Source organism: Paenibacillus solani, from assembly GCF_001277345.1.
Lineage (GTDB): Bacteria > Bacillota > Bacilli > Paenibacillales > Paenibacillaceae > Paenibacillus_AQ > Paenibacillus_AQ solani.
The window spans coordinates 1-57,671 of sequence record NZ_LIUT01000002.1 but is presented as its reverse complement, the minus strand read 5'-3'; the positions used below and the strand labels follow the sequence as shown (position 1 = coordinate 57,671).

The following is a 57,671-nucleotide window of genomic DNA, read 5'->3' as shown; positions in this document are numbered from 1 at the left end:
GGCCTGACTCCATCCGATGCCGAGCAGCACGATGATGGCTAAGAAGGCAGCCGGAAGCACCCATTTCCAAGAATTCGCGAGTATTCGAACAGCTGGGGACATCAAGGCAAGGATCAGCCCGACGAGTACGACGCTGAACAGATGTATCCCTGGCGGCAGCAAAATAAATAAGATATGGAAGACAGAAGCGAACATGAGCACAGGCACCAGCGCTGTACCCAGCACGACAACCGGATGATTTAAGGATTCCAGCGGATCCCGGGTGAATATCGCCCAAGTTAAAACTATGAAATGAGCCAGTAGCGGAATCGCAAACAGATAGCTTGCGCCCGGCAGGAACCAGGTTGAGCCAATGAGCAATAACAGGAACAAGAAGGCCCCGCTCAGCAGCATCTCTAATTCATTGACTTTCCGAAGAATCCAGCGGATAGACGCTACGTGAACGATAAGTGTGATAAGCATAAAGCTGACACTATACAGGAACGAGTCATAAGTTGCGCCTGCGCCTGAATACTGTGTCATTTTTTCTGCCCATAACTTGTAAATCAGCATCCACAAACCATAGCTCACTGCCGTAGAGAGCACTGCGCTCAGGAGCGGAACCAGTGCACCAATCAGACTTCCTTTAAGAGAAAATCTGGAGATGCGAGTGTACAATACCGCAAACGCCAGCCAGATCACGGCAAACAAGCTAGTAATCGGCAGGGCCCAGTGGGCAGGGTAATGAACCAGCAGGCCAAACACATTGAAGTAAATTCGGTCGCTTGTGGAAGACAAGTCATCCAGGTCGAGATTGCCGAAATGCTTGGCTATGGCGAGCGCATTCTCGCCTTGGTGCTGCATGGTCTCCAAAGAGACATTCTCCACATTGTCCATAGGCGTATGATAGGCTACCCATCCATCCCCATAGGCAAAGTTCAGTCCCGGGAGGCCATGCTCAAGCGCAACCGTTAAGTCAGTCTCATTCGGCAGCTGCTTGTAGAGGTCCACCAGCAGCGAGTTGCTCACCGGGTTAGGCACGGCACGGGCATATTCTTCGATGATTCGATCATTACCCCCACTGGTTTGGAACATGAAGGACGAACCCTTGGATCCCCGGGCTTCAAAGTTCGCAATCATGCCGATGTCTTGGTGCTTGGGGTCACGGAAGAACACTTCAGCCCCCAGCAGTCCTCTTTCCTCCCCGTCAGTGAGCAGAAACCAGATGTCATTCTGCGGCGGCGGACCAGCTTGAATGGCTCTTGCTGTCTCGAGCAGTGAAGCTACACTTACGGAAGCATCGTTTGCTCCAGGGGCCATAGGGACCGTGTCATAGTGGGACATGAGCAGGAGCGGCTTGCCTGGCTTCGTTCCCTTGATGACACCCAAAATATTCGTAAGATGGATATCGGCGTCGATGTAATTGGTTTTCAGTCGGTCATTAAACTCTTGAACATCCGGGTTCAAGCCGAGTTGTTCCATCTGCTCTACCAGGTAAGCCCTGACTTCGGCATTGGCAGGCGTACCCATCGGATGGGGCTCCTGTGCGATCTGTTCGACATGGGCCATCGCACGCTCAGCCGAGAATTCAGTTGCGGGTGCATCGATGCCTCTGGGTTGCGGCGGTTTCTCGAACCACAGCAAGATGGATATAAAGAGGATGACGCTGAGGATGATGGTGAGCGGCAGCCAATAGGGAGGTCTGTGGTCTGGCGGTCTGCTTAGTTGAATTTGCATGGTACATATTCACTTCCTTATATGATCATTCAGGGTCTCTCGTGGTATGATCTTTCATCGTATGTAATAGTTAGCCCCTTACCAGCGTAGTTCCAAAATATGACATGCGTCAATATAAGATTGAGATCGATGGGTATCCGCCCTAACAAAAGAGCCTCCATCAGAATGGAAGCTCTTTTAATTTATATTCAATATTCATTTGTTCATACCATGCGTTTAGTCCGGTCCAGAGCTGTTCGCAAAGCTCATAGACATGATCGGTTTCGAAAAGCTGTCCGCGCATGACCAACTGCGCAAGCTCATCATAACCGGAGGGCCGGGATGGGAGGGACAGGGATTCCTCCAACGTTCGGGCTCTTGTATGGTAGAAGGTTCGGTTGGCAAGTCCAATCAGCTTGGCTGTTTGCCAGGTCAGGTCCTTGGCGCCAAGCGGTAGATAGCTTTGGTTCCCGGACTGGAAGTTGTTTCGGATTTTGCCCATTGTTTCGTAGGGCTCCCAAATCATGAACTCCCGCATCGTTTCTTTAATAGCCTCATCTGAAATCTCGAGGGGCAGCTTCCGAATCTCAGCCAGCAGATTCCCCGGATCGTATATTTCCTGCAGATGTACATAAGCACCGGCTTTAATAGCCCAGGAGTCATCCACAGACGCGGCTGCCTTGAGGATGTCCCGTTTTTGTTTCATGCCGATCTCGATTTTGAAAGGGGGATATATGAATTCATGGCCTGGCAGGGAGACTCCGTCCTGCGTTATAACCCGAAGCTCGATATCCGAGTAAGGGCCATCAATCCCTTGGGCAATCGAACCGTACAGGCCGATGGCAAGAATGTCATCACCGTGCAATTGAAGCAGCCGGTCTTTGATGTGATGAATGATGTTCATTTTCTCTTCCCTGGTCGTAGCCGCAGGATAAGACAGCATAAGAAAATCTCCTCCGAAGAAAGTTAGTTATCTATATTATAGCTTTACAGGCTACCATATTACATAATGTAAGGGAGAAACCGGCAGGCAACAGGTCGATGCTTTAGGACTAACCAGATTTCAGATGAATTTTCTTAAAAAGAACAGACAGGAATCATAATATTCTTATTCCCCTAACTCCATATTATGGTAATATATACTTGCGGAGTGTGCAGGAGCTGCCGCATCCGCACCAAATCATAGCTGAGGTGAGTAGAGATGAGTAGAGTTGAGCAGAGTCAAGGCAAGACCAAGCAGGAATTGGATCGGGTGGTGTTCATCGGACGCACGTTCGAAGAATACACGCATATGTTTGATTTGCAATTATCAGAGCTAGCCGGCAAAAGGATATTGGATTGCCCTTCCGGTGCGTGTTCGTTTACCGCTCATGGACGGAAGCAGGGGCTTGATGTTACGGCCAGCGATATTGCGTATGATCACAGACTGGATGACCTGGAGGCCAAGGGACAACAGGACATCGAGCATGCGATGGAAACGATGGAGCGGGCGAAGAGCAATTATGTGTGGGATTATTATGGAGATGTGCCGGGACTGTGCGAGCATCGCCAGCAAGCACTCCGTGACTGCGTTCAGGATATGAGAGAATTTCCGGATCGATATGTCGCTGCGGTACTCCCGGAGCTGCCTTTTGACGATAAGCAGTTTCACCTCGTATTGTCGGCTCATTTTCTGTTTATGTATAGTGACCGTTTGGATTATGACTTTCATATTCAAACGGTTCGGGAACTGCTGCGAGTTGCCTCGGAGGAGGTACGCATATTCCCATTGACCGATTTAACGGGGAGCCGTTATGCTCACCTGGATCGCTTGATCCACGAGCTGGAGGCAGAAGGCTTACGGGTGACGGAAGTCAACGTGCCTTATGAGTTTATGAAGAACGGCAATTCGCTGTTGAAGATCAGCAAAATATAGAACACGTGCAAGTTATAGAGGGAGCCGGCATTTTAGCTGGCTCCCTTCCTTTTTCTCAGAGGAGTGATGCAATCTACTGGTTTAGGTACTGGTCCGGCTGGACGGTTGCCAGCAATTATCGACCGCTGCGATTCTCTCTAGTCCAGGTCCTTCCACTTAAGCTCCAGTGTCGGAGGCGTGTAGCTGTCCATGAGCTCAAGCAGCTTGAGCGGGTCCTCCGAGATGTTGATCAGGTTCAAATGGGAGGCGTTAGAGAAGCCCTCGGTAATGCTGTGCTGAATCAGCTTCATAAACGGTTCATAATAATCACGGATACTCAGCAGCCCAATCGGCTTTTGATGAATCCCGATTTGGGACCAGCACAATACTTCGAATAGTTCTTCATAGGTTCCAAAACCGCCCGGCAGGGCAATAAACCCGTCGGCCAGCTTGCCCATCGTGGCTTTGCGTTCGTGCATATCCGCTACTTCGATGAGCTGGGTCAGCTCAGTATGTACGATTTCTCCTTTGAACAGCCCTTTGGGCATCACGCCGATAACCTCGCCCCCATGCTGCAAGACAGCATTCGCTACTTCACCCATCAATCCGATGTTGGAGCCGCCGTACACGAGCTTGTATTGGTTGTGGGCAATATGCCTGCCAAGCTCAGCTGCCTTTGCCTTATAGTCTGGATGTTCGCCTAGATTCGATCCTGCAAATACACATATAGATTTCAAAAATACACACTCCTTAACCAGATGTTGATATTTTATCAGAGTAATTATACTATATATAGTGATTTATGTCATGGCATCGTTGGGCTATCTTTCATTCCAACGTTTTCATAGCATCTACTTATTCTATGGCATGGATGTTCTTTTTATCATGGATTTGATCTCGAATTGTGTAAAAAAAGGGTTTTGGCCCCATACCAAGGAATCACGGAGGTAGTATGGTAATGGACATGAATGAAGCACAGCAATGGATCAAACAGTTTTACGGTGAAAGGGGCTGGACCGAATATGGTCCCTTTATCCGAATGGGGTTTTTAATGGAGGAGACAGGGGAGACGGCACGGGCCGTCCGAGCTTATGAGATTGGCAGGGATCGCCCTGATGAAGAGGTTCAGTCCAGGGAACGGCTGAAGCAGGATCTGGTGGAAGAGATCGGCGACGTGCTCGGCAATATTTCGTTGCTGGCGGATCTGTACGATATCTCGCTGGAAGAAGCCTTTGCGGCCCATCAACAGAAGCTGTTGAAACGGTTTGGATCTTAAAGGCGACAGATGAGTGCCTGGTTTTGCATCCAGTAGTTGTGGCTGTCCATACATCGTGCGCAGTACTCCCGTGCACACGACGCGTGGTTCGGAGCATGCTTAGATGGCTGGTCGGCCAGAGAAATGCTTCATAGGCGAAGTGGTGATGCAGGTACAAAATTTACGAAGTAAAAGGCTGCTCCAGGTTCCTCGGACCTCTGGAGCAGCCTTTTTATCTGAGTTTGTTACCGTGGGATCGTTAATAAGTGCTAGGAAACCAATACCTTGCGGAATTCCTGTGTCAGCAGTGGGACGATGTCGAACAGATCGCCGACGATACCGTAATCGGCGACTTTAAAGATCGGTGCTTCCGGGTCCTTGTTGATGGCGATAATGACCCGGGATTGGCTCATGCCGGCCAGATGCTGGATAGCGCCGCTAATACCGCAAGCAATATAGATCTCGGGCGTGACCACTTTGCCGGTCTGTCCGATCTGGAGCGCGTAATCGCAGTAGCCGGCATCACAGGCGCCGCGCGATGCACCAACGGCTCCGCCGAGCAGGTCGGCGAGCTCCTCCAGCGGCTGGAAGCCTTCCGCGCTCTTCACGCCGCGTCCGCCGGAGATCACGATTTTGGCTTCCGAGAGGTCGATTTTTCCTGTGGTTTTGCGGACGACATCCTTTACTAGGGAGCGGAGGGAAGGAGCCGGATAAGTGATATCCTCTATGCTGGCGTTTGCGCCGTCAATGGCTTCTGCAGCTGGAATATTGTTCGGCCGCACAGTGAACACCCAAGGACCATTCTGAAAGGCGCGCTTCTCAAAAGCTTTACCTGCATAGAGCGGACGTGTGAACACAGCCTCTCCGCCTTCCGTATCAATCGCGGTCACATCGGAAATCTGTCCCGCGTTCAGCGACGCCGCTACGAGCGGGGCTAAATCGCGGCCGATGGCCGTATGCCCGAAGAGGACGGCATCCGGCTGCGCCAGGTCGATAACGGCTCCAATGGCTGCCATATAAGCTTCAGGATTATAGCTTTCCAGATCATCATGCTCGATAGTATAAATCGTATCAACTCCATAGTCGTTCAAAGCCGATACAGCTTCCGTAATATTCGACCCCGCAACCAGAACGCGGATGCTGTCGCCGTCACCTGCAATCAAACGAGCTGCGCCGAGCGTCTCGAGAGCAATCTGACGCAGCTTTCCATCCCGGTTCTCGGCATACACTAAGATCGTTTTGCTCATATCATAACCTCCTAAGATCCATTTGAGATTTGATGGGAAAAGAGTTTGACGATATAGACCAGATTTTGACCAATACGAACTTTTCAAGCGTTAGGCGGGATACTTCTGTTCGAATCGCCGATACCCCGTTACTTAAGCGGTCTGGTGAAAAGCGTGCATGACGGACATCCTGTAAACCATACAATCAGAATAGATAAGGAATAGGCCAAGGCGCTATGTTCCCTTTGTTTAACTCATTAGATTACTTTCGATTGTGTGCGCAGCAAGTTGACCAGCTCATGCGCGACTTCTGCAGGTTCGCCCTTCAGGAAACGTCCAGCACCTCGTGCCGGTGGCAAGGACAGCTCGATTTGCTTCGTTGCGGGATGAATATCGGCTTCGGATAACCCGAGATCATCCAGAGATAAGGTCTGGAATGGCTTCTTCTTTGCCTTCATGATGCCTGGCAGCGACGGATAGCGGGGGTCGTTCAATCCCTGCTGAGCCGTGAAGATGGCTGGCAGTTGAACCTCCAGTACTTCAAGATCGCCTTCAGCATCGCGATGCACTTCAGCCGTGGTCCCATTCAGCGTGAGCTTGGTAATGGATCCGGCATGTGAAATGCCGAGAAGACTTGCCAGGCGAATCGCTACTTGGCCTGAACCGCGATCCACGGAGAAGTTGCCGCCGAGGATCAAGTCCGGGTTTTCCTTGGACAAATATGCATGCAGCACCTTCGATACCGCAAATTCATCATCAGGAATCTGCTCGTCGGAGATCAGCACGGCATCATCGGCACCCATGGCGAGCGCAGTCCGCAGGGCTTCTGCGGTACGATCCGGTCCGACCGACAGGAGCGTCACGCTGCCGCCGTGGTCATCCCGAAGCTTCACGGCTTCCTCCACGGCATATTCGTCATAAGGGTTGATCACAAATTTCACTCCATCTTCAGCAATCGATCCATTCTCAATCGTAATTTTTTCCTCAGTGTCAAAGGTCTGTTTAAGCAATACGACAATCTTCATCGATTAAACGCTCCCTTCAAATATGAATATCAGCGAAAACTTAGTTTCCGCCGGAAACACCATTCAGGAAAAAGCTAAGCGTATCGTCCGTCTGATCGGACAGCGAGTATTTACGTCCGGAAATAAGCCAGGAGGTGACCGCTTCGTCCATAGCGCCAAAGATGAGGCTTCGCACTAGCTTGACGTTCAGATCGGAACGGAATTTCTGCTCCTGGATGCCCTGTTCCAGAATATTCTCGATCAGCAAAATATATGGCTTCAATGCATTGCCGATTTCCTTACGCAGCTCCAAATCGCTCTGCCGCAGTTCAATCTGCGTAACATAAGCAAGCTCAGGATTGCTCTCCAGCTCTGAGAAATGGATGCTGCACACGGTCCGTAGCGCTTCCACCGCGTCCGTGGTGCCTTTTACGCTTTCGTGGAATTTGCCGACGAGCTCGCCCAGCTTCTCCTGGAACAAACGAATCAGGATATCCTCCTTCCTCTTGAAGTACAAATAGATAGTGCCATCGGCTACGCCTGCGGCCTTGGCAATTTTGGACACCTGCGACCGATGATAGCCGTTCTCGGCAAATACTTTCAGGGCGCCCTGGAGAATAAGATGGTATTTATCGTTTTTTTTACTTGTCATATGATCACCCCGGTGTTAGAATACAGTTAAAATTATGAATGAATACTCATTCATTTTTGATGTATCCATCATAAAATACGTTCAAGTCATTGTCAACGCTAAGGTTTAAGCGACGTGAAATGGATGAAGCAGGCGTGACCATAGCAGCAGAATAAGACGTTCATATCAGAGCAATCGACGGCAGTTTAACCGGAAGTAACGATATCGCAAGGCTTAGCAGGCAAGTACATTACGTTATACGTTGTACAGATCGAAATGCAGCCAGGAACGATGAAGTATCGGTTTATAGTAGTCGGAAGAGCATGATGTGGAGGTCTATTTTTGCATCCGTCATGAAAGCGCTTCATATTACATCTGCTGCCAATACAATGACGAACGGATCTGGAAGGAGTGACCGTGCTTAAGAATTGAACGCTGCATCAGATAAATGGAAGGGTGGACGAAGGATTATAAACGCAAGGGGCTGAGAGGGATGGTTCTATCGTTAATGAATGCGCTGCTCTTTGTCTTGATCACCGGATGTGCGGTATATATGTTCGCCACCGTGGTGTATCGCCGGTATCTGTATGTCCGTTTGGGCAAGCCGGCCAATCTGAAGAAGGATCTCAAGGAACGACTGAGCCAATTCGCCATCCAGGTGTTCGGGCAGAGCAAGCTGTTTAAGGACCGCAAGAGCGGTCTTATGCACTTTATCGTATTTTACGGATTTATCATTCTGCAGTTCGGTGCGCTGGATATCATCTGGAAGGGCTTGTCAGGCCGCAGCCTGCCAATACCAGGTCACGCCGGCTTTATCCTGATGCAGGAGATCACGGTTGCGCTGATTCTGCTCGCCATCGGTTATGCGGCTTACCGCCGTTACGGCGAGAAGCTGAAGCGGCTTAAGCGGGGCTGGAAGCCAAGCATTATTGTGTTCTTCATTACTACGCTGATGGCTTCGGTTCTGCTGACAATGGCTTTTGAACGGCTGATGGAAGGACTGGCGTGGTCAGCAATGGCGCCGATCTCCTCAAGCATCGCGACCGTGTTCGCCTGGATGCCGTCGGTGGCAGTTACGGTGTGCTACTACGTGTTCTGGTGGCTGCATCTGTTGATTCTGTTATCGTTTCTCATCTATGTGCCGCAATCGAAGCATTTTCACCTCATTACGGCTCCGATCAATATTCTGGTCCGCCGTACCGATCCCCCAGGCAAGCTAAGCAAGCTGGATCTGGAGGACGAAGAGGCAGAAGCATTCGGGGTAGGCAAGATTGAGGACTTCACGCAGAAGCAGATGCTGGATTTCTATGCCTGCGTTGAATGCGGAAGATGCACCAACGTATGCCCGGCCTCGAATACAGGCAAGCTGCTGTCGCCAATGCACATGATTGTGAAGCTGAGGGATCATCTCACGGAAAAAGGCGCCGCACTCACCTCCAAATCGGCATGGATGCCTGCATCCGTGTTTGGATCGCCGGGCGTTCACTCTATGGGCGCAACGGATCTGGCGCTTGTCGGCTGGAAGGGCGAGGGTATCACCGATATCGGTCCGACGATGGACGTTCAGAAGCGCTCCTGGCATCAAGTCGAGGGGGTGGACCCAAAGGACGTTCAGCTGATCGGCGGCGTCATGACGGAAGAAGAGATATGGGCGTGCACCACATGCCGCAACTGCGAGGATCAGTGTCCGGTTGCAAACGAGCATGTCGACAAAATCGTGGATCTTCGGCGTCATCTCGTTCTGATGGAGGGCAGCGTGCCGCAGGAAGGCCAGCGTGCGATGCAAAACATCGAACGACAAGGCAATCCTTGGGGAATCAGCCGTTCGGACCGGAGCAAGTGGGTGAAGGAGGTCGATCCAGAAGGGGCACTCAATTTGAAGATTCCGACCGTGAAGGAGAATCCGGATTTCGATGTGCTGTTCTTTGTCGGCTCCATGGGCTCTTACGACAATCGCAGCCGCAAGATTACCCGGGCTTTCGTCCGGCTTATGAATGAAGCTGGCGTCAATTTCGCTATTCTCGGCAACGAGGAGAAGAATTCGGGCGACACGCCGCGCCGCATGGGCAATGAATTTCTGTTCCAGCAGCTGTGCATGGAGAACATCGAGACATTCCAGAAATACGATGTGAAACGAATCGTCACCGCTTGTCCGCATACCTTCAATATTTTGAAGAACGAGTATCCGGAGTTTGGGCTTGAAGCTGAGGTCATTCATCACACGGAGCTGCTGGATCAGCTGGTGAAGGAAGGGCGTCTTCAGCCTAAATATCAGGTGCAGGAGAAAATCACCTACCATGACTCCTGCTATCTGGGGCGCTATAACGACATGTATGAACAGCCGCGCAGCGTGCTACGAGCCATTCCAGGCGTCGAGCTTCTGGAGATGGAGCGAACTCGCGAGAACGGGATGTGCTGCGGAGCGGGCGGCGGGCAGATGTGGATGGAGGAAGACGCGGGCAAGCGTGTGAATCTGGCACGTACCGAGCAGGCGCTCTCCGTATCCCCGACGATCATCAGTTCCGCTTGTCCGTTCTGTCTGACGATGCTGGAGGACGGCACGAAGCTGATGGAAGTGGAAGAAAGCGTAAAAACGCGAGATATCGCGGAAATTCTGGAGCTATCCGTATTCGGACTATCCGAAATCCATGAACAGGAGGTCGTTGTGCAATGAGTAATACGATTATCCAAGAAGCCGTCCGCGGCTCCGGTGTCGCCAGTCGAAATATAACCAAAGCCGCTGTGATCGGCTCAGGCGTCATGGGGTCGGGCATTGCTGCCCATCTCGCCAATGCAGGTATTCCCTGCCTGCTGCTCGATATCGTACCCACTTCCACCGCCGAGGAGGAGAAGGCCGGCTTGACGCTGGATCATCCGAAGGTGCGAAGCAGGCTGGCCTCCAAGGCGATTGCCGCTCTTCCTAAATCCAGCACGGCTCCGCTGTATAGCGCTGATTTTGTGGGACGTATTACTGCGGGGAATACCGAGGATCATCTGAGCCAGCTGAAGGACGTGGACTGGATCATTGAGGTGGTCACGGAGCGACTGGATATCAAAAAGAGCATCTTCAAGCAGATCGAAGGCGTGCGTAAGGAAGGATCGATTGTCAGCACGAATACATCCGGCATTTCCGTTAATGCGATGGTCGAGGACTGCAGTGAGGAATTCCGCAGTCACTTCCTGGGCACCCATTTCTTCAATCCGCCGCGTCATATGAAGCTGTTGGAGATTATTCCGGGCTTCGATACCGACCTGGATATTACGAGATTTATGGTTGATTTCTGCACAAAGCGCCTCGGCAAAGGGGTTGTGCTTGCGAAGGATACACCAAATTTCATCTCCAATCGGATCGGCACCTACGGTCTGTTGGTCACGCTGCAGGAAATGGTGAAGAACAGCTACACCGTGGAAGAAGTGGATGCAGCTACGGGGCCTGTGCTGGGACGTCCGAAGAGCGCCACCTTCCGCACGCTGGATTTGGTCGGCATTGATACGTTTGTCCATGTTGCCAGAAATGTGTACGACTCCGTATCGGACGGGAACGAGAAGGATGTGTTCACGGTTCCCGATGTCATGAATGAACTCGTTACCCGCGGCTGGATCGGTGAGAAGGGTGGGCAGGGCTTTTATAAAAAGGTAAAAGGCGATCAAGGCAGCAAAATCTTATCGCTCAATCTGTCCACGATGGAGTACAACCCGAGTGCTAAAGTAAGCTCCCCCTCCATTGAAGCCGCCAAAGCGGTGAAGGGAGCCAAGCAGAAGATCAAGGCATTCCTGGGTACGCAGGACCGTTACTCGGAACTGGCCTGGAATGTATTGAAGCAAGTGCTTGTTTATGCGGCCGACAAGCTGGGAGAGATCGCCGATTCCATTCAGGACATCGATAATGCGATGAAATGGGGCTTCAACTGGGAGTTCGGTCCATTCGAGACCTGGGATCTAATCGGACTGCCGGAATCGGTGCAGCGCATGGAAGCCGAGGGCTTGATCGTCCCGGCTTGGGTGAAGGATTGGATTGCCGCCGGCAACAATTCCTTCTATCAGCAGAAGGACGGCGAAGTGTTCCATTATTACAAAGGTGAGTATACGGGCGTTGAGGTTCAGCCTGAACTGATCTCGCTTCAAGCGCTCAAAACGCAAAACCGGATCATTCGCTCGAATACGGGGGCCAATCTGATCGACATCGGGGATGGGGTTGCGTGTCTTGAATTCACTTCGCCGAACAATGCAATCGGAGCCGATATTCTGGTCATGATCCAGCAGAGCGTGGAAGAGGTCAGGTCCAATTACCGCGGGCTTGTGCTCGCGAACGAAGGCCGCAACTTCTGTGTTGGCGCCAACCTGATGCTCATGCTGATGGAAGCACAGAGTGGCGACTGGGATGAGGTGGACGACATCATCCGTCTGTTCCAGGGCAGCATGATGAAGCTGAAGGCGCTGGAGAAGCCGGTTGTGGCCGCGCCGCACCGAATGACGCTGGGCGGCGGGGTGGAAGCATGCCTGCCGGCTGATCGGATTATCTTCTCGGCGGAGACTTACTTCGGTCTCGTGGAGACGGGCGTCGGCCTCATTCCGGCAGGCGGCGGTTGTAAGGAGCTGGTGCTTATGACCAGCAACCGCTACCCCGACAAGGAGAGTGACCTTCAACCGGAGATCAACAGAATCTTTGAGATGGTGGCGTTGGCGAAAGCATCAACCAGCGGACATGAAGCGATCCGCATGGGGTATGGTCGCAGCGGAGATTCGGTGGTCATGAACCAGGACTATCGAATCTATGAAGCGAAGCAGGCGGTACTTGCGATGGACCGCGCAGGCTATGTGCCGCCGCAGCCGGGCAAAGCCCGTGTGGTCGGCCGCGATGGCCGGGCGGTGCTCCAGATGGGCGCCATCGACATGAAGCGCAGCGGCTATATCAGCGATCATGATCTGCTGATCGCGAAGAAGCTGGCAAACATCCTGGCTGGCGGCGATGTCCCTGCCGGAACGGTCGTCAGCGAGCAGCACTTGCTCGACCTGGAACGGGAAGCGTTCCTCAGCCTTCTCGGCGAAGTCAAAACCCAGCAGCGCATGCAGCATATGCTGGCAAAAGGCAAGCCGCTGCGGAATTAGGGCTGGGTGAACTGCTATATAGCTTGGAAATAAATCTAACCTAGAGAGAACGAGCAATTCGCCAAAATCGGAATAACTTTGAATCCAAGCTAATACCTTCATCAAACCTATGGTCAAGAGACTTAACTTTCTCGAAGGTGTCTATTAGTAAAGTGCATGGCCATCGCGGCAGGCATTTATCCATGATGTGAAATTGGAAGCAGGCGAGTTTTTAATTAGTGCCATTCGTTACGAACATATCTCACGGCCGACGAGGGCAGGTCATCTATAGAAGCAACAGATCCAAACATTATAAGTTGAAGAGGTGGAACGCATGAGAGAGGCAGTTATCGTATCCCTTGCCCGGACACCCGTGGGAAAGGCGAAGAAGGGCAGCTTCGCCCAGACGCGTGCAGAGGATCTGGGCAAAGCCGTACTGGAAGCCGTCATTGAGCGTGCGCCGGGCCTGAAAAAAGAGGATGTCGAGGACATTATCCTCGGCTGCGCGATGCCGGAAGGCGAGCAAGGCCTGAATGTCGCGCGGATTATTTCGCTGTATGCGGGATATCCCGTGACGGTACCCGCGCTGACCGTCAATCGCTTCTGTTCCTCGGGACTTCAGGCGATTGCTTTTGCGGCAGAGCGCATTATGCTCGGCCATGCCGAGGTGATCGTCGCTGGCGGCGTCGAGAGCATGAGCCATGTGCCGATGACCGGTTTCAAGCCGGCACCGCATCCTACCATCGTGGAGGAGATGTCGGAGGTGTACATCGGCATGGGCCACACGGCGGAAGAAGTAGCCCGCCGCTTTGGCATCACTCGCGAGGCCCAGGATGCCTTCGCGGCAAGCAGTCACCGCAAGGCAGCAGCCGCCATTGCGGAAGGAAAGTTCCGGGACGAGATCGTACCGGTGAACGTAACGCTGGCTGCGGCTGACGAGCAGGGCAAGGTGCGCAGCAGCACCTTCACCTTCGACACGGATGAAGGGGTCCGGCCGGACACGACCCCGGAAGTGCTGGCGAAGCTAAAGCCAGCCTTTGCCCTTGGCGGCTCGGTTACCGCGGGCAACGCGTCGCAGACCAGTGATGGCGCGGCAGCCGTAGCCGTCATGAGCCGCGAGAAAGCAGATGAGCTGGGACTTACCCCACTCGCTACGTTCAAATCATTCGCCCTGGCAGGCGTAGAGCCGGAGATTATGGGCGTCGGTCCCGTTGAAGCGATCCCAAAAGCGCTCCGCATGGCCGGGATCGAGCTGGACCAAGTGGATGTGTTCGAGATTAACGAAGCTTTCGCTTCGCAATGTCTCCACATCATCCGTGCGCTGGGTATCGACGAGAGCAAGGTCAACGTCAACGGCGGCGCCATTGCGCTCGGACATCCGCTCGGCTGTACCGGTGCCAAGCTAACCGTCAGCCTCGTCTCCGAGCTCGCTCGCCGGGGTGGCGGCTACGGCGTCGTGAGCATGTGCATCGGCGGCGGCATGGGCGCCGCGGGGGTGTTCGAGGTGCACGCGGCAGGGGCGTAAATAGTTTGCTCAGTGAGCTCGGACAATTCTCTAAGTCCCTTAGATCCATGATTCCTTAATATTTTCTAATTATCCCATTAAATTATCACAGTCTTGAAGCTACTAAGCTAGCTAGGATGAGTTCAGATCATAGTCAGTCCCCAAAAGGCCACGAGGCTCCAAGCATGAGCTAGGGAAGGCTAGTTCAACAATGTTTCTGAATGTGTTTTTTAAAATAGATCGAGGATTTCGATCGATATCTAGTAATGATCTTCTAATGATGCATAACCCATTTGCATTGCAATGTAGTCTTAGTGCTGTGTCCGCTCCGCACACGGACCGGACACAGCACAACTTCACTCCACCCCACAGGGGGAGTGCAAGGATATGCTTGGATGATCCTGTGCGCAACCCAGCGGAGAGAGCGGAATTGTACTGGAGAAACGGAGTGGTCGCCTTTGAGTTTGGATTTCTACTATATATAAGTTCATTCAAGGAAATCCAAAATCAACAGCGATCGGAAGTACAATCCGCACGCGGAGCGGACACTATACGCTTTTTGCCAACAGATAGCCACACTTTGCACTCCCCTTATCCCATATCCCGAAAGGAGCACCCAATCATGAGCGATAACCAAACCAAAGAACCGAAGATCATCGGCGGCAGCTTCGTCATCGACAATCCCGATGTGCAGCGCATCTTAACACCGGAGGATTTTACGGAAGAACATCGCATGATCGGCGAGACGGTACGTGACTTTATTGATGGCGAAGTGGTGCCGCACGATGAGGAGTTAGAGAAGCTGAATTATGAGCTGACGGTAGACCTGCTTCGCAAAGCAGGCGAGCTGGGGCTGCTTGGGGCCGATGTGCCGGAGCCGTTCGGTGGGATCGGACTAGATAAAGTCAGCACAACGATTATTAATGAAGCGTTGGCGAAGGGATCGTCTTTTGCGCTTTCCTTCGGGGCCCATGTTGGTATCGGCACATTGCCGATCGTGTTCTTCGGCACGACCGAACAGAAACAGAAATATCTCCCGGACCTGTCGACCGGCGCCAAAATCGCCGCGTATTGCTTGACCGAGCCGACCTCCGGTTCGGATGCGCTCGGTGCCAAAACAACGGCACGTCTGTCCGATGACGGAGAGTATTATATTTTGAATGGATCGAAGCTCTATATTACGAACGCTGGATTTGCTGATATTTTTATCGTCTATGCCAAGATTGATGGGGAGCACTTCACCGCATTCATCGTCGAGAAGGAGATGGAGGGCTTCACGCTCGGACCGGAAGAGAAGAAGATGGGCATCAAGGGATCGTCGACGCGCCCGCTCTTTTTTGAAGATGTGAAGGTACCGAAGGAGAATTTGCTTGGCGAGATTGGCAAAGGCCACCGGATCGCTTTTAACATCCTGAACATAGGGCGATATAAACTGGCAGCTGGCACCGTTGGTGCGGCGAAGGAATCCATCGAGCTGAGCGCGAAGTATGCTAACACCCGCAAACAGTTTGATACGCCCATCTCGCAATTTCCGCTCATGCGCAAGAAGCTGGCCGAGATGAACATCACGACCTTCGTGATGGAGAGCATGGTGTACCGTACGGCAGGACTGCTGGATGAAGCGATGCAGGACATCGATTACAACAGTGAGGATGCCGGAACCCATGCGGCTGCGGCGATATCCGACTATGCCATTGAATGCTCCATCAACAAGGTGTACTGTTCGGAAGGACTTGATGCCGTGGCAGACGAAGCGGTGCAGATTCACGGCGGGTATGGATATATACAGGAGTACAAAGTGGAGCGCATCTATCGCGATTCCCGCATCAACCGCATCTTCGAAGGCACGAACGAGATCAACCGGCTGTTGATTCCGGGCACGCTGGTAAAGAAGGCCATGAAAGGCCAGATCGCACTCCTGCAAAAAGCACAATCCCTGCAAGGGGAGCTGCTCCAGCTGATACCGGGCCAGACCTTCGAGGGTACACTGGAGCAGGAAACGCATTTCCTGGAGATGAGCAAAAAAATCTTCCTCCTTGCAGGCGGTCTGGCGGTACAGAAGTTCGGCACGAAGCTGGAGAAAGAGCAGGAGGCCTTGTCCAATCTGGCGGATATGATGATTGATATCTATGCCCTTGAGAGTGTATTGCTCCGTACCCGCAAGCAGATCGATCGCACATCCGAGGAACGGGCATCCGGCATGATCGAGATGACGCAGGTGTTTGCTTATGAGGCGTTCCAACGTATCGAAGCACTCGCCAAAGAAACCCTGGCCTCAGTGGAAACCGGCGATATGCTGCGCATGCAGCTATCGGTGCTTAAGAAGCTGACACGCAGCACACCGGTCGATACGGTAGGCCTTAAGCGCAACATTGCAGCCCGCATCGTCAAGAATGAACGGTACACCGTGTAGTCTAATCGCTGCCGCAAGAAGATGTACACATTCACCTCAATAGAGAGAGATTTTTTCTTGGAGTAGGAAAGAAGGAGCATTCCTTAGGAAAGGGTTGGTTTTGTATGGATACAAAGCCTTGGCTGCCGTTTTATCCACCCGAAGTCGCTCCCGTTTTTGATTATCCGAAACAGAATTTGGCATCATTTCTCGTGACGTCGGCGCAAAAATATCCGAAAAGTCCGGCCATGTATTTCATGGGCAACACGATTAATTATAAAAGTCTGCTGGCATCGTCCTACCGCATGGCGAACGCGCTCCGCAGCAAAGGTCTCAAGAAGGGTGACCGGGTGGCGATTATGCTACCCAACTGCCCGCAGGTGGTTATGTCTTATTATGGCGTGCTGCTCGCTGGGTGCGTGGCTGTAATGACGAACCCGCTCTATATGGAGCGGGAAATTGCTCATCAGATGAAGGATTCCGGGGCGCGGATCATCATTACGCTGGATATGTTCGTGTCTCGGGTGGAGAGTGTCATCGAGGAGACGGATCTGGAGCATGTGATCGTCACATCCGTGGCCGATTATCTGCCATTCCCGAAGAACCTCCTCTACCCCATCAAAGCCAAGAAGGAGGGTCCGCTTCCTGTCGTTTCGTATGGTGACCGCATCCATGCTTTCAAAAAACTGCTCGCCAGCGCACCGGATGATCCGATCTGCGAACCCGTGAAAGCGGAGCAGGATCTGGCCCTGCTGCAGTACACCGGCGGTACGACCGGCGTTCCCAAAGGCGTCATGCTGACGCATATGAATCTGATTGCCAATACCGTGCAGTCGGCAAACTGGTGCTTTCAGGTGGAGGATGGGAAAGAGCGTTATCTGGCGGTGCTTCCGTGCTTTCATGTATTCGGATTGACGGTGCTGCTCAATCAGGCCGTCTACCGTGCCGGTATGCTCATATTGGTACCAAAATTTGAAGCTGCGATGATCCTGAACCTGATCAAAAAGAAGAAGCCGACGCTCTTCCCCGGCGCACCGACGATGTATATCGCCCTGATCAACCACCCGCGGATCAAGGAATACGATCTGTCGTCCATTAATGCCTGCGTCAGCGGCTCCGCCGGGCTTCCGGTCGAGGTCCAGGATAAGTTCGAGGAGCTGACCAAGGGACGGCTGATTGAAGGGTACGGCCTGACCGAAGCATCACCGGTTACCCACGTAAATCCGATCTGGGGAAAACGGAAGATTGGCTCGATCGGCGTTCCTGTTCCGGATACGGATGCCAAGGTGGTCGATCCCGACACAGGGGAAGAAATGTCGCCTGGCCAACCGGGCGAGCTGATTGTGAAGGGACCTCAAGTGATGATCGGGTATTGGAATCGGCCGGACGAGACGTTTGATACGCTGCGAAACGGCTGGCTGTTTACGGGCGATATGGCCACGATGGACGAAGAGGGGTATTTTACGATTATCGACCGCAAGAAAGACATGATCATTGCAAGCGGCTTCAATATATACCCTCGAGAGATTGAAGAAGTGCTGTATGAGCATCCGTCTGTTAAGGAAGCAGTCGTGGTCGGAACGAAGGACGATTATCGCGGTGAAACCGTGAGAGCTTATATTGTGTTGAAGGATGGAGCATCACCGGACCCTGCGGGCCTTGAGAAGTTTTGCCGCAGTCAACTGGCAGCCTATAAGGTGCCGCGCGAGTATGTGTTCCGCGATTCGCTGCCGAAGACGATGGTGGGCAAGGTGCTGCGCCGCAAGCTGCTGGAGGAAGAGGAGGACAGAACGGGTTAAGATATAACTTGGAGGAAGCAATGATGGCTGCCTACACGATGATCATCGTCGACGCTCAGACTAAAAGAGTTAAACAGCCTACTGATTTGGGGTAATTAAAGAAATCCTTCGTTATCACGTTGCTTGGTGAGCCGGGATCTTAAATTTGAATAGGGAGCAGTCGTGTTAGGTTCGCACTGGGCCGTACGCTGTCCCGATTGGCCATCTCATACCCATACGATTTGTGTAAGGAGGTATGCATGGGCGGGAAGCTCACGAATGCTCGGCTCATGTTATTATGCAGGAATGGATACAGTACTAGCGATGTCATAAGAAAAAAGGAGGCGGCCTGATGGACCCTACCCATACGAATCCGGACACGAAGGCGGGCCAGCCGGATTTTGACCTGGAGGCTTATGTCGAGACCATGACCAAGGCGGCAGAGCCTACCTTCTGGGGTTATCTCGGATGCAAGCTCGCGTCGGCCAGCCCGGAGGCGGTTGTTGTCACCCTGGATGCGCAGCCTCATCATATGAATATGATGGGAATCGTACATGGCGGCGTACTTTCCTCATTAATGGACAACGCCATGGGCATTGCCGTCATGCTGGAGCGTCCCGGTGAATCCACGGTGACGAGCAATTTGAACGTGCATTTTCTCATGCCGGCCCGGGCGGGCATGCTTACCGTAACGGCAAGCATCGTGCATCAGACACATCGTTCGGTAACAACGGAATGCAAGATTACGAATGGGAAGGGCGAGCTTGTCGCAATCAGCACAGGATCGTTCCGAGTGAAGTAGAGCTGCTTTGGCTGCGGCATAGCTTGTTATGAAGTATCAAGTCAATGGCAAAAATAAGTGATCTTGTGATTGACCTTGTGCTAAGGCACGTGACCTTGCGAGTAGCCTTGCGCCAGTCACAAGACTTGTAAGTGACCTTGCTTGCTAAAGGCCTTTGTGTGCCTAAGGTAAGTGGCCTGTAAGTGACCGCGTGTAAAAGCACATGGCTGACGTCTGCTCTCTTTAGAGGGCAGACTCTTCATTTTTTTGCGGTCGGCGCTTTTGATTATGGAGAGTATATAGGGCTTGCTCATACGTGAGGCTGGTATTAGACTGGTGCTTCATTCGCTATGCGTGTCTGCTCATAACACCTGAACAGGGAAGCAAGATTCAAAGATCTGGTCTGGGTTTACTCCCATTTTTTCTTGTCAAGTATATAAAGCTATGGTACAATGAGAATGCTGTTTTTCATGTAGAATCTAGAATGTCTCTTAAGATTATAAATTTAGATGTTTACATACGTAGGAGGTGGAAATCATGGTTGTATTTTTCGAAGTGTTGCTTGTTATTTTCTCCATCGGATTGATTACTGTCGTTCTTCTCCAGAAAGGGAAAAGCGCAGGTCTTGCCGGTGCCATCTCCGGCGGTGCGGAACATCTTTTTGGTAAAACAAAGGCTCGCGGTATGGATCTCGTACTGCAGCGCACAACGGTTGGTCTTGCAGCAGGATTTATGATTTTGGCCATCGTTGTTGCTATGTTGAAATAACAATAACGATACCCTCGCTTTTTCAGTCTTGGAAGAGCGGGGGTTTTTTGTTGCCTGAAATTCGGCATACATAGAGGACAACAGAGTAGGGAAGGATACCAAGGATTAAATTCGTGTATACTAGGGTATGAGTATATAAAGGTAAAGAATGGATAGTGGAACGATGAATTTGCAGGTTCCCCGAGGTGATAATCATGATAACTGAAGAAATTTTACTGGACTTTATGCGGGAAACTGCATACAAACCGATGACGTACCAGGAATTGGAGCAGCATTTTGCGATTGAAGATGCTCATGAATTCCGGGAGTTTTTGAAGCTGTTGAACGAGCTGGAGCAATCCGGCAAAATCATTCTGACCAGCACCCAGCGCTATGGCGTGCCTGAACGGATGGCTTTGCTGCGGGGACGCTTGCAGGCTCATGCGAAGGGATTTGCTTTTCTCATTCCGGATGACCGTGAGCATCCTGATGTGTACATTCATGCCAATGATCTCAAGAGTGCGATGAATGGGGATACGGTGTTAGTCCGCATTAGTTCCCAGCATAATGACGGCGGTAAAATGGAAGGCGAAGTGGTTCGGATTGTGACGCGCGCAGTTACTCAGGTTGTGGGCGTATTCCAGAACCATGAAGCCTATGGCTTCGTGCTGCCGGATGACAAACGGATTAACCGGGATATTTTTATTCCGAAGCATGCGATCCATGGCGCCGTAGACGGCGTGAAGGTCGTCGTGAAGCTGGTGAGCTATCCGGAAGGAAGAGCGGCGGCTGAGGGTGAAGTGGTGGAGATTCTGGGCCACAAGGATGATCCAGGCGTCGACATTCTGTCCATTATCCGGAAGCACCAGCTACCCGAGAGCTTTCCAGAGGAAGTGCTGGCTGAGGCCGACGCGGCCCCGGATTCGATTACGGAAGAGGAAATTTCACAGCAAGGGCGCAGGGATTTGCGCGGCTTGAACATCGTAACGATTGACGGCGAGGATGCCAAGGATCTGGACGATGCGGTGAATGTGGAGCGTCTGCCAAACGGAAACTACCGGCTGGGCGTTCATATTGCCGACGTCAGCTATTACGTCCGTGATCGGTCCGAGCTAGATAAGGAAGCGTATAACCGTGGCTGCAGTGTGTATTTGGTGGATCGGGTCATTCCGATGCTGCCGCATCGCCTCTCCAACGGCATATGTAGTTTGAATCCGCAGGTGGATCGCCTGACGATGTCGTGTGAGATTGAATTCAACGAGCAGATGAAGGTCGTGAAGCACGATATCTTCACCAGTGTCATTCGCACAAAAGAACGGATGACGTACAACAATGTACGCAAAATTCTGGTGGATGAGGATCCGGAGCTGATCGAGCGATACAGCGATCTGGTGGAGGATTTCCGTTTGATGCGCGAGCTGGCACTGAAGCTGCGCGGCCGCCGGATGCGGCGGGGGGCAGTGGATTTTGATTTTGTGGAATCCAAGGTCATTGTGGATGAGAACGGCAAGGCCGTGGATATCGTCAAAAGAGAACGCTCCATTGCGGAGCAGATCATTGAGGAGTTCATGCTCGCGGCCAACGAAACCGTGGCGGAGCATTTTCACTGGATGAAGGTTCCGTTCATTTACCGGATCCATGAGGACCCGGATCAGGAGAAGCTGCAGAACTTCATGGCGTTCGCGGCGAATTTCGGACACCATGTGAAGGGGCGGGGCAACGCGATTCATCCGCGTGCACTGCAGAATCTGCTGGAGGCCATTCAAGGCACGAAGGAACAAACCGTACTGAGCACGATGATGCTTCGTTCGATGAAACAGGCAAAATATGATGCAGAGAGCACAGGTCACTTCGGCCTGGCTGCTGAGTATTATTCTCACTTTACCTCTCCGATTCGGCGTTACCCCGATCTGGTCATCCATCGGGTTATCCGGGAAGTGCTGGAGAACGGCGGTGCGCTTAATGAGACGCGTCATGAGCAGCTGGCAAGCCGGATGGCGGACATCGCGCAGCAATCGTCGGAGCGCGAGCGTGTGGCCGTGGATGCAGAGCGCGATACAGAAGCGCTCAAGAAGGCTGAGTTCATGCTGGATAAAGTCGGCGAAGAGTTCGAAGGTATTATCAGCAGCGTGACCAGCTTCGGCATGTTCATCGAGCTGGAGAATACGGTCGAGGGCTTGATTCGTCTTAGCGCGATGACCGACGATTATTATCATTTCGATGAGGGCCATATGGCGCTGATCGGGGAGCGGACCTCGAAGGTATACCGCATTGGTGATGATGTGAAGGTTCGCGTGGCGAAGGTGAACATGGACGATCACACCATCGATTTTGAGATGGTGGATATGAAGCCGCGTCGCCAAGGGCGCGGCGAAGGCGATCGCGGCGGCAATGGCGGCCGCGGGTTCGGTGCCCGCGATGGCGCAGCCCGCGGGGGTAAGGGCCGCGGCGGTAAGCGCGGCGGGGTTGAAGGCGGCGCGCCGGGCGGGCGCCGCAAGGATGCCGCCGCAGGCGGCCAGGGTGGCCGCGGCAAGCGCGGCGGCGAAGCGCCAGCTGGAGCGAGTGCTGGCGCTGGTGCCGACGAGCAGCAGGCGTCGAACTTTGCCTTTGGCTCTGGCAAAGGCGGATACAGCTCCGCTGGCGGCGGCGCCCTCGGCTTCGACCGCAACGCACGCAGCTCTGGCGGTGCCGGTGGCAAGAACCGACGCAAGAAGACGTCGGGCAGCGGCATTTTCATCGGTGAAGGTCCGACTCCTGGCGGAAATAGCGGAGATAATGGATCTGGCGGCGGTGGACGCAAGCGCAAGAGCAAGGGCGGAAACGGCACAGCCGCTTTTGTCCGCAAGAAGAAAAAGTAAGCTTCCTCTCAATCTAACACGGCGATGCTTGCCCTGTCTTGATTTTGGAGGCAGACGTTTGATACAATGGACTTCTGGTAGGATTGCATTTGGCGGTCTGCCGGAAGTCCTTTTTCCATAATCATTGTTTGATGACAAGGGGTGAGACCATGGGTAAGAAAAGTGACGGGAAGGTTCTGGCCCAGAACAAAAAAGCTTCCCATGATTATTTCATCGAGGATACGTACGAAGCGGGGATGGTCCTGTCCGGAACGGAGATCAAATCCATACGGAACGGCCGCGCCAATATTGGAGATGCATTCGCAACCATCCGGAATGGCGAAATTCATATCCATAACATGCATATCAGCCCGTTCGAGCAAGGGAACCGTAATAACCCGACTGATCCTACGCGTACACGGAAGCTGCTGCTACACAAGGAGCAGATCCGTAAGCTGCTGGGCTTGTCCAAGCAGGACGGCTATGCGATTGTACCGCTTAAGATCTATATCCGTAACGGTTATGCGAAGTTACTGCTGGGTCTTGGTAAAGGTAAGCGTCAGTACGATAAGCGTGCCGATGCCGCCAAGAAGGATGCACAACGTGATATCCAGCGTGCGCTGCGCGAGAAGCAGAAGATTGCAAGGTAATGGAGCAACTTGCCGGATGGCAGCTTTTAGCTGTGTTACCTGCAATGTATATATCATTTTGATGCAAATTGTGATATACTAAGTGATGTAAGAGAGATCAATAAGATCTTTGACAATCAGCATACAGCCTGCGTATTCCTTTCTTGGAGGGAAAGAATGCGCAATAGATTGACTGCTATGACTGAATACATTCTTTGATTTAATCCGATAGCCCTTTTTGGCAGGAACGCATAAGGTGCGAAGCACCGGCATTTCTCCAACTTAAGGGGGCGTTCTTGGATTCGACGGGGATAGTTCGGGCATGAGTAGCGGGTAGTGGGGACGCGTCCACTTCATCAACGCTAAAGCCAATTAAACGGCAAACAACAAAACAACTACGCTTTCGCAGCTTAATAACCTGTGAGCGTGCTCTCGCTCTGTATCGCCCATGTACCGGGATGAGGGCTCAACTTTAGTGGGATACGCTGTCTAGTCTCCGCCTGGGGCTAGCTGAAGAAGATAATCAGGCTGACCTGAAGGGAATCCGGTGACAGGGAGTCTCTAGGGTGACATCAAATCTGTCACTACACCCGTAGAAGCTTGTGTTGTCGTTATCTTCGGACAGGGGTTCGACTCCCCTCGCCTCCATACATACCTTAATAAAGCGACCGATTACGGTCGCTTTTTTGCTGTAGAATAGCTGATAAGTGTGAATAATAAATTTCACTGTCTTGTAGATGTTTTTATTTATGGATAGTGGAATATACGGTTTCAAGATAAGCAATTGAATTGCGTTCGGCTTCTTCTTTGCGTATCCAACCATCAGAAGCCTGGCGTAAACGTTGATATAGCTTGATAGTGGCCTTTAACGCACGGTAACAACTTTCGTAGCTGTGGAGTGGAATCGTGTCCCGAAGCTCAGCCATCTCCATTTCAGCAAATTGCTCTAGCCGTCGGACTCCCGCGGGAAGATGGCCGTTACGCATGAGTATCAACGGTCCTAATACTGCATTGCGAATAAACGTAATATGTTGGATGAGCTCGAACAACTCGCCTCTTCCTAATTTCGCCGCACCGTAATGCACCCAACCCAGAACCGATCCTCCATCCATTGCATAGAGGGCGATGGATAGGCAGGGGATGTCTCGGCAAGGATCGTTCTGATCTCCTCGTCTCTCTCCCAAAGCACAATCGGATTCTCCGTTCGTATCCTAAGCTCCGGTTTCGAAATGAACTTTAGATCCACGTGAAGCAACGGCGGGCCGTATAGGCAAATAACCAGACGTGGTTCGCCGACATGCTCACCTGTGAATGCCGACAGTAATTGTTCGAGCTCTTCTGCGAGCTGAATGCGTTGCTCCATAATTTCATTGCGATACGCGTTATCGTACACGATGACTAAATCTAGATCGCTATACTCGTCCATGGCTCCGTGGATCATGGAGCCGCCTGCAAGGAGGCCCGTAAGTCGATTATCTCGACTGATTTTCTTTTTTGCCTGCTTAATGAAGCGTTCGTGAACGGGTAACATCATGCTATCCACTCCTTAAAGATAGGACCCATATATAAATCATTGTGGTTAATTCGTTGTCAAACGGGTGATAATCAGGTGACACCAAAACCCAGACTACACCTGTAGAAGCTTATCTTCGGACAGGCGTTCGACTCCCCTCGGTTCCATCATAATGAACACCATCCGCATGAGGATGGTGTTTTTGTTTTATATTAATACTATAGGTTAGAATATGTCGTACAGATGGAGTGAAATTGATGAATCATAGTCATGATGGAGAGGAACCATTGATAACGGTACTCAATATGGATGGTCAACAACTAACACCATGTTTACCCCATCGGGCTTGGCGGGAAGTTGAGCGATCGCGAGCTGTCTGGATTGATGAGCAGACGATCCAATTGCTTTATAATCCGTTCTTATTTCGGGACTATCGAAAAGCTGCACTGAAACGAGATCATCACACTTGTTTGTGGTGCGGACGACACGCCACGACAGTGGACCATATTATCCCCTCAAGCAAAGGCGGCTCGGATCTTCCGCAAAACCTGATCGCTTCATGCAGCGAATGCAATACGAAACGAGGAAACCGTTCTGCATTGTCCTATCTCAAAGAAAACGCACACTCTGTTCCAAATCTTATGAAGCTTTGCTGGCGTATCTTTCTAGCTAAATACAGACATCGTCAAATGAAAAAAGGGACACCTGAGTAAAGGCTTAGATTTATGATTTGGGTATCGTGGTGCAGTGAGCTTCAATGATCGCAGCCGTTTGTTGACGATCGAATTGATGGTTAACCATATCCACTGTAAAATTTTCGGATTTCTTGCATCCATCTTGAAACTTTCTAATGTAGGCAGATATGAAAGCGGAGATATTACCTTTATGCCAGCGGGTAGCGTAGGGTCATCAATAGCCCATGTACCGGGATGAGGGCTCAACTTTAGTGGGATACGCTGTCTAGTTTCCGCCTGGGGCTAGCTGAAGAAGACAATCAGGCTGACCTGAAGGGAATCCGGTGACAGGGAGTCTCTAGGGTGACATCAAATCTGTCACTACACCCGTAAAAGCTTGTGTTGTCGTTATCTTCGGACAGGGGTTCGACTCCCCTCGCCTCCATATGCAGTACCAGTGACGGACACCATTCGGTGTCCGTTTTTGCTTGCTCGTACTCGAAGGAGGAGGGTAAACCGCTTTGGCTCTAGAAATATTTTGGTTGCTGTACGGGGGGATACTCCATGTGGCAGTTTTGTTCCCCAAGCGATGGCTTGTTGCCAGTCAGTTTATTTTACAACAGTCATCAGACTGGCTTAGGAACCATCTGACTGCCTTAATTGGAAAAATATATTCGTGACAATGTTATTTTCCTATCAGCCATCCTAATGTTAACTGAGCAATAGCTCCTGTTATCCAACTATGTTTTTCAAGTTGGTCGGAGTATTTCAGTAAGATTCCCTTTTTTATTTCTTCCTTGTCTTCAAGTAATTCTCTAATTTCATTTACCATTATTCGAAGCTCTTCTTTATCATTACCACCGTTCTCTTCAATCATTTTTTCTATTTCATTAATATATATGTTGTTATTCATTGTTGCTGCTCCTTGAGTTGCCATCATCGCCCCATAGACATTGCCACTTATGTTAAAAGAAACATTCGACACCTTAACCACACCTTCCCTATTATTAGCTGTACTATCTTTTGATGCTCTTAAAATTAATATCTTAATTTTTTCCATACTTTCTTCCGCTATATCACGGATATTAAAATGATTCTTGCTGTTGACTCTAACTCTGAATCTCAGAAAATCTATCAGGAAATAAGGGATTTCTATGTCATCTACATATAACTTCATATAAATATGTGTTATAAATTCTTTTTGCTCAATTATTTCGTGCTCTTCAATAACCTCGATATCTCGGATATCTAAAAAATGATATCTTCGTACTATTCCGCCGTTCTCTCGAGAGATAATTATCATGAATTCATAGTCAGTTTCGTTAAATGCAAGAATTACTTTGTTTGTCGAGCTAGGAAGAATGTAATCTGTTTTAAAAGTATACAATTCAGTCGGCCTATTAAAGCAGATAGAAGCTATCGTAGTATTTTCAATATCAATTGCAATCATGGAGTTTTTATGTCTGTATAATTCGGGAGATATAAGTTCCAATTTCTGCAACTCTTCTTTAAAGTAACTTTTTAACTTCTTGTATTGTTTGTATTTATCAATAATAAGAAAGGATGCCAGTATAACCAGGGCTATAATAGCTATAACTCCCAAAATGTCATTCAATTATTCAATCCCCTCTTTCATAAATCTAGCGTTTGTTTGTGTACATTAATACATACCAATATATTACAATGGATGAGCTAATACGACAAATCTTTTGGCCTTGCATAAATGTAAACGCCTACGAATTGCAACGTATATTGGTAACTGTCAAATAATACGACAATATGGCCTTGCCTTCGAGTAGGGGTTCGACTCTGCTCGGCTCCAGATATCTTTAAAAAGACACTATCATGGTGTGTTTTTGTATACAAATCTATTATTCTGGCGAAACTGATTACTACAATACTAGATTTGGAGTGAGGATATATGAGCTTGATAGCCGTTGGGAATAAAAACCATTTTCGGATTACAGAATACAAAAATTTAATCAGAAAACTAATTAAACGGGGATCTTTATTTGCATTATTCAAATTTCAAACTGAAATGATACGAGAGTTAACTGCTGATGATGAACCAGACTTCACACAAAAAAGAATTGTTGACTTTTTGAGCATATTAAAAGAGGTAACTGATGATTGCTTAACATGCATGAAATGCCAACAACCATATAATTTTAGGATTTGCACTGGGCTAAGTTATGAAAAAGATAATGCAATTGAGCTAACTTGTAGTGGGTGTGGTGGTTGTTTTACTCATTCGGAGAAGAGAAGTCATGTAACATATTTTAATTTCGAGACTTGGAGAGAAGTAGAAAATTTAAGGAAAAGGTCTAGGGGGTTCACGATAAGTTATCGACTTAGTTATTCACCTAAGAAGGCACTTCTTTATATATACGATAATAAAGAGATGCGTCCTGAATTATGGATTAATGGCAATCGAATCTTTGAAGCGGAGGAAGTGAAGAGTTACTGGGACTACTCAAAAGGGTTAATAAAACAATGGAAAATGAATGAGGAACTACAACCAGTTTTTATTCAAATTGAGAATGCAAAGATCTACTCACTTGATGAAGTTTCAAAGGGAGATTAAATTAGGTTGGATTTGGCGAAAGAAGCAGTTGTTTTTGATAACCCTTAAAAGCTTATGTGGTGCTCTCTTTGCATAAGGTTTCGTTCTCCCGCTTACATTAAGGTACTTAAATCCATCAACCAATGTTCTGGTTGGTGGCATTTCAATTTATGATATAATAAGCATAATTTTAAAACTGGAGGGGGATTGAGGATGTTTGCAAATCGAGAACAACTCCAAGAAGTTTTGAAAAAAGCGAATCAACATGCACGGAAGCAAGCCAGAGAGTCAGGTGCATCTATCTATTATATAAAGAATAACAAACGTGTTCGTGAAGACGCAGAAGGAAATAAGTTCGAGATCGTTTTTGATGCAACCGGAAAACGGCAGGAATTTGAATATCATGAGTGACACCAAACCAATCATGACGGTTTTTGCTGGTACCAATGGAGCTGGCAAAAGCACGATCAGTTTGCAAATGAGAGAATGGTTAGGTGAACTGATTGACCCAGACCAGATTGCACGGGAATTAAAGCCTGATGATCCGAGGGGTGCCGACCTGTCAGCAGGACGGGAAGCTGTAAAAAAAATACGTTCACTTATCAAAAGAGGCCAACGTTTTGCCATTGAAACAACGTTATCTGGAACATTTGTTCTGAAACATATGCAAATTGCTAAAGAAAACGGTTATGATATTGTCATGTACTACATCGGCCTCCAAGACGTCCAAATGCATATAGACCGTGTAGCTTCTCGTGTCGAGCAGGGTGGGCATTGGATCGCAGAGGAGGATATTCGCTTTCGATACGGGCAATCTTTGCAAAATCTAAAACCTGCTTTAGCCATCGCAGACCAGGTTATCATCATTGATAATACATACGAGCCTTCGATTGTTGCGGAAATCATGCATGGTAAGCTGATCTATTGTGTAGAGTCAATACCTGCTTGGTCTAGGACTGTTCTTATTTGGCACAGATGATCGGGTGACATTAAAACTGTCACTACACCCGTAGAAGCCTGTGTGGCTTTGCCTTCGGACAGAGGTTCGACTCCCCTCGCCTCCATACATATTGTGAGAGAGCACCAGTGAGGTGCTCTTTTTAATTATATGGGAATCTTTCAGGGAGGTTATCTGAAATCCATGCTTATATTCATGGGAATTTCTTTGAATTTGAAACATAAGTCTCCTATGCAAGACATACCGCATATACGTATAAGCGTACCACATATTGCATTAACATTATGGTACGCTAACTTTATCATTTAAAAGTCTTAAGTACAAAGGAAGGAGAATCCCATGCCAAGCTTCCTGGAATCCCTATATTACGGGCAGTTGAATCCTGTAGAGAAGGCTGTTCCTAACGACCCACAGTATCGCCAATTGAGTCGGCAAATATCCGAGTCCATGGATGCCTGGAAGAAGAGGCTTTCCGATAATGATTTTCATGAGCTTGAGGAGTTATTAGATTTGTATCGACAAGTCCAAGGGCTGGAAATGGCGGCTTCTTTTACTGATGGTTTTAGGCTGGGAGCGACGATGATCATTGAGGTGTACTCTGAATAGTGTGATCAGTAAGAACACTCATAGAACTGCCGTAAAGACACGAACCGTGTCTTTTTTAATACCTTAAAATACTGACTATCAGCCCTTCCTTCGGATATAACAAAAAAATTTCACACGCATACAGCTCCCCATAAGGTATCTTCGCTCTAAATTCCTTCACACGGCAGGGATATTCCCCCAATTTATAGAAATCTCTGTATATAACATCGATTACAGATACAGAGAGGCTGCTATGGACCAAGAGAAATTTATGATGATTGTTAAAGGTGATGACAAAACACAGGATGTATCTTCATACGAAAAAGATCCTCCAATAGTAAGGATTGTATATAAAGGTTATCCCGAGGTTTATACATATAAGTCGAGTGATATACAGTTACTAACGCCGACCGTTCAGGATATAACGGAGGATATGGCTGTTTTTCACGATGAGTATCCTTTTTATAATGTAAAACAGGTGCTAGATTTCGGTCCAAAGATTCGGGTGTGTTTCAAAAATGGGAGTATTCGTACATACGATAGTGGACGTATTCAAGTTAGAAGCAGTAGTACCCAAAACGCTGAAGGGCGTCAGATTCTGGACTATTGGCGCGCGATTTCAAAACATGCGAAAAGTGAGGATGAGCAGGAGAACAAGGAAGCTTTTTTGGCAAAGCAATTTGCAAAACTACATTATGCAGATCCGGATAGTGTCTTGAGCCATTATCTTCTGAAAAAACCTATAAAGAGCGATATCCCGGTTACAAGCGAGCCGATCTTCCCGTTTAGGTACAATTTGAGTCAAAGGACCGCGCTTGAGCAGGCTTTAAAAAGCACCATCAGTATTATAGAAGGCCCGCCGGGCACGGGTAAAACTCAGACGATCTTAAACATCCTTGCAAATCTGGCGGTTATGCAGGGGAAAAAGGTAGCGGTTGTTTCCGGTAACAACGCTGCAGTTCTAAATGTGCAAGAAAAGATGGAACGGTACGGGTACCACTTTTTTGTAGCTAGTTTGGGAAACCAAGAGAACAAGAAAAAGTTTTTCGCCAATCTGCCAAATTGGGATGTATCGGAATGGTCAAGTGAGTTGCCAGAGGACGAATTAAACGCCAAACTACAAGATTTGAATCAATGTATTCAACGCTTGATGGAACTGGATCGGGAGAAGGCACAGCTTATGCAGAAGCTGTCAGCCTATTTGCTTGAGCAGGAGCATTTTGAACATTATTATACTAGGCTGGATATATCGCCTATAGAGAAGTTATCATTTTACCGGCAGACACCAAAGCGGATTTTGGAATTTATGAAAGACAGCTTCCTGGCGGTAGAGATGAAAAGGAAATATAAGCTACTGTACCAATTCAAGTTATTCTTCAGGCATGGTTTTACGGATTTCAAACGATTGAAGGAGCAGGGGCTGGATGTCATCTTGAATGTTCAGCGTGAATTTTACAAGTTAAAAGTCGAGGAGCTATCAGATCGTATTAAGGAACTTGAGAAAGAATTGGAGTCCCAGGACTATCAAGATTTAATGGATGAGCACCAGCAGTTCTCCGAAACGCTTTTTCGGCACAGATTACATGACAAATACCATAACCGTACGGCTGTGGACTGCAATGAGAAGACCTACACTCAAAACAACAAATTTAAAACGTTTATCGAGCATTATCCGATTGTGCTTAGTACAACACATTCTTTGCGGAATTGTGTTCCTGCGAATTACTTGTTTGATTATTGTATTATTGACGAATCCTCGCAGGTTGATCTGCTGACAGGGGCTCTGGCTTTGTCCTGTTGTAAACAGGCTATTATTGTGGGCGATACCAAGCAACTGCCGCATATCGTGGGAAATGAGATTGAACAGAAGATTCATGGTCAAGCCACTCCTGACATGGATGAAGCTTACAGTTATATCGAGCATAATTTATTGTCGTCCATGTTGACTTTATATGGGGATTCCATTCCGAAAGTGATGTTACGAGAGCATTACCGCTGCCATCCCCAAATTATTGAATTCTGCAACAGGAAATATTACGATGGCGAATTGATTGCTTTTACCGATCCGGGGATTTCCGAATCTCCTTTATTGATCTATAAGACGTCACCAGGCAATCATATGAGGGAAGTGACCCATGGAAAAAAAGGAAAGTTCAATTCCAGGGAACTTGATGTTATTGAACAGGAGATTCTGTTGGGGTACCTCGAAGCGGCAGCAGGTCATAAGGATATCGGCTTTGTGACGCCTTACCGTAAACAGGTAGAGAAAGCGACTCAGCAGTTCACTGCTGACATTGAAAGTGACACGATCCATAAATATCAGGGACGTGAGAAGTCCGTCATGATCATGTCTACGGTGCTCGATCGAACGAGAGCAGGAGGCATGGGGATGAGCTTTGTTAATGATCCTTGCATGATTAACGTGGCTGTGTCCCGCGCGCAGGAGAGGTTTATTCTGGTGACCAATCAGTCTGCGTTTCGCAAGTATGGGAATGAAGTGGGAGATCTCATGGGATATATGGAATATAGTACGCTGGATAACAACGTCGTGGAGAGCGAGATCCATTCTATATTTGACTTGTTATACAAGGAATACTCTGATCATCTACAGGAATTTCGAGAACGCGTACGTTTCTTTAATAAATCAAGGCATCGGAGCGAGAATATTATGCACGCCTTGCTCGACCAGATATTACAGGAGCCTATGTTCAAGGATTTTGAACTAGGGAATCAGGTTTTACTAATGAATATGTTTACCGACCTGGAACGGTTAAATGAGGAAGAGCGCAGATTCGTCAGAAATCGTTCTTCTGTTGATTTTGTGATTTATCATAAACTGGACAGATCGCTAGCGCTGGCAATTGAAGTTGATGGATTTGAATTTCACGAGAACAATCCTGAACAACTAAAGCGAGATGAGAAAAAAGAAGAGATTTTCAAGAAATTTGGAATGGAATTAGCAAGGTTCCGTACAAACGAAAGCGGGGAAGAACAGAGGATTAGGGAGCTGTTAAGCTCAATGTTGTATAAGGTGGAATGATCTAAATAGAGCTAATCATCACCGATTCATATTATTAGTTGCAGGTTTACCTTTTAATGTGCGACTCCCCTCGCCTCCATACATATCATAAAAAACCCGCTCATTGAGCGGGTTTTTGCTTTCTATTAAAGATCATTCAACTTAGCTCCTAAAACCATTCAACATATTGTAGATGATAATCTTGGTATCCGCCAATGCTTGCTCATAATCCGGCATTTGTGCAATCCAGAGTGCTGATTCATTCAAGGCACCGGATAGACAATGAGTCATGGCTTCAATAGACCCCGGTTTGAGACAACCTTGCTCCTCCATAATTTGTAGCTGCCCTTGCAGTAAGCGCATGGAGTTATGTTCGTCCATACTCCGCCAAGTCTCCCATCCCAATACAGCGGGTCCGTCCACAAGCATAATCCGTTTGTTCTGAGGTTCAACTGCGGCAGCTACGAAGGCAATGCACCCACGAAGCAGCTGTTCCCATACATCCTCACTTGTCGCTGCTTCCATCTCAATTCGTTCTGCAACGTCCTTTTGAACCGATTCCAGTACCACATGAAAGAGACCTTTTTTATTCTTAAAGTGATGATAGAGCGCTCCTCGCGTTAACCCGGACTCCTTGGCAATCTCCTCCAGGGAAGAGTCTGCATACCCGTGTTCTGCAAAATGACTTCTAGCAACTTCTATCAATCGGTTGATGGTTTCATTCGTTTCTTCTTTGTTTCTTCTCATACACGGTTTGTCTCCTGTCTCGATCTCTACTTATCCATGAATCAGACTGTCTTCAAAATTTCTCCAAAATTGCCATTGCCGCTGGATCTCCTGATTTCGTTAATGATCGCAGCGAATGACGAACCATCCAAGTGCGATGCTGCCCTTCACATTCCAATCGGTGATGTAGCCAGTTGAGTGTGACTTCCTTATAATCTTTCGTTAAATCATTCAAATGGTTAGCTACAGATTTCCTTACATAGAAGGAAGGATCATCCCACAAGGGCTCCAGCAAGGCAAGATTATTCGCAGGGTCTCCCTTGATGACGTGGATTCGTTTTGCCCAGGGAAGACGTGGGCGGGTTCCTTCACTGACTAAACGGCGGACATGAGGGTTAGCATCACACGACCATTGATTAAGCTGATCTAAAGTATCTTCAAGGTGAACTTCAAGATAAGGACGGATGGCATATTCGGATGTATGTCTTTTGGTGATCTCATACATAGCATGCATGGAAATCTCGAAGTGCTTTAATCCATATTTTTCAACGAAATAGGCAACAGGCATTAGAAAGTATCCATTGTTGAACATTCCCTCTTCGGTTTCGTTCTCCGGCCCAAGAATATTTAATAGGATATTCATGGCTGCCGAATAGTCAGAGGGCAGTGCTTGTCTTAATTGATCGGTTATTACGGCGACTCGTTGTTTTAATTCAAGTGGTGCTACCCTTTTAATAACGGATTCGACGAATATTTCTACAGGGAAGTCAGGATAGTACGGGCTGATCAAACTAGAAAGACAAACAGCTAACTCTCCATTAAAATAATGCTTTAATTGTACCGTAGTACTCATTCCATTTCACCATTGTTATTACTCACCCATATCTGCTCTACATAATTAGCACTTTCAGTTTCTGAGGGAGGGATAATCTGTATGATATCAATTAATACACCATTCGGATCGCTGGTTATGAAATGTCTCTGCCCAAATTCTTCGCTGCGAATATCGAGCTGCAAGGGCAGCTTCTCATCCAGAATAAGTCTCTTATACTCTGAATCCACATCATCTACTTCAAAATTTAGAATCAAACCTTGGACTCTTTTTTGGTAAACAGAGGGTATGGTAGGGTGCGATGCATCCAAGAGAGCTAACTCATAAGGGGAGTTACCATTAGTCAATCTAAGGCTCACGTACCAATCGGCTTCATATACCTTTTCAAATTGAAAATAGGTTGTGTAAAACGTTGCACTCAAGGCAACCTTCTCCGTCAATATAACAGGGTAGAAGCTTGTAGTGATCATTGGTAAACATCCCCTTTATTCTTAATATGGGCCCATAATAACATACATACAGTATGTATGTAAATATGCGTAGAATAATCAAATAGATACATAATAAATAAAGACCCCTATGGTTCCTTGGTCCATATGTGACATATTCTCTTCCACATAGCATTAGAGCAATTCCTTATTTTTGATAAAACCAGGGAGTGTGGAAAAATTAAGTTAATGTATTACACAAATTTAGGACAAAAGAAAGGAAAATTATTGAATAAAATGAAACTTAGGAACCAAAAAACACGTAATATGTGGTAATATGTAGAAAAAGGGGGAGAGGTTTTGAGAAAGGCTAGTTTGGGAATTTTATTGGTAGCATTGTTATTATTGGTTACTGCATGTGGAGATGCTGCCTCTACATCAACAGGAACGCAGAATGCTAATGCTGCTGTAAAGGATCAAGGCACTGAGGCGAACGCAAATAAGGAGCAAACAGGTGAAGCTGTTGCAGAAGAACCGGCTAAGGAGCCAGAAGCGCCGAAAGAAGTTGCTTACAAAACTGGAGACAAGTTTAAATTGGGCGATTGGGAAGTTGTGCTGGACTCTTTTGAATTCAATAAAAAAATCAGTGATGAATACTTTTCTTCTAGTGCAGATGAGGGCAATAAGTTTTTGATTTTAAATTATACGGTTACTAATGAAGGAACGGAAGCTGACAACTTTACGTCAATGATTGGCGGAGTTGATATGAAGGCGGTTTTCCAGGACAAATATGAGTATAAATATACGATCACTATGATAGATAAAGATCTTAGCAATGAGAGTATTAAGCCGCTATCTTCAAAAACCGGATTTGTTGTAATGGAAGTACCTGACACGGTAGCTACATCAGAAGATAGTTTGATTCTTAAGCTTGAAGATGATAAGGACAAGGCCACAATCAATTTAAGATAGCTGAAGTTGCCACTAGTATGAAATAAACCGCAAGCGTAAGGGATTTCTCCCAAGGCTTTCGGTTTTTTAGTTTCAAAAAAGAAGGGCCTACAGGTCCTTCTTTTTTTGCTTTCTTTTTTTCTGACATTTGTCATATCCGGCTTGTGACAACCCACATTAATTGAGTCTCGCGCTTTTTCAATATAATAAGGACAACAAGTAACGAAGAAGAAATTAGCGGAGGTTAGTATAAACCAGATGGACTTACGGTCAAAGAAGTGCTTCAATTGTTCCGCAGTTATTATCGTAATCCGATGTCGCTAGAGCGATTGTTAGATATTTCGGGTTTCCACGCGGATCAGAGTGCAGGTATCCTTTTTTTGTCTTATTGTTACCCAGATGACATGGTATTTGATCTCATAGATCGCAAGGATTTTTTTGGTATTCTTCCATACTCTCGCCTCTTTAGTGAAAGTGTTTCCAGTTTTCTGAAGGCTAAAGGCGGTGGATTTAGACCATGCCCTTAGAAATTGAAAAATTTAAGGTTATTGTTGATATGATCTTGAAATGGAATATAATAGATTTATAGATGATTATGTTTTATTTTGATATTAAAGGTAATTTAAATAATTTATTTGATTTTTTAGTCAGAAGTTGGAAGATAATTATGTCGTAAATTGTATATTAAACCGAAGTATGAACCATATATACCCACGGATTTAAAGGATTTAGTAAGAAATCAGGTGAGTAATAATCCAAGTCATGTGGCATTAGATTTTTTCAGAAAAAAGAATATGTAACAAAGACCTATCAAGAGTTTCAAGATGACATTATTAATTGGGGCTCTTTTTTTATACCCATGTTTTGAAAATAGCAAGATTGCCGTCATTGGCGAAAATAGTTATGAATGGATTGTTAGCTATTTTGCAACGGTTATTGGAAGCAATGTCGTGGTTCCAATTGACAAAGATATGCCCATTCAAGAAATATACAGTATTACAGAGAATAGTGGCGTTGAAGCATTGGTATATTCGAATGATTACTGCGATATGGCAGAGGAACTGCAAACGCTTAATACAAAGATACGCTGTTATTTTAATATGAAAGATACAATGAGATTCATCCTGACCAGCTATGTACAATAATCTATACTTCTGGAACAACGGGAAAACCAAAGGGGGTTATGCTTAGCAACAGAAACTTAGCATCTAATGTAGCGGGAGCTTGTCAAAATCTACTGGTTACAGAATCATCGATGCTAGTATTGCCACTGCACCATACCTTTGCATTTACAACAAGTATACTATGTATGCTTAACAAGGATTCATGAAGTGACGACAACGAAGAAAATTATAAGAAACTTTACAAAATGATCAAAGGAGGAAAATGATGGAGAAATCAACAACAATACTGCAGGGTTATGTGAAGAATAACAAACCAATTTCTAAGGATGCGGCATTAGTAGCTGATCTGGAAGTAGATTCGATAGATGTTTTTTCTCTAGTTTCAAGGATTGAAGAGGAGTTTAATGTGGAAGTTTCAGAAAGAGCGATTAGTGAATTGGTAGTGGTGCAAGACATTATGGATTACCTGGATAAAAATTGCTATTAACCATTGCTAATATACATAAATAATTCTCAACATAAATTTTAATATTAAGAGGCAAGATCAAGACGTTGCATCAATTGTAATAAAGATAATATCGTAGCATAAAAACATAATTTTTTGGGAGGTACACTATGAAACCTTTTACAAAATCAGTATTAGAGGATGGAGTTAATATAACACTGGGCCAATTACTTGGAAATTATGCTAATGAGAAATCAAAGGGAGTTTACTTTACTCAATCCGATGGCTCTGAATTGTTTGAGTCTTATGAAAGTCTTTATTATAATGCCAAATGCATTTTAGGGGCACTGCAAAAGCAGGGATTTCAGAAAGGCTCTTATATTATCTTTCAGACAAACAATAATCTATTCTTTATAAGGTTGTTTTGGGGTTGTATTTTAGGAGGTATGATACCCGTCCCTCTGTCTGTACCGCTAATTGCATCGCCTGACACTGAAGCTTTCAAAAAGTTGGTGAAAGTAAGCGAGCAGTTGTCGAATGCGTGGATAATTACGGATGAAAGAAATTTAAATACGTTTAGAGAAAGTTATGAAGCCATTAATTTGAAATATTTAGAGTATGAAACCTTAGCATGTAATATGGAAGAGGGGCAATGCGTTACAGTAGATTGTCAGGACTTAGCGTATATACAATATTCGTCTGGCAGCACGGGTAACCCCAAAGGAGTAAAATTAACACATGAAAATCTAGTTTATAATTTGGCACAGATAGTAGATCGTATGAAACTAGACAATAATGATCTCATGGCTAGTTGGTTACCATTGACACATGATATGGGCTTGATCGGTTATCATTTAACTCCGATATTTGCGGGTATATCTCATTTCCTTCTAAACTCCGGTACATTTTTAAAGAAATCTTGGCTATATCTTCAAAAATGTGCGCAATTAAAAGCAACGGTGCTTGTAAGTCCAAATTTTGGATTAGACTGGATGATGAAGACTGTAAAGGATTCACATTTAGAACATATTGATTTATCTAGTGTGCGGAATATAATGTGTGGTGCAGAACCAATATCAATGGATACCATTAGACGATTTTATGAAAAATTTTCGTCTTCTGGCTTGCGTGAAAATACGATCCATCAAGTCTATGGTATGGCAGAAGCCAGTTTGGCTGTTACTATTCCTGAAGAAGGACATAATAGAAGTGTGTGTATTAACCGTCATAAAGCTCGTACTGGTCAAGAAGTGGAATATATAGAAACGAATGAGCCAAATGCAGCAGAGTTTGCCATAGTAGGAGAACCATTATATGAATTAGAAATATTGATTGTAGATGATGAAGACCACATCTTAAGGGAAAATTACATAGGCAATATAGTGATCAAAGGGAAAAATGTATTTGAGGGATATATGAATCATGATAGTTCCCCTTTTAGTGAGCAGGGCTTCTTCCATACAGGAGATTTAGGGTTTTTACGCAATGGAGAACTAATTGTAATGGGCAGAAAGAAGGATATTCTGTTTGTAAATGGTCAGAATTATTATGCTAGTGATATAGAAAATATGTTAACATTGGCGATCCCAGAATTGTCTCAAGTCGTTGTGTGTGGTGTTCGCAATCCGTCATCTATCAGGGATGAAATTATAGTATTTGTACATAATCGAAAAGATGCCAAGGCATTTTTGCCACTTGCCCATCAAGTGCAGGATATGGTATTAGAACGGGTTGGAATAGCTGCAGATTATGTAATTCCAATAAAAACGATACCGAAAACAACAAGTGGAAAGGTGCAACGTTTTCTTTTAATAGAGCGATTTGAGAATCATGAGTTTGATGAAGTTATCGCAATAGCTCCATATTCTTATCAGAGTATCAAGGAATCTGCAAAGAAGCCAGCATGGAACAAAACGGAGATTGAAAATCAAATCGTTGAAATTGCAAAAGAAGTATTCTCTATCCCTTCTTTGAAAGTAGACGATACGATTTCTCGGATGGGAGTTAGTTCGTTAACGTTGATTCGTTTCCAGGATGAAATAAATCAACAATTTCAAGTCGAAATCCCCATTGTAAGCCTTTTCAAAATGTCTACCCTGGAACAAATAATTACGATGGTTGAGGAACAACTACAGGTAGAGGATGTCAATACATCTGAATTAACAGGGAATAAAGATATGTGGTATGAGCCGTTTCCGGTAACAGAAATACAAGGAGCCTATTTAGTTGGAAGACAAAATATTATGGAAATGGGTAATGTCTCCACACATGCCTATTATGAGTTTGAAACAGAATTAGATATTAAACGCTTAAACGATGCATTGAATCATGTTTTAGAGCGTCAGCTTATGCTACGTACTATTTTTGATGATACAGGAATGCAAAAAGTTCGACGTTCTGCTTCTTCTTATGAGATTTGTATTGAAGATTTACAAGACTTGTCTTTAGAGGCTCAACAAAAACGTATATTGGAAAAAAGAAATCAGAGGTCACATTTTGTTTTCCAACAAGATCATTGGCCATTATTTGAGTTGTCTGCATTTATTCTTGGTGAGAAAAAGAATTACCTCTTCCTGGATATTGACTTATTAATTGCTGATGGAGGCAGTTTATTAATTTTAATACAAGAGATAATGGATTATTATGAGAAACCGAATATGGAGATTAAACCCTTAACATTCCAATTTTCAGATTATGTAAGGGCATTGGAGAGCTTTCGTGAATCTTCCGCCTATCAAAAAGCTCAAGACTATTGGCAAGCCAAAATAGAAGATTTTCCATATGCACCTCAGCTACCATTAGTTTGTGAGCCAGAATTCATAGAGAAACCAATATTTCAGCGAATGGAGAAGAGTCTGACAACTGATCAATGGAATATTGTGAAAGGCCTGGCAGCTCAGTATGGTGTAACACCATCTGTATTCTTATGTACAATTTATGCAGAAGTTCTGTGCAAATGGAGCAATCAATCCAGAATGGCACTTAATTTAACCTTATTTAATCGACAGTCCTTTCATCCAGACGTAATGAAGCTGATTGGAGATTTTACATCAGTTTTACTGCTAGATATTGATTTGTCTGTCCATAGTGCTTTTTGGGAGAGAGCATCTATGGTTCAAGATATATTATTTGAAGCAGTAGACCATCGTTTTTATAGTGGTGTTGATGTTATACGAAATATTGCAAGTAAAAGAGAAATGACTAGTAAAGCGATTATGCCAATTGTATTTACTAGTATGTTATTCGATAAATCGGAATTTACAGATATTTTGCCGAAATTAGGAAAAATAAATTACGGAATAAGCCAGACCCCTCAAGTATTTTTAGACTTCCAAGTCACGGAAAGAGACGGACAATTAATGATGACTTGGGATTATGCGAAAGATTTGTTTGATGAAGATATGATCCGTGCCATGTTTGAAACGTATCAACTTCGATTACAGCAAGTTATAGACCATAATCTTTCAGCTATGCCCCTGCCTGTAACACAGTCTGAACTACTGCTTGATTACAATCGTACACAAGGAGATTATGAAGGGGATTTACTGCAAAGATTAATAGACCAGCAGTGCCAGAAGACTCCCGATGCGATTGCAGTCAAATTAGGAGAGGATACCTTAACCTATGGCGAGTTGGAGAGAAAATCCAATCAGGTCGCTCGCTATTTAGCAGAACAAAACTATGCGCACAATTCTTATATTGGCGTTTGGGCAGAGAGACGAATCGAGACCATTGTAAATACGGTGGCTATTTTAAAAGCCGGCCATGCTTATATTCCTGTGAATCCGGAGCATCCTGAGGAAAGAATAGAATATATCGTGGAACATAGTGATATCAAGCTCACGATTCATCCGGATTTATATGAAAAAGAGAACCTGTCCACCTATAATGATGGCGCCTTAGAATCGTTAGAGGGCTGCCAGCAGGATAAAGCCTATGCTATCTATACGTCAGGAAGTACGGGACATCCTAAGGGTGTTGTGATCACCCATGAAGCAGTCGTGAATACATTATTAGATATGAATGAGAAATTCCAAGTAGGCAGCGAAGATAAAATCATTGCCCTATCCTCGATGAGCTTTGATTTATCCGTCTATGATATGTTTGGAGCGCTTATTAGCGGAGCCCAGTTAGTATTAATTCCGGATCTCTTAGATGTGGCCAGCATTCATCAGATTATGATCGAAGAAGAAATCACGATATGGAATTCGGTTCCGGCAATCATGGATATGTATCTGGAGAGCACAAAACAAGATACAGTGCAGCGATCTGCAGCAGAGCGCTTACGTCTTGTGATGCTAAGTGGAGACTGGATTTCTCTTGGTTTGCCGGAGAAAATCAAAACCAGAATGCCAAAAGCACAAGTCATCGGGTTAGGTGGAGCAACAGAAGGCTCTATATGGTCCATATATTATCCAATCACAGAAGTGAAGCCAGAGTGGAAAAGCATTCCTTATGGCTATCCATTGAAAAATCAACAAATTTATGTGCTGGATGAAGGTGGAGAAGAATGCCCGGTAGGCGTTCCAGGAGAACTGCATATTGGTGGAAAAGGGGTCGCCGTAGGTTATCTCAATGAAGAAGAGAAGACGAAAGCCGCCTTTATCAACCATAGATTAGGGTATCTGTACAAAACAGGTGATTATGGTGTCATGCGTCCGGAAGGATATATAGATTTCCTGGGAAGAAAAGATAGTCAAGTTAAAATACGTGGACATCGTGTAGAACTAGGAGAAATAGAACACTGTATCAATCATTTGCCACATATTCACCAGTCCGTAGTCGCTGATTATAGTGATTCACATGGAGAGAAGCAGCTGTGTGGGTATATTGTTGCAGATGAGACAGTAGGATTGGCAGAAATCAAAAGAGAGTTAGCCAAATATCTGCCTGATTACATGATCCCGGCCCAATTCATACAGGTAGATGAGATCCCACTATCTGCAAATGGTAAAGTAGATCGTAAATTATTGCCGAACCTGGAACAGCATATTGAAGAAAGTAAGATGATAAGGGGTTATGAGGCACCACAGACTCAGACGGAGAAATTGGTAGTAGAGGCATTTGAATATGTACTTGGTATGGAAAGAGTAAGTGTAAACGACAATTTCTTTGATCTGGGTGGAGACTCCATTAAGGCTATCCATATTCTAAACAAGATAAGAGAAGCTGGATACGATAGCTCCATGCGGAATCTTTTGATGGAGAGAACACCAAAGCTGATAGCCATGAATTTATCCACAAAAAAAGAAATTATACCTGCGGAGCAAGGAGAAATAAGTGGTGAAATTTCACTGACACCCATTCAAAACTACTTCTTCGCACAAAATATGATGGACCCTGAGCATTTTAATGTATGCCAAGTGTTTAAAGTTCGTGAAAAACTAGACGTCCAGGCACTACAAAAAGCGTTATCTGCGTTAGTGCAGCATCATGATATGTTGAGAGCTACGTACAAAGATAAGAAACAGATTATAGGGAAAGTAGAAGATAAGAAATGGTACGGCATTACAAAAATAGCATGTGAATCTGAAGAAATTCAGGAAAAAATTAAGACCACGAAAGTAAAGATGGATTTGGCGGAAGGCCCATTATTGCAGGCTGTTTTATTTAGTACGCCGGAGCAAGATTATATGATGTTGCTAGCTCATCATATGATAATGGATGTGATTTCCTGGCGAATTTTAAGTGAGGATTTGGAGAAGGGCTACTCTCAAGCTTTAAATCAGAAAGAGATAACATTCCCAGCTAAAACCGTTTCCTTTAAAGTATGGAGCGAAGGATTAGCTCATTACAGCCAGAGTGAAAAGTTAAAGAGAAGGGTAGCTTACTGGTCAGAAATGGAAAATAAATTGGTTGATGGTAAGTTAAAAGAAGATAACACTGATGATAAATTCGAACCAAAGACAGCCGTGGCATGTCTTAATACCACTATCACAGAAAAGTTATTAAAAGAAAGTGCACATGCCTATAATACGGAGATTAATGACTTGCTTGTAACAGCACTAGGACGTGCGGTAAACAAAGTAACAGGTCAGAGAACGCTCGCTATACAGATGGAAGGACATGGTCGTGAAGAAACAGTAGGCTCTTTTGATTTAGGCAGGACAATAGGATGGTTCACTAGTATATATCCCGTAGTATTAGAAGAGTTAGGCACTGATATGGCTCAGGATATTCGAAATACGAAAGAGATATTGCGACGTGTGCCAGCACATGGAATTGAATATGGCCTCATAAAGAATACAGACATGGTGAATTCAGAAGAAATGGATGTGGAAGTGGCACCAGATATATCATTTAATTATCTTGGAGAACTAGGGACAAAGAAAGAATCTGGCGATTCCTATTTCGAGTTTTCACAACTAGGTTATGGACAGGATACGAATCCTCGTAATCAATTTGGACCATCCATTAATGTCATAGGTCATGTGCAAAAAGGTAGTTTATCTATGACAGTAACCTGCAACAGCAGTCGTTATTTGGCTGAGAGAATTGAGCAAATAGGAAGAGCATATGAAGAAGAACTGATAGCAGTCGCAGAACATTGCTCCTACGCACAGAAGAGTGAATCAACGGCAAGTGATTTTGGTGAGAGCGTATGGAAAGATAGCGAATTTTGTTATGTACAGGAAGCTGCCAAAATTCGCGGCGAAGAAATTCAACGTATCTATCCATTGGCTCCTGTGCAAGAGGGAATGCTCTATGAGAAGCTTTTGGATGAATCCTCTACGAAGTATGTTGTTCAGCAGACGCTGCGATTGGCAGAAGTAGATGTAGAGAAGATGCACAAAGCTTTTGAATATCTAGCAACACAGCATGATATTTTACGTACGAAGATCTGTTATCGGGGAGTAAGTGTGCCAAGACAGGTTTTATTGAAAGAAAGAACGCCGGAATTCAATTATATGGAAGTAGATAATGAATCCGATTATCTTGATTTGAAGGAACAAGATGTAAAACGTGGATTTGATTTAGAAGAAGATACATTAGTTCGTATGAACCTGATAAAAATAAACGATAGTGGATATCGATTGATCATGACGAACCATCATATTATTCTAGATGGTTGGTGTTTACCTATTTTGCGTAGAGATTTGTTTAATGCGTATATGGCAGCGGACGAGGAACAATTAAAAACATCTCATAATACTGCTTCTAATAAAATGGGCAGCTATGAAAAATTTGTAGATTATATACATGAAAAAGATAAAGAGCCGAGCCTTAAATATTGGGGAGATCTTCTTCAAGGATATGAGACAAGGGCTGATATTCTACCTATGGGTCGTCCAGAAGAAACAGACGAAGAGAGTCAGAGCCAAGAGTTTAAGTTAAGCCTGGAGGTAACCGAACAAGCAGAAGCGATATGTGCCCAGTATGATGTCACATTGAACACGCTAGTAGAAGCTTGTTGGGGAGTTTTATTGGAAAAATACAACTCAACCAATGATGTCGTTTTTGGAAAAGTTGTATCGGGCAGAAATGCAGAGATTGAAGGTATTGAAGAAATCGTTGGTTTATTTATCAATACAATACCTGTACGTATATCGGCAACAAATGAAGACACATTTGCCGATTTGTTGAAATCATTACAGGACCAAGCAATTGCTGCAAATGAACACGATTTTCTTCCTTTAGCAGAAATACAGAATCGTACTTTATTAGGAAGGAATCTAATTGGAACCTTATTCTTCTTTGAAGGCTATCAAGGAACAAGTATCAATATTGATGGCAAATTAAATGTGGAATCTGAATATTACCGCGAACAAATCGGGTATGACTTGGGAATGACAGCATTTAAGAGTGATCGTATCCATTTTAGAATTCTATTCAGTACAAAGTTATATAACAAGGAAGAGATAAACATTATCGGTTCCCATCTGCAAAGACTTATGGAACAAGCAATTGCGGCACCACACATGAAATTAAACGAATTAGGCATGACAACTGAAGCAGAAGAAATGAAAGAGTTAGTACAGTTTAACGCAACGGACAGTGACTATCCAAGAGACAAGACCATTGTCCAATTATTTGAAGAACAAGTAGCAAGAACACCTCATAATACAGCCGTTGTATTCGGGAATGAGAAATTGACTTACGCTGAACTAAATGCCCGTGCGAATAAACTTGCGTTAAAGTTACGACGGGAATACCATGTCAAGCCTGATGATTTTGTTGCCATCATAGCAGAAAGAAGTTTAGAGATGGTGGTCGGATTATATGCCATCCTGAAGTCGGGTGCAGCATATGTACCCATTGACCCGTTTTATCCAGAAGAACGCATCGAGTATATATTGGAAGATAGCCAGCCGAAGGCGGTTTTAATTGGTCGTGGACAGTATAATATTGCTCCTGAAAAGGTTGTTGACTTATATAGTGCAAGCAATTATGAGGAAAGTGCGGAGAATCCAGAACATGTGAATACTCCTCATGATCTTATTTACCTGGTTTATACATCGGGTACAACAGGAAAACCAAAAGGGGTTATGGTAGAGCATCAGAATATAGTCAATCAGCAGATGTGGACGCAAAGAGAATATCCATTACATGAGGGTGAATCTCTTTTGATGAAGACCACTTGTGCATTCGATGTTTTTGCCTGGGAAGTATTTTGGTGGATGTTAGAGGGTGGTAAACTTGTTATTTTGCAACAAGGAGAAGAAAGTCAAAGTGATAAGATCATCAAGGTCATTCAGGATTATAAAGTAACTGCAGTCCAGTTCGTTCCTTCCATGTTCAATATGTTCTTAGAGGAACTAGATACGAGCAAAGAGGGAATAAATACACTGCGTTATATCATTAATATTGGTGAGAAACTGAATGCAGAAAGTGTGAGACATTACAATCAATTAAGGGAAAAAGGACAGGTAAGCGCAGAACTACTGAATCTTTATGGTCCAGCAGAAACTACAGTTAACTCTAGCGGATATCATTGTCCAGCAGACTTGAATGTAGATAAGGTATGGATTGGTAAGCCTATTAGTAATACACAAATTCATATATTATCTAATGAAATCATAGCTGGGATAGGCGTACCAGGGGAATTATGCATTGCAGGAGAAAGTGTGTCGCGTGGATACTTGAACCGTGAAGAATTGACAGCACAGAAATTTATTAAAAACCCTTTTGGTTCAGGAATGATGTATAAAACAGGGGATTTGGCACGGTGGATGCCGGATGGCACGATCGAGTACCTTGGTCGTATAGATGATCAGTTTAAAATAAGAGGTTCCAGAATCGAACCAGGAGAAATTGAAAGTACTTTGATGGAACTCGAAGGAGTTAGTGGAGCAGCCGTTGTAGTACGACAAGACAAGCAAGGAGAACAATATCTGTGTGCTTATGTAGTTGCTCATACAGAAGTAGGAGAATTAGACGAAGATAAGATCAAGAATGAGTTACGCAAGAAGTTACCAGAATATATGGTTCCTTTATATATTATTCGTATTGACCAAATTCCGTTAAGTCATAATGGAAAGCTGAACAAAGCAGCACTGCCAGAACCAGAATACAAGGTTAAGGAATATGTAGCCCCAACAAATAGTGAAGAGAAGTTAGTAGTTGAAGCATTTGAGAAAATTCTTGGCGTAACAGGAATTAGTGTCAATGATAGCTTTTTTGACTTGGGTGGTCATTCACTGAAAGTTACATTATTGTGTAATGAATTAGAAAAGACCATCGGTATAAAACTTCAGCTTAGTGAAATATTTGCTTTATCTACACCAAAACGTATTGCAGAAAGACTTGGAAGTTTACAGCATGATCGTTTTTCGGAAATACCGAAAATAGCTAAAGAAGAGTTCTATCCTATGAGCTCTGTTCAAAAGCGCCTTTATCTTCTCAATGAGATAGTAGGTCCTAGTATTTCCTATAACATCTCGAATGTCATAAAATATGAAAAAACTCTGGATAAAGAGCAGCTGCAGGGAGCATTAGATAAGCTCTTAGAAAGAGAAGAAGTATTGAGAACGAGCTTCCATCTTATTAATGGAGAGCCAGTTCAAGTAATTCAACCAGATGCGAGAGTCGTATTAGAGTACAAAGAAGCAGATACACTGGATATTCAAGCTGAATATGATAGCTTTGTGCGCCCATTTGATTTATCGAAAGCACCTTTGATGCGGGTTAAGTTATTACAGACGCCACAAGCATCATACTTGATGCTGGATATTCATCATATTGTTTCTGATGGAGAAAGTCTGCCTATTATGATGAACTGGATAAGTGAGTTATATGAAGGACATACCCTACCAATGCCGAGGGTTCATTATAAAGATTTCTCTGCTTGGCAAATGACTCAGGATATTACGGAACAGGCAGCATATTGGAAGAACGAGTTCTCAGGCGAAGTACCAATATTAAATTTGAATACAGATTTCCAACGTCCTAAGAAAAAGAGCTTCAATGGTGCCGACGTAAAAACTAAGATTGAAGAACCAGTTTTTATGGAAATAAAAGAATTAGCGAAGAAGCACGGTGCTACAGAATTCATGGTTATGTTATCAACCTTTATGCTTCTATTGAGCAAATACAGTCAACAGGAAGAACTTGTCGTCGGAACTCCTGTATCAGGCAGAACCCATGTTGATACACAAGAAATGCTGGGGATGTTTGTAAACTCCTTGGCTATCAAAGGAAATGTGAAACAAGAGGAGAGTTTTGAACAAGTACTGCTAGGAGTAAAAGAAAAATGTCTTCGTGCGTACGATAATCAGGACTTCCAATATGAAGACTTGGTTGAGGCAGTAGATGTAAAGAGAGATTTATCAAGAAATCCATTATTTGATGTAATGTTTATGATGCCAGAGAGTGAAATTATGTCTGGTTCAAAGAGCATTATGAGTGGAACATGGGTACCAATGGAAGGAAAAGTAGCCAAGTTTGATCTGAATTTAATGGTAATACACACATCAGAGGGTTATGTGGTCAATTTAGAGTATTCGACAGATTTATTTAAACAGGAAACGATAGAGCAAATGGTGGATGATTATGTTTCATTGCTTTCAGAAGTTGTAAAGCATCCAGAAGATCATTTGCAAAAGCTACTTAAGAAAGAGGATGTTAAGAAAGAGGAGAAAGGTTCGACCCAAGCAGAGCCTGACAATCCTGCCAATCATTTGGCACAGCAAGTTTCAGATTTGATGCATGCATTGCATCAAAGAGATCAGGCTTATTGGAAGAGCAAAGTAGAGAATTTCCCATATGCACCACAGTTACCGCTTCTTCCTAATGGAAATGCTGTAAACAACGCAACAGTAAAACGTTTAGAAACGAAAATTTCTGCAAAAGACTGGGCGATTGTGAGAAACAAAGCTTTGGATAACCGAATTGCACCATCTGCGTTATTGTGCACAATATATGCGGAAGTTCTATTTAAATGGAGCAATCAATCCAATATGGCTCTTAGCTTAAATCTGTTTAGTAATCAGCCTTTTCATCAAGATGGAATGTCTCTGATGGGGGATTTTGTACAAAAATTGTTGTTAGATATCGATTTATCATCTCACAGACAATTTTGGGAAAGAACTACCGAGATTCAGAATCGGTTATTTGAAGCGTTAAACCACAGATTTTACAGTGGGGTTGATTTCCTGCGTGATCTGGCTGAAAACCGTGGTCAAGAAGCTCAAGCTATCATGCCAATTATATTTACAAGCATGCTTCGTGACGAAGCGGGTTCTTTCAATGCCAATATAGGTAGTAGGGGAGAATCGAAATATGGAATAAATCAGACCCCTGAAGTATTTTTGGACTTCCAAGTTGCGGAAAGCGACGGACAATTAATGATGACTTGGGATTATGTGGAGGATTTGCTTGATGAAGATATGATCCGTGCCATGTTTGAAACGTATCAACTTCGATTGCAGCAAGTTATAGACCATAATCTTTCATCTATGCCGCTACCGTTGACACATTCTAAACTGCTGCTTGATTACAATCGTACACAAGGAGATTATGAAGGGGATTTATTGCAAAGATTAATAGACCGGCAATGCCAGAAGACTCCCGATGCGATTGCAGTCAAATTAGGACAGGATACCTTAACCTATGGCGAGTTGGAGAGAAAATCCAATCAGGTCGCCCGCTATTTAGCAGAACAAAACTATACGCACAATTCTTATATTGGCGTTTGGGCAGAAAGACGAATCGAGACCATTGTAAATACGGTGGCTATTTTAAAAGCCGGCCATGCTTATATTCCTATTAATCCAGAACATCCTGAGGAAAGAATCGAATATATCGTGGAACATAGTGATATCAAGCTCATGATTCATCCGGATTTATATGAAAAGGAGAACCTGTCCACCTATAACGATGATGCCTTGGAATCGGTAGAAGGCTGCCAGCAGGACAAAGCCTATGCTATCTATACGTCAGGAAGTACGGGACATCCTAAGGGTGTGGTAATCACCCATGAGGCAGTCGTGAATACATTATTAGATATGAATGAGAGATTCCAAGTAGGCAGCGAAGATAAAATCATTGCCCTATCCTCGATGAGCTTTGATTTATCCGTCTATGATATGTTTGGAGCACTCATTAGCGGAGCCCAGTTAGTATTAATTCCGGATCTCTTAGATGTGGCCAGCATTCATCAGATCATGATCGAAGAAGAAATCACGATATGGAATTCGGTACCGGCAATTATGGATATGTATCTGGAAAACACAAAACAAGACACAGTGCAGCGATCTGCAGCAGAGCGCTTACGTCTTGTGATGCTAAGCGGAGACTGGATTTCGCTTGGTTTGCCGGAGAAGATCAAAACCAGAATGCCAAAAGCACAAGTTATCGGGTTAGGTGGAGCAACGGAAGGTTCTATATGGTCCATCTATTTCCCAATCACAGAAGTGAAGCCGGAGTGGAAAAGTATCCCTTATGGCTATCCACTGAAAAATCAACAAATTTACGTGCTGGATGAAGGCGGAGAAGAATGCCCGGTAGGCGTTCCAGGAGAACTGCATATTGGTGGAAAAGGAGTCGCTGTAGGTTATCTCAATGAAGAAGAGAAGACGAAGGCCGCCTTTATCAACCATAGATTAGGGTATCTGTACAAAACAGGTGATTATGGTGTCATGCGTCCGGAAGGATATGTAGACTTCCTGGGAAGAAAAGATAGTCAAGTTAAGATACGTGGACATCGTGTCGAGCTAGGAGAAATAGAACATTGTATCAATCATTTGCCACATATTCACCAGTCCGTCGTCGCTGATTATAGTGATTCACATGGAGAGAAACAGCTGTGTGGGTATATTGTTGCCGATGAGACCGTAGAATTGGCAGAAATCAAAAGAGAGTTAGCTAAATATCTTCCTGATTATATGGTCCCAGCCCAATTCATACAGGTAGATGAGATCCCACTCTCTGCAAATGGTAAAGTAGATCGTAAATTATTGCCGGACCCGGAACAGCATATGGAAGAAAGTAAGATGATAAGGGATTATGAGGCACCACAGACCCAGACGGAGAAATTGGTAGTCGAGGCATTTGAACATGTACTTGGTATGGAAAGAGTAAGTGTAAACGACAATTTCTTTGATTTGGGTGGATACTCGCTTAATGTAATCCGGCTGTGTAATGAATTAGAGAAGAGTACAGGCGTAAGGTTACCACTTAGAGAAGTTTTTGATTTAGTTACACCAAAGAATATTGCAGAAACCATTAAAAACTCAAAGGTAAATACGTTTGAAGAAATACCAGAAGTAGTAGAAGCAGAAAGCTATTCTATAAGCTCAGCTCAAAAGAGACTTTATCTTTTGGACCAACTAACAGGCCCTGGTACAACTTATAATATTCCTTTAGTAATCAAGCTTAAAGTTAAACCAGACAATGAGCGACTTCAGAGAGCATTGGATCAATTATTAGAGCATGAGGAAATTTTGAGAACAAGTTTCCATATAGTGAATGGTGAGCCAATTCAAAAAATCTCTTCAGATGCAAGAATTGTGCTGGAGCACAGTGAAGTAAATACAGCAGATTCACAGTATATCCAAGATGAATATAATACTTTCGTCCAACCATTTGACCTGTCAAAAGCACCACTAATGCGTGCAAAAATACTGAATACTCCAAATGATTCATACTTGTTTTTGGATATTCACCATATTTTATGTGATGCAGGAAGCATGCCGATTATGCTCTACAAAATACAAGAGTTATATGAAGGAAGAGAATTATTAACACCACGCGTACAGTATAAAGACTTTTGTGTTTGGCAAAATGCTAGAGATATAACAGAACAGGCAGCGTACTGGAAGAAAGAATTTTCTGGCGATATACCAGTCCTGGATTTAATCATGGATTATCCACGCCCTCATAAACAAAGCTTTAGAGGTGCTAATTTCCGAACACAGGTAGAAGAAAAAACGAGTATTAAAGTAAAAGAGTTAGCGAAGAAGTATGGTGCAACTGAGTTTATGGTTTTGTTATCCACCTTTTTCTCCATGTTAGGAAAATACAGCCGACAGGAAGAAATTGTAGTAGGAACTCCAATATCGGGACGAAACCATACGGATACCCAAAATATGTTGGGTATGTTTGTAAACACGCTGGCAATCAAAGGGAATGTCGGCTCTGATGATACATTTGAGGATGTATTATTAAGTACAAAAGAGAAATGTTTACAGGCATACAATAACAAGGATTATCAGTTCGAGGATTTAGTTGAAGCAGTGGGAGTCAAGAGAGATTTCTCAAGAAACCCCGTATTCGATGTGATGTTTGTATTGCAGGACGATGAGAGAGAGAGTTATTCGGATAGTATTCAATTTGGAACGAGGGAATCCGTTGATGGAAGTATTTCTAAATTTGATCTTACCTTAACCATGATAAGCGATTCAGAAGGCTATAAGATCGATTTTGAATATTCTACAGACTTATTCAAATCAGAAACGATCGAGTACATGGCAAAACACTTCTTAACACTAATTGATGGAGTTTTGATGTCTCCGGAAAAGAAGCTGCAGGATATTGCCATGACAGATATGTACGAAGAAGCAAAAATATTGGATGAGTTCAATATGACGGAGGCAGAATACCCTCATAATAAGACGATTGTGCAGTTACTTGAAGAGCAGGCTGCCAGAATACCTAATAATGTGGCAATCACATTTAATGGACAACAGATGACCTATGCCCAATTAAATGAACGGGCGAATGCTCTGGCAAGAAAGCTTCGGAAGGACTATAACATTCAACCAAACGATTTTGTGGTTATCTCAACAGAAAAATGTTTGGAGATGGTGGTGGGCATATACGCTATTTTAAAAGCTGGAGCAGCTTACGTACCCGTTGATCCATTTTATCCAGAGGAAAGAATTAATTATATCATTACTGACTGTAAGCCAAAGGTCGTATTATGCGGTACAAAAGAACCTGAAGCTGACATTCCTATCATGTATCTTCATGATGAGGCAAATTATGAAATGGAATGCAGTAATCTTGTCCATGTAAATCAATCAAGTGATTTAATGTATGTTATTTATACCTCGGGTACGACTGGCTGGCCAAAAGGTGTTATGGTTCAGCATGTAAATGTAGTGCGATTACTGAAGAATGACAAGTTTAAGCTTGATTTATATGAAGATGATATTTGGGTTCAATTCCATTCTTATTGTTTTGATGTTTCGGTTTGGGAAATATTCGGAAGTCTATTGAATGGAGCAAAGCTCGTAATTCCTTCTGAAGATACAGTAAAAGATGGATATGCATTTGGAGCACTGCTGCAAAAAGAAGCGGTAACCATCTTATGCCAGGTACCTTCACCATTTTATGCGTTGATCGATGCAACGACAGGACAAACAATAAATAGTTTGCGATATGTTATTTTTGCAGGAGAGGCGCTTTATCCAGCACATTTGAAGAAATGGCATGAGAATAATAGGCATTGTCGTCTGGTAAATATGTACGGTCCAACAGAAACCACAGTATATGCTACTTATCGTGATATTGATGCTGAAGCCATCGAGAGCGGAATTAGTGACATAGGGAAGGCACTTCCAACATCAAAGATTTACATGTTAAATGGAAATGAACTTTGTGGGATTGGAGTTCCAGGTGAGTTATGTATAACGGGTGAAGGTGTATCTCAAGGCTATTTAAATCGACAGACCCTGACAGACGAGAAGTTTGTACACAACCCATTTGGAGCCGGAAAGATGTATCGGACAGGTGATTTGGCACGTTGGTTACCTAACGGAAACATTGAATATATTGGACGTATGGATGACCAGGCAAAAATTAGAGGGTATCGTATTGAACCAAGAGAAGTGGAAAGCCGTTTATTGGAGCTTGAAGGTATAAGTGAAGCTATAGTAGTCGTGCGAGAAGACAAAAAGAAAGAGAAATACTTGTGCGCTTATATAATAGCTGAGACAGAAATAGAAGAAAAGAACGTAAAGATTAAGTTAAATAAAGTATTACCAGATTACATGGTGCCTGCACATATTATTTCAATTGATGCGATTCCACTCACACGTAATGGTAAGCTTGACAGAGCATCATTGCCACAGCCGGAGTATAAGTCAAAGGAATATATTGCACCACGAAATGAAAGTGAAACTCTGATCGTACAGGCATTTGAACACATCCTGGATATTGAAAATATCAGTGTAACCGATAGTTTCTTTGATCTAGGGGGTTCGTCACTGAAAGCAGTGCTCTTGTGTAATGAATTGGAGAAAGCCATAGGAGTAAGACTGTCAATTCGAGATGTGTTCACTTTTGGTACGCCTGAGCAGATAGCAGAAAATATGGGGTCGATCGAGAACGAGATGTTTGTGGCAATAGAACAAGCTTCAGCAGCTGAATACTACCCTACAAGTTCAGCTCAGAAACGACTCTATCTTCTGGACGAGATGACCGGTCCTAACATTAACTACAACGTATCGGATGTCTATGCTTATGAAGAACCGCTAGATAAAGAAAGACTACAGAAAGCCTTGGATAAGCTGTTAAAGCAAGAAGAGATATTGCGAACCAGTTTCCATGTTGTGGACGGTGAACCTATTCAGACGATTTCTCCAGACGCCAGGGTTCTATTAGATTACAGCGAAGTGGACGCAATAGATATACAAACAGAATACGATAAATTTATACAACCGTTTGTTTTATCCGAAGCACCGTTGATGCGTGTGAAATTAATGAAGACAGCAACAGCCTCCTATCTATTTGTTGATATTCATCACATTATATGTGATGGAGAAAGCCTGCCCGTTATACTGCAACAAGTGAACGAATTTTATGAGAATGATGGAACTGATCATGAATAAGAGGAGAACTTATGAATAAAAATTCTAACCGTGTCCAGTATAAAGATTTCAGCGTATGGCAGAATTTTTATGATATCACCAAACAGGAAGAATATTGGAAGAGGGAATTCGCCGGTGAAATTGCCAGGGTAGATTTGAAGACGGATTTCCTCCGTCCTCAAATCCAATCTTTTAGGGGAGCCAATGTTGTAGCAAAGGTAAAAGAGCCATTAAGCTTAGGGGTTAAAAATTTAGCCCTTAAGCATGGTGCTACTGAATTTATGGTTACTCTATCTGTGTTCATTTTATTATTAGCCAAATATAGTCGCCAAAAAGATATTATTGTAGGAACAACCGTGTCAGGCCGAGTTCATGCAGATACTAAAGGTATGCTGGGGATGTTTGTCAATACTCTGGTAATAAAGGGAGAAGTTTGTCCTGATGATACTTTTGAACATTTGATATTAGCTGTGAAGGAGAAGTGTCTGCAAGCTTATGATAACCAAGAATACCAGTTTGAAGATTTAGTTGAAGCCGTAGAGAAAAAGAGAGACCTCTCAAGAAATCCGATATTTGATTTTATGTTCGGATTAAAAGAAAAGAAAAAACCGACGGAAGTGCAAGGCCTATTGGGCGGAAAAAGTGCATTCATTAAAAGAAATGTCTCAAAGTTTGACTTATCCGTTCTGGTTGAATGTATGCCAGAAGGGTATGAAATTGATTTTGAGTATTGCACAGATTTATTCAAACAAGAAACGATTGAATATATGGCAAGGCATTATGTAACGCTGCTTGAGGAAGCAGTAACACATCCGGACAAAATGCTTAAAGATTTGCATATGCTTGATATCAGGGAACAAGAGAAGATACTGGTTGATTTCAATGCAACGAATGTAGAATACTCTCGCCAACAAACAGCTGTCAGCTTATTTGAGAATCAGGTAGAGAAAACAGCAGAGAATATTGCGCTCAAATTTGATGATAAAAAGATGACCTATGCCGAGCTGAATGAGAGAGCAAATCAGTTGGCGCGTACTCTTCGGGATTTAGGAGTGGTTCCAAACGATCTGGTGGCTTTGGTTACAGAGCGCAGCATGGAAATGGTTGTAGGAATATTAGCAATCATCAAGGCAGGGGGAGCTTATGTACCCATCAATCCGGAATATCCAGATAATAGAATTGGCTATATGCTGGAGGACAGTAGTCCAAAGATTGTATTGACGTATAAGAATAAGCTGCCAGGGAAGGTAGAGATTCCGGTATTAGATTTAGAAGATGAGAATCATTATGCTAATGAAACGGACAATCTTCTGTATGTTAACAGGCCTAATGATTTAGCGTATTGTATCTACACTTCGGGTACAACTGGAAATCCTAAAGGAGTTTTAATTGAACATCGAAATGTGGTCAATATGTGGGTCACCTATAAGGGAACATTTGGACTGAACGACAAGGATACGGTGCTGCAATTTGCAAATATATCTTTTGACCAAGCGGTTGGTGATATCTTCCCTGCACTTTGCAATGGTGCGGCATTATGTATTGTGCCCCAAAATTTAACATATGATATGGAGCAATTACAAAAATATATAGATCGAAATAATGTAACAACAGCTTCATTGACACCTAAGGTAATAGAGGGGTTGTGTGCTGATGCATTACCGACACTTCGTTTGCTGGAGTCAGGTGGAGAGGCAGGTAGTCTGGACAGCTTAAAAGAATGGGCGAAAAAAGTAGAAGTGCTAAACACATATGGGCCTACGGAGTCTACTGTAAATGCAACTAGTTATAGAGTGAATACAGACGCTACTTCAATTACCATTGGACGTCCGATTGCAAACACAAAGGTATATCTTCTAAATGAAATGGAGCTATGCGGGATTGGAATACCTGGCGAGTTGTGTATTGCAGGAGATGGTTTAGCAAGAGGTTATTTGAATCAGCCAGAATTGACAGATAAGAAGTTTATTAAAAATCCCTTCGGTGAGGGAAAACTGTACCGTACAGGGGATTTAGCACGTTGGCAGCCAGATGGAAACATAGAGTATTTAGGTCGAATAGATGAACAAGTGAAAGTCCGTGGTTACAGGATAGAGTTAGGTGAAATTGAAAGTGTATTAAGAAAACAGAGTAAAATCGCAGATGCTGTCGTTGTTGTAAAAGAAGTTGGAAACGATGAAATTCTCTGTGCATATCTCGTTGCCGAGAAGGGTCAGGAACTAAATATACCCGAAATTAAAGAAGCGATAAGAGAAGAAGTAACGGAGTATATGATTCCTGCCTTTATGATACAGATTGATGAATCTCCACTAACCATAAATGGGAAGCTGGATAAAGCCAGGTTGCCAGAGCCAGATATGTTAGAAAGCTTGAAATACGTACCGCCAAGTAATAATACAGAACAAGCAATCGTAGATGTATTTGAGGAAATTCTAGGAGTGTCTCCAATTGGAATAGAGGACAGTTTCTTTGAATTGGGTGGACATTCGTTAAAAGCGACGGCCGCCATTAATGCCATCGAGAAGAAGACAGGAATACGTTTGCCAGTCAAAGAGATATTTAGTTCACCCACTCCTGTCATGTTGGCGAGAAAGATTGAGGCTGCGGGAGAAGGCGAATATAGTCCAATACCACAGGCAGAGCAGAGAGAAGCTTATCCAGCATCCTCTACACAGAAACGATTGTTTATTCTGGATCAGATGGAAGGCAGTAGTACAGCATATAACATGGCGTCAGCGTTAGAAGTAACGGGTAATCTTGACTTGGGAAAAATACAACAAGCCATAGATCGCCTGATCCAGCGTCATGAGTCGCTGTGCACCCGTTTTGTCATGACAGAAGGANATGACAGAAGGAGAAACCCTTCAAGTCATCGCAGACGAGGTATTCTATCCAGTGGAATATGAAGAAACCGACAGCTACAGCGAAGCCGATATGGAGCAATTCGTACGCCCGTTTGACATCGGAAAAGCACCACTTATGCGTTTTAAAGTTGTGAAAGAAAGAAATCGAGACAAATATATTCTACTCTTTGATATGCACCATATTATTTCCGATCATCAGACGCTCAATCTATTAATCGAAGATTTCTCACGGTTGTATAACGGCGAAGAGTTACAACCACTTGAACTCCAATACAAAGA

At 44.9% G+C, this 57,671-nt stretch carries 35 protein-coding genes, 1 other RNA gene and 1 pseudogene (1 of these 37 running past the window's edge); 25 read left to right on the top strand and 12 right to left on the bottom strand.

Features of this window, described 5'->3' with window-relative positions; genetic code table 11:
• Both AM231_RS16740 and AM231_RS16735 read right to left on the bottom strand, forming a co-directional pair.
• On the bottom strand, positions 1-1,716 hold the 5' portion of the coding sequence (locus tag AM231_RS16740; RefSeq protein WP_054403717.1) for a M28 family peptidase. Its footprint begins 39 nt before the window's first position; only the first 1,716 of its 1,755 coding nucleotides appear in the window; the start codon lies at positions 1,714-1,716; its stop codon lies off the left edge, out of view.
• A gap of 160 nt (positions 1,717-1,876) precedes the next feature.
• Positions 1,877-2,638 (bottom strand): kanamycin nucleotidyltransferase C-terminal domain-containing protein, encoded by a 762-nt coding sequence (locus AM231_RS16735; RefSeq protein ID WP_054403716.1) that lies wholly within the window; start codon positions 2,636-2,638, stop codon positions 1,877-1,879.
• A gap of 258 nt (positions 2,639-2,896) precedes the next feature.
• Between AM231_RS16735 and AM231_RS16730 the strand changes: the two genes are divergently transcribed.
• A complete protein-coding gene (locus AM231_RS16730) occupies positions 2,897-3,610 on the top strand; it encodes a hypothetical protein (RefSeq protein ID WP_054403715.1) in 714 nt (237 codons plus the stop codon).
• A gap of 137 nt (positions 3,611-3,747) precedes the next feature.
• On the opposite strand, the gene AM231_RS16725 is transcribed toward AM231_RS16730, so the two are convergent.
• On the bottom strand, positions 3,748-4,326 hold the full coding sequence (locus tag AM231_RS16725; protein WP_054403714.1) for an LOG family protein: 579 nt from the start codon (positions 4,324-4,326) through the stop codon (positions 3,748-3,750).
• A gap of 221 nt (positions 4,327-4,547) precedes the next feature.
• On the opposite strand from AM231_RS16725, the gene AM231_RS16720 reads away from it, so the two are divergent.
• Positions 4,548-4,865: a MazG nucleotide pyrophosphohydrolase domain-containing protein gene (locus AM231_RS16720; protein WP_053490493.1), complete on the top strand. Its 318-nt coding sequence runs from the start codon at positions 4,548-4,550 to the stop codon at positions 4,863-4,865.
• A gap of 248 nt (positions 4,866-5,113) precedes the next feature.
• Here AM231_RS16720 and AM231_RS16715 read toward each other — a convergent pair whose 3' ends face one another.
• The 3 genes from AM231_RS16715 to AM231_RS16705 form a co-directional block, all read right to left on the bottom strand.
• A complete protein-coding gene (locus AM231_RS16715; protein ID WP_054403713.1) occupies positions 5,114-6,091 on the bottom strand; it encodes an electron transfer flavoprotein subunit alpha/FixB family protein in 978 nt (325 codons plus the stop codon).
• A gap of 236 nt (positions 6,092-6,327) precedes the next feature.
• Positions 6,328-7,095 (bottom strand): electron transfer flavoprotein subunit beta/FixA family protein, encoded by a 768-nt coding sequence (locus AM231_RS16710; RefSeq protein ID WP_054403712.1) that lies wholly within the window; start codon positions 7,093-7,095, stop codon positions 6,328-6,330.
• Positions 7,096-7,135: 40 nt separating this feature from the next.
• Positions 7,136-7,726, bottom strand: coding sequence for a TetR/AcrR family transcriptional regulator (locus AM231_RS16705; RefSeq protein ID WP_054403711.1), 591 nt, complete (start codon positions 7,724-7,726; stop codon positions 7,136-7,138).
• Positions 7,727-8,198: 472 nt separating this feature from the next.
• Here AM231_RS16705 and AM231_RS16700 point away from each other — a divergent pair, with 472 nt between their 5' ends.
• The 10 genes from AM231_RS16700 to ssrA all read left to right on the top strand — a co-directional run bounded on the left by AM231_RS16700 (position 8,199) and on the right by ssrA (position 24,112).
• Entirely contained in the window at positions 8,199-10,379 is a 2,181-nt protein-coding gene (locus AM231_RS16700; protein WP_054403710.1) for a (Fe-S)-binding protein, read from the top strand.
• Complete coding sequence (locus tag AM231_RS16695) at positions 10,376-12,814, top strand: 3-hydroxyacyl-CoA dehydrogenase/enoyl-CoA hydratase family protein (protein ID WP_054403709.1); 2,439 nt, start codon at positions 10,376-10,378, stop codon at positions 12,812-12,814. The genes AM231_RS16700 and AM231_RS16695 overlap by 4 nt, the downstream gene beginning before the upstream one ends.
• A gap of 313 nt (positions 12,815-13,127) precedes the next feature.
• Positions 13,128-14,318 (top strand): acetyl-CoA C-acyltransferase, encoded by a 1,191-nt coding sequence (locus tag AM231_RS16690; protein WP_054403708.1) that lies wholly within the window; start codon positions 13,128-13,130, stop codon positions 14,316-14,318.
• Positions 14,319-14,919: 601 nt separating this feature from the next.
• Positions 14,920-16,710 (top strand): acyl-CoA dehydrogenase family protein, encoded by a 1,791-nt coding sequence (locus tag AM231_RS16685; protein ID WP_054403707.1) that lies wholly within the window; start codon positions 14,920-14,922, stop codon positions 16,708-16,710.
• A 104-nt stretch (positions 16,711-16,814) separates the two neighbouring features.
• Positions 16,815-18,488, top strand: a complete 1,674-nt coding sequence (locus AM231_RS16680; RefSeq protein ID WP_054403706.1) for a long-chain-fatty-acid--CoA ligase — start codon at positions 16,815-16,817, stop codon at positions 18,486-18,488.
• Between the two features lie 331 nt (positions 18,489-18,819).
• Positions 18,820-19,269, top strand: coding sequence for a PaaI family thioesterase (locus tag AM231_RS16675; RefSeq protein WP_054403705.1), 450 nt, complete (start codon positions 18,820-18,822; stop codon positions 19,267-19,269).
• Positions 19,270-19,785: 516 nt separating this feature from the next.
• Positions 19,786-20,016: a preprotein translocase subunit SecG gene (gene secG / locus AM231_RS16670; protein ID WP_009593367.1), complete on the top strand. Its 231-nt coding sequence runs from the start codon at positions 19,786-19,788 to the stop codon at positions 20,014-20,016.
• 194 nt (positions 20,017-20,210) lie between these two features.
• Positions 20,211-22,853, top strand: a complete 2,643-nt coding sequence (gene rnr, locus AM231_RS16665; RefSeq protein WP_054403704.1) for a ribonuclease R — start codon at positions 20,211-20,213, stop codon at positions 22,851-22,853.
• 149 nt (positions 22,854-23,002) lie between these two features.
• Positions 23,003-23,482, top strand: a complete 480-nt coding sequence (gene smpB, locus AM231_RS16660) for an SsrA-binding protein SmpB (RefSeq protein ID WP_054403703.1) — start codon at positions 23,003-23,005, stop codon at positions 23,480-23,482.
• A gap of 265 nt (positions 23,483-23,747) precedes the next feature.
• Positions 23,748-24,112, top strand: a transfer-messenger RNA (tmRNA) gene (gene ssrA, locus AM231_RS28305).
• 92 nt (positions 24,113-24,204) lie between these two features.
• Here ssrA and AM231_RS30390 read toward each other — a convergent pair.
• Positions 24,205-24,510, bottom strand: coding sequence for a hypothetical protein (locus AM231_RS30390; RefSeq protein WP_341271625.1), 306 nt, complete (start codon positions 24,508-24,510; stop codon positions 24,205-24,207).
• An 11-nt stretch (positions 24,511-24,521) separates the two neighbouring features.
• Positions 24,522-24,995 (bottom strand): nucleotidyltransferase domain-containing protein, encoded by a 474-nt coding sequence (locus AM231_RS30385; RefSeq protein WP_341271623.1) that lies wholly within the window; start codon positions 24,993-24,995, stop codon positions 24,522-24,524.
• A gap of 236 nt (positions 24,996-25,231) precedes the next feature.
• Between AM231_RS30385 and AM231_RS28300 the strand changes: the two genes are divergently transcribed.
• Positions 25,232-25,687, top strand: a complete 456-nt coding sequence (locus tag AM231_RS28300) for an HNH endonuclease (protein ID WP_082341721.1) — start codon at positions 25,232-25,234, stop codon at positions 25,685-25,687.
• 646 nt (positions 25,688-26,333) lie between these two features.
• Here the strand turns inward: AM231_RS28300 and AM231_RS16650 are convergent.
• Positions 26,334-27,263, bottom strand: coding sequence for a hypothetical protein (locus AM231_RS16650; protein ID WP_054403702.1), 930 nt, complete (start codon positions 27,261-27,263; stop codon positions 26,334-26,336).
• Positions 27,264-27,569: 306 nt separating this feature from the next.
• On the opposite strand from AM231_RS16650, the gene AM231_RS16645 reads away from it, so the two are divergent.
• From AM231_RS16645 to AM231_RS16625, 5 genes are all read left to right on the top strand, one after another.
• Positions 27,570-28,232: a hypothetical protein gene (locus tag AM231_RS16645; protein ID WP_054403701.1), complete on the top strand. Its 663-nt coding sequence runs from the start codon at positions 27,570-27,572 to the stop codon at positions 28,230-28,232.
• Between the two features lie 192 nt (positions 28,233-28,424).
• Positions 28,425-28,622: a hypothetical protein gene (locus AM231_RS16640; protein ID WP_054403700.1), complete on the top strand. Its 198-nt coding sequence runs from the start codon at positions 28,425-28,427 to the stop codon at positions 28,620-28,622.
• Positions 28,615-29,190: an ATPase gene (locus AM231_RS16635; RefSeq protein ID WP_054403699.1), complete on the top strand. Its 576-nt coding sequence runs from the start codon at positions 28,615-28,617 to the stop codon at positions 29,188-29,190. The genes AM231_RS16640 and AM231_RS16635 overlap by 8 nt, the downstream gene beginning before the upstream one ends.
• A gap of 318 nt (positions 29,191-29,508) precedes the next feature.
• Positions 29,509-29,775, top strand: a complete 267-nt coding sequence (locus AM231_RS16630; protein ID WP_054403698.1) for a DUF6809 family protein — start codon at positions 29,509-29,511, stop codon at positions 29,773-29,775.
• Positions 29,776-30,025: 250 nt separating this feature from the next.
• On the top strand, positions 30,026-32,794 hold the full coding sequence (locus tag AM231_RS16625) for an AAA domain-containing protein (RefSeq protein WP_207383623.1): 2,769 nt from the start codon (positions 30,026-30,028) through the stop codon (positions 32,792-32,794).
• 141 nt (positions 32,795-32,935) lie between these two features.
• On the opposite strand, the gene AM231_RS16620 is transcribed toward AM231_RS16625, so the two are convergent.
• Genes AM231_RS16620 through AM231_RS16610 form a run of 3 tightly spaced genes read right to left on the bottom strand, consistent with a single transcriptional unit; the run spans position 32,936 to position 34,801 of the window.
• Positions 32,936-33,520, bottom strand: a complete 585-nt coding sequence (locus AM231_RS16620) for a TetR/AcrR family transcriptional regulator (protein WP_054403696.1) — start codon at positions 33,518-33,520, stop codon at positions 32,936-32,938.
• A gap of 52 nt (positions 33,521-33,572) precedes the next feature.
• Positions 33,573-34,352: a DNA alkylation repair protein gene (locus AM231_RS16615; protein ID WP_054403695.1), complete on the bottom strand. Its 780-nt coding sequence runs from the start codon at positions 34,350-34,352 to the stop codon at positions 33,573-33,575.
• Positions 34,349-34,801, bottom strand: coding sequence for a VOC family protein (locus tag AM231_RS16610; RefSeq protein ID WP_054403694.1), 453 nt, complete (start codon positions 34,799-34,801; stop codon positions 34,349-34,351). The genes AM231_RS16615 and AM231_RS16610 overlap by 4 nt, the downstream gene beginning before the upstream one ends.
• A gap of 318 nt (positions 34,802-35,119) precedes the next feature.
• On the opposite strand from AM231_RS16610, the gene AM231_RS16605 reads away from it, so the two are divergent.
• From AM231_RS16605 to AM231_RS16580, 7 genes and pseudogenes are all read left to right on the top strand, one after another.
• Positions 35,120-35,731 carry a DUF4352 domain-containing protein gene (locus tag AM231_RS16605; RefSeq protein ID WP_054403693.1) on the top strand — a complete coding sequence of 204 codons (612 nt, stop codon included), beginning with the start codon at positions 35,120-35,122 and terminating at the stop codon, positions 35,729-35,731.
• 803 nt (positions 35,732-36,534) lie between these two features.
• Positions 36,535-36,855, top strand: a complete 321-nt coding sequence (locus AM231_RS30255) for an AMP-binding protein (protein ID WP_054403692.1) — start codon at positions 36,535-36,537, stop codon at positions 36,853-36,855.
• The gene (locus AM231_RS30250) at positions 36,828-37,040 is read left to right on the top strand and encodes an AMP-binding protein (protein ID WP_082341719.1); all 213 of its coding nucleotides are present in this window, start codon (positions 36,828-36,830) and stop codon (positions 37,038-37,040) included. Before AM231_RS30255 ends, AM231_RS30250 begins: the two co-directional genes overlap by 28 nt.
• A 59-nt stretch (positions 37,041-37,099) precedes the next feature.
• Positions 37,100-37,321: an acyl carrier protein gene (locus AM231_RS16595; RefSeq protein WP_054403691.1), complete on the top strand. Its 222-nt coding sequence runs from the start codon at positions 37,100-37,102 to the stop codon at positions 37,319-37,321.
• A gap of 128 nt (positions 37,322-37,449) precedes the next feature.
• Entirely contained in the window at positions 37,450-54,549 is a 17,100-nt protein-coding gene (locus tag AM231_RS16590; protein WP_054403690.1) for a non-ribosomal peptide synthetase, read from the top strand.
• Positions 54,550-54,560: 11 nt separating this feature from the next.
• A pseudogene (locus AM231_RS30465) lies at positions 54,561-57,371 on the top strand (non-ribosomal peptide synthetase); the annotation flags it as partial.
• Between the two features lies 1 nt (position 57,372).
• Positions 57,373-57,671, top strand: a 299-nt coding sequence (locus AM231_RS16580; RefSeq protein WP_131724768.1) for a condensation domain-containing protein, incomplete at its 3' end; no start/stop codon positions are given.

Coding starts and splice junctions, on each gene's coding strand:
- AM231_RS16735 (WP_054403716.1), bottom strand. CDS start 2,638: ATGCTGTCTTATCCTGCGGCTACGACCAGGGAAGAGAAAATGAACATC.
- AM231_RS16730 (WP_054403715.1), top strand. CDS start 2,897: ATGAGTAGAGTTGAGCAGAGTCAAGGCAAGACCAAGCAGGAATTGGAT.
- AM231_RS16720 (WP_053490493.1), top strand. CDS start 4,548: ATGGACATGAATGAAGCACAGCAATGGATCAAACAGTTTTACGGTGAA.
- AM231_RS16715 (WP_054403713.1), bottom strand. CDS start 6,091: ATGAGCAAAACGATCTTAGTGTATGCCGAGAACCGGGATGGAAAGCTG.
- AM231_RS16710 (WP_054403712.1), bottom strand. CDS start 7,095: ATGAAGATTGTCGTATTGCTTAAACAGACCTTTGACACTGAGGAAAAA.
- AM231_RS16705 (WP_054403711.1), bottom strand. CDS start 7,726: ATGACAAGTAAAAAAAACGATAAATACCATCTTATTCTCCAGGGCGCC.
- AM231_RS16700 (WP_054403710.1), top strand. CDS start 8,199: ATGGTTCTATCGTTAATGAATGCGCTGCTCTTTGTCTTGATCACCGGA.
- AM231_RS16695 (WP_054403709.1), top strand. CDS start 10,376: ATGAGTAATACGATTATCCAAGAAGCCGTCCGCGGCTCCGGTGTCGCC.
- AM231_RS16690 (WP_054403708.1), top strand. CDS start 13,128: ATGAGAGAGGCAGTTATCGTATCCCTTGCCCGGACACCCGTGGGAAAG.
- AM231_RS16685 (WP_054403707.1), top strand. CDS start 14,920: ATGAGCGATAACCAAACCAAAGAACCGAAGATCATCGGCGGCAGCTTC.
- AM231_RS16680 (WP_054403706.1), top strand. CDS start 16,815: ATGGATACAAAGCCTTGGCTGCCGTTTTATCCACCCGAAGTCGCTCCC.
- AM231_RS16675 (WP_054403705.1), top strand. CDS start 18,820: ATGGACCCTACCCATACGAATCCGGACACGAAGGCGGGCCAGCCGGAT.
- secG (WP_009593367.1), top strand. CDS start 19,786: ATGGTTGTATTTTTCGAAGTGTTGCTTGTTATTTTCTCCATCGGATTG.
- rnr (WP_054403704.1), top strand. CDS start 20,211: ATGATAACTGAAGAAATTTTACTGGACTTTATGCGGGAAACTGCATAC.
- smpB (WP_054403703.1), top strand. CDS start 23,003: ATGGGTAAGAAAAGTGACGGGAAGGTTCTGGCCCAGAACAAAAAAGCT.
- AM231_RS30385 (WP_341271623.1), bottom strand. CDS start 24,995: ATGATGTTACCCGTTCACGAACGCTTCATTAAGCAGGCAAAAAAGAAA.
- AM231_RS28300 (WP_082341721.1), top strand. CDS start 25,232: ATGAATCATAGTCATGATGGAGAGGAACCATTGATAACGGTACTCAAT.
- AM231_RS16645 (WP_054403701.1), top strand. CDS start 27,570: ATGAGCTTGATAGCCGTTGGGAATAAAAACCATTTTCGGATTACAGAA.
- AM231_RS16640 (WP_054403700.1), top strand. CDS start 28,425: ATGTTTGCAAATCGAGAACAACTCCAAGAAGTTTTGAAAAAAGCGAAT.
- AM231_RS16635 (WP_054403699.1), top strand. CDS start 28,615: ATGAGTGACACCAAACCAATCATGACGGTTTTTGCTGGTACCAATGGA.
- AM231_RS16630 (WP_054403698.1), top strand. CDS start 29,509: ATGCCAAGCTTCCTGGAATCCCTATATTACGGGCAGTTGAATCCTGTA.
- AM231_RS16625 (WP_207383623.1), top strand. CDS start 30,026: ATGATGATTGTTAAAGGTGATGACAAAACACAGGATGTATCTTCATAC.
- AM231_RS16620 (WP_054403696.1), bottom strand. CDS start 33,520: ATGAGAAGAAACAAAGAAGAAACGAATGAAACCATCAACCGATTGATA.
- AM231_RS16615 (WP_054403695.1), bottom strand. CDS start 34,352: ATGAGTACTACGGTACAATTAAAGCATTATTTTAATGGAGAGTTAGCT.
- AM231_RS16610 (WP_054403694.1), bottom strand. CDS start 34,801: ATGATCACTACAAGCTTCTACCCTGTTATATTGACGGAGAAGGTTGCC.
- AM231_RS30255 (WP_054403692.1), top strand. CDS start 36,535: ATGACATTATTAATTGGGGCTCTTTTTTTATACCCATGTTTTGAAAAT.
- AM231_RS16595 (WP_054403691.1), top strand. CDS start 37,100: ATGGAGAAATCAACAACAATACTGCAGGGTTATGTGAAGAATAACAAA.
- AM231_RS16590 (WP_054403690.1), top strand. CDS start 37,450: ATGAAACCTTTTACAAAATCAGTATTAGAGGATGGAGTTAATATAACA.